The 56,146-nt window shown below is 73.0% G+C and carries 48 protein-coding genes and 2 pseudogenes; 15 read left to right on the forward strand and 35 right to left on the reverse strand.

Annotation, left to right across the window (positions count from 1 at the left end; all coding sequences use genetic code 11):
• Positions 1-206: 206 nt before the first annotated feature.
• A complete protein-coding gene (locus ACFWMZ_RS00340) occupies positions 207-734 on the reverse strand; it encodes a DUF4245 domain-containing protein (RefSeq protein WP_383180226.1) in 528 nt (175 codons plus the stop codon).
• A gap of 208 nt (positions 735-942) precedes the next feature.
• On the opposite strand from ACFWMZ_RS00340, the gene glpX reads away from it, so the two are divergent.
• Positions 943-1,974 carry a class II fructose-bisphosphatase gene (gene glpX, locus ACFWMZ_RS00345; protein ID WP_383180211.1) on the forward strand — a complete coding sequence of 344 codons (1,032 nt, stop codon included), beginning with the start codon at positions 943-945 and terminating at the stop codon, positions 1,972-1,974.
• A 142-nt stretch (positions 1,975-2,116) separates the two neighbouring features.
• Here glpX and ACFWMZ_RS00350 read toward each other — a convergent pair whose 3' ends face one another.
• The 4 genes from ACFWMZ_RS00350 to ACFWMZ_RS00365 all read right to left on the reverse strand — a co-directional run bounded on the left by ACFWMZ_RS00350 (position 2,117) and on the right by ACFWMZ_RS00365 (position 6,074).
• Positions 2,117-4,219: an esterase-like activity of phytase family protein gene (locus ACFWMZ_RS00350; RefSeq protein WP_383198892.1), complete on the reverse strand. Its 2,103-nt coding sequence runs from the start codon at positions 4,217-4,219 to the stop codon at positions 2,117-2,119.
• Positions 4,216-4,668 carry a hypothetical protein gene (locus ACFWMZ_RS00355; RefSeq protein ID WP_383198894.1) on the reverse strand — a complete coding sequence of 151 codons (453 nt, stop codon included), beginning with the start codon at positions 4,666-4,668 and terminating at the stop codon, positions 4,216-4,218. Before ACFWMZ_RS00355 ends, ACFWMZ_RS00350 begins: the two co-directional genes overlap by 4 nt.
• Before the next feature lie 209 nt (positions 4,669-4,877).
• The gene (locus ACFWMZ_RS00360; RefSeq protein ID WP_383180202.1) at positions 4,878-5,237 is read right to left on the reverse strand and encodes a WhiB family transcriptional regulator; all 360 of its coding nucleotides are present in this window, start codon (positions 5,235-5,237) and stop codon (positions 4,878-4,880) included.
• A gap of 144 nt (positions 5,238-5,381) precedes the next feature.
• Positions 5,382-6,074 (reverse strand): DUF1707 domain-containing protein, encoded by a 693-nt coding sequence (locus ACFWMZ_RS00365; protein WP_383198896.1) that lies wholly within the window; start codon positions 6,072-6,074, stop codon positions 5,382-5,384.
• A 605-nt stretch (positions 6,075-6,679) separates the two neighbouring features.
• Between ACFWMZ_RS00365 and ACFWMZ_RS00370 the strand changes: the two genes are divergently transcribed.
• Positions 6,680-8,347: a fumarate hydratase gene (locus tag ACFWMZ_RS00370; RefSeq protein ID WP_383180196.1), complete on the forward strand. Its 1,668-nt coding sequence runs from the start codon at positions 6,680-6,682 to the stop codon at positions 8,345-8,347.
• Positions 8,348-8,425: 78 nt separating this feature from the next.
• Here the strand turns inward: ACFWMZ_RS00370 and ACFWMZ_RS00375 are convergent, their stop codons facing one another.
• Positions 8,426-9,967: a ricin-type beta-trefoil lectin domain protein gene (locus ACFWMZ_RS00375; RefSeq protein ID WP_383198898.1), complete on the reverse strand. Its 1,542-nt coding sequence runs from the start codon at positions 9,965-9,967 to the stop codon at positions 8,426-8,428.
• A gap of 232 nt (positions 9,968-10,199) precedes the next feature.
• On the opposite strand from ACFWMZ_RS00375, the gene ACFWMZ_RS00380 reads away from it, so the two are divergent.
• From ACFWMZ_RS00380 to ACFWMZ_RS00395, 4 genes are all read left to right on the forward strand, one after another.
• Complete coding sequence (locus tag ACFWMZ_RS00380) at positions 10,200-11,633, forward strand: class II fumarate hydratase (protein WP_383198900.1); 1,434 nt, start codon at positions 10,200-10,202, stop codon at positions 11,631-11,633.
• Between the two features lie 154 nt (positions 11,634-11,787).
• Positions 11,788-12,480, forward strand: a complete 693-nt coding sequence (locus ACFWMZ_RS00385) for a DUF402 domain-containing protein (protein ID WP_383180186.1) — start codon at positions 11,788-11,790, stop codon at positions 12,478-12,480.
• A 178-nt stretch (positions 12,481-12,658) separates the two neighbouring features.
• Positions 12,659-13,363 (forward strand): class I SAM-dependent DNA methyltransferase, encoded by a 705-nt coding sequence (locus tag ACFWMZ_RS00390; RefSeq protein WP_383180183.1) that lies wholly within the window; start codon positions 12,659-12,661, stop codon positions 13,361-13,363.
• A 35-nt stretch (positions 13,364-13,398) separates the two neighbouring features.
• On the forward strand, positions 13,399-15,555 hold the full coding sequence (locus ACFWMZ_RS00395) for a SpoIIE family protein phosphatase (RefSeq protein ID WP_383180180.1): 2,157 nt from the start codon (positions 13,399-13,401) through the stop codon (positions 15,553-15,555).
• Positions 15,556-15,627: 72 nt separating this feature from the next.
• Here ACFWMZ_RS00395 and ACFWMZ_RS00400 read toward each other — a convergent pair whose 3' ends face one another.
• Complete coding sequence (locus tag ACFWMZ_RS00400; RefSeq protein WP_383198902.1) at positions 15,628-17,859, reverse strand: transglycosylase domain-containing protein; 2,232 nt, start codon at positions 17,857-17,859, stop codon at positions 15,628-15,630.
• A gap of 582 nt (positions 17,860-18,441) precedes the next feature.
• Here ACFWMZ_RS00400 and ACFWMZ_RS00405 point away from each other — a divergent pair.
• The 4 genes from ACFWMZ_RS00405 (at position 18,442) to ACFWMZ_RS00420 (ending at position 20,368) form a co-directional block, all read left to right on the forward strand.
• A complete protein-coding gene (locus ACFWMZ_RS00405; RefSeq protein WP_383180223.1) occupies positions 18,442-19,335 on the forward strand; it encodes an SPFH domain-containing protein in 894 nt (297 codons plus the stop codon).
• Entirely contained in the window at positions 19,332-19,595 is a 264-nt protein-coding gene (locus tag ACFWMZ_RS00410) for a hypothetical protein (RefSeq protein WP_383180174.1), read from the forward strand. The genes ACFWMZ_RS00405 and ACFWMZ_RS00410 overlap by 4 nt, the downstream gene beginning before the upstream one ends.
• Positions 19,596-20,015: 420 nt before the next feature.
• Complete coding sequence (locus tag ACFWMZ_RS00415) at positions 20,016-20,222, forward strand: hypothetical protein (RefSeq protein ID WP_383198904.1); 207 nt, start codon at positions 20,016-20,018, stop codon at positions 20,220-20,222.
• Positions 20,219-20,368 (forward strand): hypothetical protein, encoded by a 150-nt coding sequence (locus tag ACFWMZ_RS00420; RefSeq protein ID WP_383198906.1) that lies wholly within the window; start codon positions 20,219-20,221, stop codon positions 20,366-20,368. Before ACFWMZ_RS00415 ends, ACFWMZ_RS00420 begins: the two co-directional genes overlap by 4 nt.
• Before the next feature lie 89 nt (positions 20,369-20,457).
• On the opposite strand, the gene ACFWMZ_RS00425 is transcribed toward ACFWMZ_RS00420, so the two are convergent.
• Both ACFWMZ_RS00425 and ACFWMZ_RS00430 read right to left on the reverse strand, forming a co-directional pair.
• Positions 20,458-20,994, reverse strand: a complete 537-nt coding sequence (locus ACFWMZ_RS00425) for an alkyl hydroperoxide reductase (protein WP_383180165.1) — start codon at positions 20,992-20,994, stop codon at positions 20,458-20,460.
• A gap of 9 nt (positions 20,995-21,003) precedes the next feature.
• A complete protein-coding gene (locus ACFWMZ_RS00430; RefSeq protein WP_383180162.1) occupies positions 21,004-21,558 on the reverse strand; it encodes a peroxiredoxin in 555 nt (184 codons plus the stop codon).
• A gap of 493 nt (positions 21,559-22,051) precedes the next feature.
• On the opposite strand from ACFWMZ_RS00430, the gene ACFWMZ_RS00435 reads away from it, so the two are divergent.
• Entirely contained in the window at positions 22,052-23,020 is a 969-nt protein-coding gene (locus ACFWMZ_RS00435) for a LysR substrate-binding domain-containing protein (protein WP_383198908.1), read from the forward strand.
• Between the two features lie 32 nt (positions 23,021-23,052).
• On the opposite strand, the gene ACFWMZ_RS00440 is transcribed toward ACFWMZ_RS00435, so the two are convergent.
• From ACFWMZ_RS00440 to ACFWMZ_RS00455, 4 genes are all read right to left on the reverse strand, one after another.
• Positions 23,053-24,549 carry an AI-2E family transporter gene (locus ACFWMZ_RS00440; RefSeq protein WP_383180157.1) on the reverse strand — a complete coding sequence of 499 codons (1,497 nt, stop codon included), beginning with the start codon at positions 24,547-24,549 and terminating at the stop codon, positions 23,053-23,055.
• 195 nt (positions 24,550-24,744) lie between these two features.
• A complete protein-coding gene (locus tag ACFWMZ_RS00445; RefSeq protein WP_383180154.1) occupies positions 24,745-25,482 on the reverse strand; it encodes a lytic transglycosylase domain-containing protein in 738 nt (245 codons plus the stop codon).
• A 462-nt stretch (positions 25,483-25,944) separates the two neighbouring features.
• A complete protein-coding gene (locus ACFWMZ_RS00450) occupies positions 25,945-27,267 on the reverse strand; it encodes a PhoH family protein (protein ID WP_383198910.1) in 1,323 nt (440 codons plus the stop codon).
• Between the two features lie 371 nt (positions 27,268-27,638).
• Entirely contained in the window at positions 27,639-28,400 is a 762-nt protein-coding gene (locus ACFWMZ_RS00455) for an isoprenyl transferase (protein WP_383180149.1), read from the reverse strand.
• A gap of 500 nt (positions 28,401-28,900) precedes the next feature.
• On the opposite strand from ACFWMZ_RS00455, the gene mgrA reads away from it, so the two are divergent.
• The gene (gene mgrA, locus ACFWMZ_RS00460) at positions 28,901-29,938 is read left to right on the forward strand and encodes an L-glyceraldehyde 3-phosphate reductase (protein WP_383180146.1); all 1,038 of its coding nucleotides are present in this window, start codon (positions 28,901-28,903) and stop codon (positions 29,936-29,938) included.
• A gap of 615 nt (positions 29,939-30,553) precedes the next feature.
• On the opposite strand, the gene ACFWMZ_RS00465 is transcribed toward mgrA, so the two are convergent.
• Positions 30,554-30,736: a hypothetical protein gene (locus ACFWMZ_RS00465; protein WP_383198912.1), complete on the reverse strand. Its 183-nt coding sequence runs from the start codon at positions 30,734-30,736 to the stop codon at positions 30,554-30,556.
• 379 nt (positions 30,737-31,115) lie between these two features.
• Positions 31,116-31,859: a DUF4097 family beta strand repeat-containing protein gene (locus tag ACFWMZ_RS00470; protein WP_383198914.1), complete on the reverse strand. Its 744-nt coding sequence runs from the start codon at positions 31,857-31,859 to the stop codon at positions 31,116-31,118.
• A 396-nt stretch (positions 31,860-32,255) separates the two neighbouring features.
• Between ACFWMZ_RS00470 and ACFWMZ_RS00475 the strand changes: the two genes are divergently transcribed.
• The gene (locus tag ACFWMZ_RS00475) at positions 32,256-32,930 is read left to right on the forward strand and encodes a TMEM175 family protein (protein WP_383198916.1); all 675 of its coding nucleotides are present in this window, start codon (positions 32,256-32,258) and stop codon (positions 32,928-32,930) included.
• A 111-nt stretch (positions 32,931-33,041) separates the two neighbouring features.
• Here the strand turns inward: ACFWMZ_RS00475 and ACFWMZ_RS00480 are convergent, their stop codons facing one another.
• Positions 33,042-33,947 carry an aminoglycoside phosphotransferase family protein gene (locus ACFWMZ_RS00480; protein ID WP_383198918.1) on the reverse strand — a complete coding sequence of 302 codons (906 nt, stop codon included), beginning with the start codon at positions 33,945-33,947 and terminating at the stop codon, positions 33,042-33,044.
• Between the two features lie 262 nt (positions 33,948-34,209).
• Here ACFWMZ_RS00480 and ACFWMZ_RS00485 point away from each other — a divergent pair, with 262 nt between their 5' ends.
• Entirely contained in the window at positions 34,210-35,385 is a 1,176-nt protein-coding gene (locus ACFWMZ_RS00485) for a Cmx/CmrA family chloramphenicol efflux MFS transporter (protein ID WP_383198920.1), read from the forward strand.
• 460 nt (positions 35,386-35,845) lie between these two features.
• Here the strand turns inward: ACFWMZ_RS00485 and ACFWMZ_RS00490 are convergent, their stop codons facing one another.
• The 16 genes and pseudogenes from ACFWMZ_RS00490 to ACFWMZ_RS00565 all read right to left on the reverse strand — a co-directional run bounded on the left by ACFWMZ_RS00490 (position 35,846) and on the right by ACFWMZ_RS00565 (position 51,577).
• The gene (locus ACFWMZ_RS00490; RefSeq protein ID WP_383180128.1) at positions 35,846-36,685 is read right to left on the reverse strand and encodes an aldo/keto reductase; all 840 of its coding nucleotides are present in this window, start codon (positions 36,683-36,685) and stop codon (positions 35,846-35,848) included.
• Positions 36,686-36,727: 42 nt separating this feature from the next.
• Positions 36,728-37,939, reverse strand: a complete 1,212-nt coding sequence (locus ACFWMZ_RS00495; RefSeq protein ID WP_383198922.1) for an MFS transporter — start codon at positions 37,937-37,939, stop codon at positions 36,728-36,730.
• A gap of 258 nt (positions 37,940-38,197) precedes the next feature.
• A pseudogene (locus ACFWMZ_RS00500) lies at positions 38,198-38,454 on the reverse strand (FAD-dependent monooxygenase); the annotation flags it as partial.
• Between the two features lie 502 nt (positions 38,455-38,956).
• Positions 38,957-39,562 (reverse strand): OmpA family protein, encoded by a 606-nt coding sequence (locus ACFWMZ_RS00505; RefSeq protein ID WP_383198924.1) that lies wholly within the window; start codon positions 39,560-39,562, stop codon positions 38,957-38,959.
• A 75-nt stretch (positions 39,563-39,637) separates the two neighbouring features.
• Positions 39,638-40,249 carry a hypothetical protein gene (locus ACFWMZ_RS00510; RefSeq protein WP_383198926.1) on the reverse strand — a complete coding sequence of 204 codons (612 nt, stop codon included), beginning with the start codon at positions 40,247-40,249 and terminating at the stop codon, positions 39,638-39,640.
• The gene (locus ACFWMZ_RS00515; RefSeq protein WP_383199041.1) at positions 40,249-40,821 is read right to left on the reverse strand and encodes a pilus assembly protein TadG-related protein; all 573 of its coding nucleotides are present in this window, start codon (positions 40,819-40,821) and stop codon (positions 40,249-40,251) included. The genes ACFWMZ_RS00510 and ACFWMZ_RS00515 overlap by 1 nt, the downstream gene beginning before the upstream one ends.
• A 35-nt stretch (positions 40,822-40,856) precedes the next feature.
• The gene (locus ACFWMZ_RS00520) at positions 40,857-41,096 is read right to left on the reverse strand and encodes a hypothetical protein (RefSeq protein WP_383198927.1); all 240 of its coding nucleotides are present in this window, start codon (positions 41,094-41,096) and stop codon (positions 40,857-40,859) included.
• A 129-nt stretch (positions 41,097-41,225) separates the two neighbouring features.
• On the reverse strand, positions 41,226-42,071 hold the full coding sequence (locus ACFWMZ_RS00525; protein WP_383180111.1) for a response regulator: 846 nt from the start codon (positions 42,069-42,071) through the stop codon (positions 41,226-41,228).
• 80 nt (positions 42,072-42,151) lie between these two features.
• A complete protein-coding gene (locus ACFWMZ_RS00530) occupies positions 42,152-43,636 on the reverse strand; it encodes a sensor histidine kinase (protein WP_383199043.1) in 1,485 nt (494 codons plus the stop codon).
• A gap of 419 nt (positions 43,637-44,055) precedes the next feature.
• Positions 44,056-44,985 carry a DUF5936 domain-containing protein gene (locus tag ACFWMZ_RS00535; protein ID WP_383199045.1) on the reverse strand — a complete coding sequence of 310 codons (930 nt, stop codon included), beginning with the start codon at positions 44,983-44,985 and terminating at the stop codon, positions 44,056-44,058.
• 26 nt (positions 44,986-45,011) lie between these two features.
• Positions 45,012-45,947, reverse strand: coding sequence for a type II secretion system F family protein (locus ACFWMZ_RS00540; RefSeq protein WP_383198929.1), 936 nt, complete (start codon positions 45,945-45,947; stop codon positions 45,012-45,014).
• Positions 45,944-47,293, reverse strand: coding sequence for a CpaF family protein (locus ACFWMZ_RS00545; RefSeq protein ID WP_383198931.1), 1,350 nt, complete (start codon positions 47,291-47,293; stop codon positions 45,944-45,946). The genes ACFWMZ_RS00540 and ACFWMZ_RS00545 overlap by 4 nt, the downstream gene beginning before the upstream one ends.
• Positions 47,294-47,426: 133 nt before the next feature.
• On the reverse strand, positions 47,427-47,810 hold the full coding sequence (locus ACFWMZ_RS00550) for a TadE family protein (RefSeq protein ID WP_383180214.1): 384 nt from the start codon (positions 47,808-47,810) through the stop codon (positions 47,427-47,429).
• A 155-nt stretch (positions 47,811-47,965) separates the two neighbouring features.
• Positions 47,966-49,549, reverse strand: a complete 1,584-nt coding sequence (locus tag ACFWMZ_RS00555; protein ID WP_383198933.1) for a CpaE family protein — start codon at positions 49,547-49,549, stop codon at positions 47,966-47,968.
• A gap of 10 nt (positions 49,550-49,559) precedes the next feature.
• On the reverse strand, positions 49,560-50,267 hold the full coding sequence (cpaB, locus tag ACFWMZ_RS00560) for a Flp pilus assembly protein CpaB (RefSeq protein WP_383198935.1): 708 nt from the start codon (positions 50,265-50,267) through the stop codon (positions 49,560-49,562).
• Complete coding sequence (locus ACFWMZ_RS00565) at positions 50,264-51,577, reverse strand: hypothetical protein (protein WP_383198937.1); 1,314 nt, start codon at positions 51,575-51,577, stop codon at positions 50,264-50,266. Before ACFWMZ_RS00565 ends, cpaB begins: the two co-directional genes overlap by 4 nt.
• A gap of 607 nt (positions 51,578-52,184) precedes the next feature.
• Between ACFWMZ_RS00565 and ACFWMZ_RS00570 the strand changes: the two genes are divergently transcribed.
• Positions 52,185-53,255 carry a chitinase gene (locus ACFWMZ_RS00570; protein ID WP_383180093.1) on the forward strand — a complete coding sequence of 357 codons (1,071 nt, stop codon included), beginning with the start codon at positions 52,185-52,187 and terminating at the stop codon, positions 53,253-53,255.
• Positions 53,256-53,339: 84 nt separating this feature from the next.
• On the opposite strand, the pseudogene ACFWMZ_RS00575 reads toward ACFWMZ_RS00570, so the two are convergent.
• The 3 genes and pseudogenes from ACFWMZ_RS00575 to ACFWMZ_RS00585 all read right to left on the reverse strand — a co-directional run.
• A pseudogene (locus ACFWMZ_RS00575) lies at positions 53,340-53,600 on the reverse strand (SAM-dependent methyltransferase); the annotation flags it as partial.
• Between the two features lie 93 nt (positions 53,601-53,693).
• The gene (locus ACFWMZ_RS00580; protein WP_383180087.1) at positions 53,694-55,007 is read right to left on the reverse strand and encodes an Nramp family divalent metal transporter; all 1,314 of its coding nucleotides are present in this window, start codon (positions 55,005-55,007) and stop codon (positions 53,694-53,696) included.
• A gap of 178 nt (positions 55,008-55,185) precedes the next feature.
• Positions 55,186-55,959: a hypothetical protein gene (locus tag ACFWMZ_RS00585; RefSeq protein ID WP_383180084.1), complete on the reverse strand. Its 774-nt coding sequence runs from the start codon at positions 55,957-55,959 to the stop codon at positions 55,186-55,188.
• Positions 55,960-56,146: the final 187 nt, after the last annotated feature.

Below are 56,146 nucleotides of genomic sequence, written 5' to 3' on the forward strand. Positions count from 1 at the left end.
GAGCCACCCGACGTGCTCGTCCGCTTCGCTCCCAGCGCGCGACGGGTGGCTCGACGACGACGCGCCCCTTCGGCTCCCGAAGCCGGCTTGTCGGGCAGGCGGGTGATGGCTCGCTCCGGCAGACGGGCGAACGTGCAGAGGCTCCGCACCCCGGGTCAGGGGGCGGAGCCTCTTTTGCCTGCTGCCGGGAGGGGACGCCGGGAGGGCTAGGACCCCTCGTCCGGCGGGGCCGTCTCCAGGGCCGCCGCGACCTTGCTGAGCTGGCCGATGGAGGCGCTGCCGGTGACGATCGTGGTGGCGTCGCCGTCCTGGCGGACCAGGGCGTCGTACCGCTCGCCCTCGTACCGCTTCCAGGGCTCGCCCTTGATGGTCTGGGTGATCTTGGTGGCCTCCGCGTTCTGCGTGGCCTCCTTGATGAAGCGCTCCGGCTTGTCCACGGACTGCTCCACCCCGACGTACTTGCCGTCCGGCGTGTAGAGGCCGAGGTGCCAGCGCTCGCTGTCCTCACCCTTGTACCGCACCGTGGTCGCGCGCCAGTCGTCCGGCAGCCCGACAGGGGCCGCGACCGGGTACGAGGCCGCGCGCCGGGCGGTGGTCAGCTCGACGTCGTAGCTGATCGCCTGCGGGGGCTTCTCGGTGTCGTCGTGCGGGACCAAGACGTAGATCCCCGCGACCACGATGCCGATGGCGGCCATCGAGAGGATCATGTCCTTGACCGTCTGCTTGCCTTTCATACCTGCCACGGGACCATCGTCGCAGGTGCCCGGCCTCACCCCTCCCCCACCCCGGCCAACCGCCCATGAGCAGCGGTTTCCGGACTTCACCGGTAGGAAAACCAGACGATCTGCTCATCCGTGGCCCGGTCTGCTCATATTGTCGACCTACCGATAGAGTCCGTTCATCACCCTCATCCGGCCGTCGTCGTACAGAAAGGTGCGCCCGATGACCGAGCACCATCTGCCCGCTCCGCTAGAGGTCTCTCCGGAGGCCCCCGACCGCAACCTCGCGCTGGAACTCGTGCGGGTCACCGAGGCCGCCGCCATGGCCGCCGGCCGCTGGGTCGGCCGCGGTGAGAAGAACGGCGCCGACGGCGCGGCCGTCAAGGCCATGCGCACCCTCGTCTCCACCGTCTCGATGAACGGCGTGGTCGTCATCGGCGAGGGCGAGAAGGACGAAGCGCCGATGCTCTTCAACGGGGAGCGCGTCGGCGACGGGACCGGCGCCGAGTGCGACATCGCCGTCGACCCGATCGACGGCACCTCGCTCACCGCCAAGGGCCAGCCGAACGCCGTCGCGGTACTGGCCGCCGCCGACCGCGGCACGATGTTCGACCCGTCGGCCGTCTTCTACATGGACAAGCTGGTCACCGGTCCGGCCGCCGCCGACTACGTGGACATCAACGCCCCCGTCTCGGTCAACATCCGGCGGGTCGCCAAGGCCAAGGGCGCGACGCCCGAGGACGTCACCGTGGTGATCCTGGACCGCCCGCGCCACGAGGGGATCATCCAGGAGATCCGCGAGACCGGCGCGCGGATAAAGCTGATCACCGACGGCGACGTGGCCGGGTCGATCCTGGCGGTGCGCGAGGGCAGCGGAGTCGACCTGCTGCTCGGCATCGGCGGCACCCCCGAGGGCATCATCTCGGCCTGCGCCATCAAGTGCCTCGGCGGCACCATCCAGGGCAAGCTCTGGCCCAAGGACGACGAGGAGCGCGCCCGCGCCGTGGAGGCCGGGCACGACCTGGACCGGGTCCTCTCCACCCACGACCTGGTCAGCGGCGAGAACGTCTTCTTCGTCGCCACCGGCATCACCGACGGCGAGCTGCTGCCCGGCGTGCACTACAGCGCCGGTTCGGCCACCACCTCCTCGCTGGTGATGCGCTCCAAGTCGGGCACGATCCGCCGGATCGACTCGACCCACCGCCTCTCCAAGCTCCGCGCCTACAGCGCGGTGGACTTCGACCGGGCGAAGTAGCACCCGGGGCCGGCCCGAGCGGAGCCGGCCGGATGAGCGGGCCGGCTGGGCAGGAGCCGGTACGAGCAGCAGGGGCGGGGCGCCATGTGCGGTGGCGCCCCGCCCCTGTCGGCGTTTCGGGGCCGGTGCGAAGGCACGCCGGTCAGGGGCCGAGATCGACCGCCAGCGAGTAGACGCGGGTGATCTGGGTGCTGTTGCCGTTGTCGTCGGAGACCAGGTAGAGGGGATGGCGGCCGGGGTGCGGGGCGGCCGTCCAGCGCGGCCCGAGCGCCATGCCCTCGACGTTGTCGAGGAGCGGGTTGGCCTGGTCGCCCTCGGAGGTGGCGACCGCGCCGGGTCCGCCGGGCGGACAGTCGGCCAGGTCGAAGAGGAGCTTCGAGGAGGCCAGCGCGTCGGCCGGCAGCCGGAAGAGGGATTTCACGCCGGTCACGTCCCTGGCCCCGGTCAGGTCGATCTCCACCACTCGTACGGCGTTGCCCCGGCCGAGCGTGTACTGGCGCTCCAGCGCGAGCAGCCGCCCGCCGCCGACGGCCGCGAGGTCGGCCAGCATCAGGCCGTCGCCCGCGAGGTAGGCGTAACTCTCGTCGGGGCGGTAGGCGCCGCCGGGCGTGCCGGTGTAGCGCTGGACGCGGATGATGCCGCGGCCCCGGGTGTCGCCGTCCTGGGCGAGCGGCGCCTCCCACCCGGCGTAGAGGTGGCGGCCGTCCGGGGAGAGGGCCAGCGACTCGATGCTGCGGCCGGTCTGGGCGCCGCCCTCCGGCCAGTAGCGCAGCTCCTTCGGGATCGCGAGGTCCTCGCCGACCTGGCGTCCGGTGACCAGGTCGAAGCGGCGGATGGACGGCCCGGTCTCGGAGGCGACCAGGGCGGTCCGGCCGCCCTGCTCGACGGCGAGCGCCTCCGCGTCGAACCAGCTGTCCTCGAACGCGGAGCCGTCCGCCTGCCGGAGCGTACGGGCCTTCTCGGCGACCGGGGCGAGCCGCTCCGGCTCACCGAGGTCGACGGGGAAGATCCGGCCGGGCTCGTTGTCGGTGACGGCGTACGCCTTGGCGCGGCTGCCCGGGGCCAGGGCCAGCCCGGAGAGCCCTTCGACGGGCTCGTACTCGACGTCCTTCTTGTCCAGGCCGTCGGAGTGGTCGAGGAGGACGGCACGCTCCGAGCAGGCGCCGAGGGCCGGGGCCGGGTTCCACCGCTGGTACGCGTCGACGGCGGCGGGCACCCCGAAGGCGCCGACGCCGACCCCGGCGAGGGCGAAGGCGGTGGAGAAGAGGGCCAGGCGGCGCCGGGACGGGCGGGGCGGGGTCAGGACCGGGTCGGGGGCCGGGGCGGGTTGGGCCGCCGGGTTGCGGACGAAGCCGAGGGCGCCGATGTGCGTCCGGCCGCTGGCCTGCTCCGGGGAGGGCGCCTTCGGGAACTCCCGTTCCAGCAGGGCGCGGGTCTGGTCGAAGAGGAAGTCGAGGCTGAGCCGTTCGCGACCGTCGGCCGCCCCCTCGGTGATGACCTTGACGAGCGCGCCGGTGAAGGCGGTGCAGGAGTCCGGGTCCTCGGCGTGCGCCTTGCGGTCCGGGGGCGCCGAGGCCATGGTGTACCAGCCCGAGCGGACCGGGCGGTCGTCCGGCTCGGTGGGCTTCGGCTCGGCGGCTTCCGTGTCGGGGCGAGGGGCCGCGGGCTCCCCCGCCGCGGGACCCCGCTGGGCGGGGGCGGCGGAGACCAGGATGCGGGCGGCGGCGCGGCTGCCGATCTTCGCCTGCTCGGCCGGGCCCATCCGGCCGTCGGCCAGTCCGCTGTAGCAGCAGTCGATGATGAGGACACGCCGCTTGGCCTGCCCTTTTCCGTGGATGGCCCGGCGCAGGTGCTCGACGGGAAGGCAGAGGTCCGGTGCGTCGTGGACCGAGTCGATGTGGGTGAGGAGGAGGTTGTTGGTCTCGTCGTCGATGAGGCCGTGGCCCGCGTAGTAGACGATGAGGGTGTCCGTGGCCTGGGCGGCGGCCTTGCGGATCAGATTGCCGATCTCCGCGCTCTGCGTCGGGTCGAGGAGCTGGGAGACCCGGTCCTCGGGGAAGCCGCCGATGCGGGGGTCGAGGAAGATCCGGCGGAGGCCGGCCAAGTTGTGCCGGACGCTCGGCAGTTGGGTCAGGTCGGGGCTGCGGTAGGAGGCGGCGCCGACCAGGACGACGTGCGAGGCCTCCGGGTTGATCCACTCCCGGCCCACCGCCGCGGACTCGGCGGTGCGGGGCGGCTTCGTCACCGGCCACCCGCTGCCCGGTCGTCGCCGTCGGGGCGGCCGGTGGCCGGGCCGTCGCCTTCCGAGCCGTCGCCGTCCGGAGCGTGGCCGTCCGGGCTCTCGTCGCCCGGGCCCGCCCCGGGCATCGCCTCCACCCCCAATTCCCGCAGCAACTCCGCCCGTCGGTCCGGGTCTCCGCCGTCCAGGACGACCACGACGGGCGGCCGCTGAGGCCGCTTCGCGTGCCGCCAGGCGGTGAACGAGAGCGGGAACTCCGCCAGGGCGACCGCCGACGAGATGACGGCGAGGACCACCTCGACCGACGGGCCCATCACCCCGGCATCCTCGTCGACGACGGCCTCCAGCCGGACGCCGTCCCTCAGCGCCTGGTCCTTGGCGAGCCAGCGGTGGAGCGACCGCAGCTCCGCCTGCGCCTCGTCACCCGCCTCGGCCGCCGCGAATCCGATCCTCACGCGTCCCTCCCCCTTCGCGTGGGCACCTCGGCCACACGGAGCCCGCCAGGCCCCGCGCGCCGCGCCCAGTCCCCCGCCGGTCCCCCCGACGCTGTGGTCACACGGACACCAATTCCACAACTCCCCTTCCCACCCCAGGGGTTACGAACCCTCTCCGGGCATGCCGAAGGGGCGCCCCCCGCCGGAGGGGCGCCCCTTCGGTGCGGGCGTCAGCCCGCGGCGGCTATCGGGCCGGGGGCGAGGTCGAGGTCACGGCGCCGGCGGCGGGCCAGGACCACGCGGCGCTCGGCGGCGGTGAGCCCGCCCCAGACGCCGTACGGCTCGGGCTGGAGCAGGGCGTGCTCCCGGCACTGGATCATGACGGGACACTGGGCACAGACCCGCTTGGCGGCCTCCTCGCGGGCGAGGCGGGCCGCGGTGGGCTCCTTGGACGGGGCGAAGAAGAGGCCCGCTTCATCCCTGCGGCAGACGGCGTCCGAATGCCATGGGGTGTCCTGGTCACGCTCTCGCGCGGGCACCCGCTGGGGCGGCACGGTGGCGACCAGGGACTGATGCGGCGGATGCTGCACGGTCTACTCCTGACGACGGCTTCGCGAGCGAGCGGCGATGCACCAAGCAATACCCGCTGTGCGCGGGCCTATGCACTGCGTTGGCGCGTACCGCCGTCAGGACAGTTCCGCCCGGTCACCGGACACGGTGACCGCCGTCCGGCCTCAACTGCCCAGATGCTTGCGGAGCTTGTGGTGCAGATCCCGAAGGACCGAGCCGCGCTTCGGCTTGGCCTCGACGCTCCCGAGGACGGCGACGCCACTGATCTGCACGACGGGGGCGCCGGCGTCGGGGGACTCCAGGTGATCCACCTCGAAGCTGCCGAGGACGCCGCCGCCGGAGCCGCGCAGGGTGACGTTCTCGGGGACCGTCACTTCGACGCTCCCGAGGACGGAGAAGGCCTTGATGACGATGTGCGGATACTCGAAGAGGGCCTCGCTGAGGTCGATCTCGACGTTCCCGAAGACCGCGTACGCGTGGGTGCGGCGGCCGGGGCGCCAGCGGCCCTTGCGGACGGCGCTGGAGAAGACCGCCACGAGGTTCTCGTCCGGCTCCGCCGGAACCGTGCCCGGGCCGGGGGCCGGCGCCGGCGCCGCGGAGGTGCGGGCTCCGGGCAAGTCCCTGACGAGGGGCTCCAGTTCGCCGAGGGTGCGGGCGGCGTACACCCCGTCGATGCGCTCGGAGTGCTCCTCGGCCGTGAGGCGCCCCTCGGCGAGGGCGTCGCGGAGGAGGTCGGCGACGCGGTCGCGGTCGGCGTCGGAGGCCCGCAGGTCGGCCTCGGCCGTGGGCTGGGCCGCTGCCGCGGCCGGGGTTCGGGGCGCTTCGGGGGAGCGCTGGGGCTGCTTCTGGAGGTCCACCCTGCCAGAGTACCCAGACGCGATAGATCGCGACCAGGGGCGACACCCCGGAAATCTCCCGAACTGGGCCTGCCTCAGGCGCCGGCTGGGCTTGGGGGCGTGGCCTCGAACGCCGGCCGGGCTGGGGGTGCCGGGTTGCGGTCCGTGCGCCGCCGCCCGTCACAGATGGCCTCAAGCGCCGGCCGGGCTGGAGCGGGGTGCGGTCCAGCCCGGCCCGCGGGCTCAAGATGGCCTCAAACGCCGGCCGGGCTGAGATGGGCTGGAGCGGACCGGAGCGATTGCTGCCCCTCGGCGGCCAATATCCAGCCCGGCCGGCGCTTGAGGCCACCTGCGACCGGCGCGGGAGCACGAGCCGCACCCCATCTCAGCCCGGCCGGCGCTTGAGGCCACCTGTGACCGGCGCGGGAGCGCGAGCCGCACCCCATCTCAGCCCGGCCGGCGCTTGAGGCCACCCGGGAAGGCAGGGCGGACGGCCCCCAGCCAACGGAGCGGCCCGGCCCCCAAGTGAGCCTTACCTCACAAGAGCGTCACCTTCGGCGCGTCTTACGCTGGTGGACGCTGCCCGCAGGGACCAGCCAGCGACCCTTGAGTGAGGAATGGGCGAAATGCCGGAGTTTGCGTACACCGATCTGCTGCCGACCGGAGAGGACGCCACGCCGTACCGGCTGGTCACCTCCGAGGGCGTCTCGACCTTCGAGGCCGACGGGCGCACCTTCCTCAAGGTCGAGCCGGAAGCGCTGCGCAAGCTGGCCGCCGAGGCCATCCGGGACATCCAGCACTATCTGCGCCCGGCCCACCTCGCCCAGCTCCGCAAGATCATCGACGACCCCGAGGCGTCCTCCAACGACAAGTTCGTCGCGCTGGACCTGCTGAAGAACGCCAATATCGCCGCCGCGGGCGTCCTGCCCATGTGCCAGGACACCGGCACCGCCATCGTCATGGGCAAACGCGGCCAGAACGTGCTCACCGGGGGCGGCGACGAGGCGGCCCTCTCGCGCGGCATCTACGACGCGTACACCCAGCTCAACCTGCGCTACTCCCAGATGGCCCCGCTGACCATGTGGGACGAGAAGAACACCGGCTCGAACCTCCCGGCCCAGATCGAGCTGTACGCGACCGACGGCGGCGCCTACAAGTTCCTCTTCATGGCCAAGGGCGGCGGCTCCGCCAACAAGTCCTTCCTCTACCAGGAGACCAAGGCCGTCCTCAACGAGTCCTCCATGATGAAGTTCCTGGAGGAGAAGATCCGCTCGCTCGGCACGGCCGCCTGCCCGCCGTACCACCTGGCGATCGTCGTCGGCGGCACCTCGGCCGAGTTCGCGCTGAAGACCGCCAAGTACGCCTCCGCCCACTACCTCGACGAGCTGCCCGCCGAGGGCTCCGAGCTGGGCAACGGCTTCCGGGACAAGGAGCTGGAGGAGAAGGTCTTCGAGCTGACCCAGAAGATCGGCATCGGCGCGCAGTTCGGCGGCAAGTACTTCTGCCACGACGTCCGCGTGGTCCGCCTGCCGCGCCACGGCGCCTCCTGCCCGGTCGCCATCGCCGTCTCCTGCTCGGCCGACCGCCAGGCCGTCGCCAAGATCACCGCCGAGGGCGTCTTCCTGGAGCAGTTGGAGACCGACCCGGCGCGCTTCCTCCCCGAGACCACCGACGAGCACCTGGACGAGTCGGGCGACGTGGTCAAGATCGACCTCAACCGCCCGATGGACGAGATCCTGGCCGAGCTGACCAAGTACCCGGTCAAGACCCGCCTCTCGCTGACCGGCCCGCTGGTCGTCGCCCGCGACATCGCCCACGCCAAGATCAAGGAACGCCTGGACGCGGGCGAGGGCATGCCGCAGTACCTCAAGGACCACCCGGTCTACTACGCCGGTCCCGCCAAGACCCCCGAGGGCTACGCCTCCGGCTCCTTCGGCCCGACCACCGCCGGCCGCATGGACTCCTACGTCGAGCAGTTCCAGGCGGCGGGCGGCTCCAAGGTGATGCTCGCCAAGGGCAACCGCTCCCGCCAGGTCACCGAGGCCTGCGGCACGCACGGCGGTTTCTACCTCGGCTCCATCGGCGGCCCCGCCGCCCGCCTCGCCCAGGACTGCATCAAGAAGGTCGAGGTCCTGGAGTACGAGGAGCTGGGCATGGAGGCGGTCTGGCGCATCGAGGTCGAGGACTTCCCCGCCTTCGTCGTCGTCGACGACAAGGGCAACGACTTCTTCACCGAGCCGGCCCCGTCCCCGACCTTCACCTCGATTCCGGTGCGGGGGCCGGGACTGGCGTAGCCGCGTCCGCGTACGGGTGGCCCCGTCCTGCCGGTCTCCGGTGGGGCGGGGCCGTCCGCGTTCAGTACCGGTACGGGCTCACGCCAGGCTCTGCGCGGCCGAGCCGTCGCAGTTCTGGAGGCGGGCCGGGGTGTCCTTGCCGGTCAGAGTGACGCAGAGGTCCGGGGCCGCGGCCGGGCGGAGGGTCGCCCCGGTGCGGGTGAACTTCTGGTCGGGCTGGCCCTCGCAGTCGTAGAGGACCAGGGAGCGGCCGGCGCGGTAGTCGGCGCCGGGGACGTCGAGGCAGCGGTCGTGGGTGGCCTCGATGTGGACGGCTCCGGTGTCGGGGCTCTGCCACCAGCCCTGGTTGCGGGTGCCGGTGCAGTCCCAGCCGATCAGGGCGGTGTCGTTGAGGGTGTCGCCGCCCTTGGCGTCGAGGCAGACGCCGGTGCCGGCGCGCAGCGGCCCGAAGGCGTCGTCCCAGGCTCCGGCACGCAGGACGGCCTGGCCGGTGGAGCCGGGGTCGGCGCAGCTCGCCTCGCGCAGACCGGTGCCGTGCAGGGCGCTGAGGCAGGCGGCGAAGGCGGCGTGGCCGCGGCCGTTGGGGTGGAAGGACTGGCGGACGGAGTTGGCGTCCGGCGGGAAGGGGTGGGAGAGGTCGACGGTCAGGCCGCGGACCCAGGTGTCGTCGGTGCAGACCTCGTGACCCTGGAAGAGGCGGGAGCCGTCGAGGTAGGTGGCGCCGGCGTCGCGGGCAGCGGCGCGCAGCCCCTTCTGGAAGGCGGGGACGGCGGTGTCGCGGCCCCAGCGGGCGTCCGCGTCGTAGCCGACGCAGCCGCCGGGGAGCTTGCCGGGGAACTTGGGGTTGTCGCGGAAGTCGGGGGTGATGGGGCTGGAGTAGCTCATGAGGACGAGTTCGTAGGAGCCCTCGGTGTACCCGGCGTCGGCCATGACCTTCTTGAGGTCGCCGAGGGCGGCGGTGACCTTGGGGACGAGTCCGTCGACGCGGGCCTGCCAGCCGGGGCCGTACTTCGGGTTGCAGGCGCCCTGGAGGAGCAGGTAGCGGGTGACGCAGTCGGTCATGACGGGGCCGAACTGGAGGTCGTCGTTGGCTCCGGCGACCACCAGGACCTGCTTGATCCGGGTGTTGCGGGCCTTGACGGCGAGGTTGTCGCTCTGGACCAGCTCGCCGGCGTACTGGGGGCTGCCGCCGATGCGGATGTTGGCGGAGTTCGCCCCGGAGCAGGAGACGTTGTACGTGACGTCGGCGGGGATGGTGGTGCGGTGGACGGCGGCGTCCTTGGAGCGGTGGCACCAGTTGGTGGGGCCGTCGGTGCCCGGTTCGTAGTTGCCGACGCCCTCGCCGGAGATCTGGCTGTCGCCGAGCGAGATCAGGGAGGTCTTGCGCTGGTCGAGGGGGCGCTCGGCCGGGTCGCCGTAGAGGGCGGTGGCCTCGGCGGCGCGGATCGCCTCCAGTTCGGTGGGGAGCGGGGCCCCGGTGGCGGCCGGGGCGGGGGCGGCGCCGGCGGTGGCCGGGGTGAGCAGGGCGGCCAGGACGGCGGCGGAGGCGGCGAGGGCGGCGGCCGCGCGGCGGGGTTTGCGGGGTGCGTACGGCGGGCTGGCGGTGCTGGTGCGCTTCATGGCGTCTCCAGTGGGCACGTGTGGCCCATGAGGGTGTCCGTACGGGGCATCCCCACGGGTTCGGCGACGTTGCGGGTACCGGGTGCTACCGAGGGTTTTTACTGGCCGGTAGACGTCAGGGGAATACGTCGAACCAGACAATCGCTCAACTTTTTCGGCGGGCCCGCGCGCCGGAGGTCCATTCCCGCCCCCGGCGCCTCCCCTCGCCCGCCGGTCTCGGAGGTAGGACGACATGACGAGTGACGCTTCCCGCGCGGACACCGACGCCACCGCGGCGGCCGGCGGCGGCTTCCGGGTCGAGCACGACTCCATGGGTGAGGTCCACGTCCCCGCCGACGCCAAGTGGCGGGCCCAGACGCAGCGGGCGGTGGAGAACTTTCCCGTCTCCGGGCAGCGCCTGGAGCGGGCCCACATCGAGGCGCTGGCCCGGATCAAGGGCGCGGCGGCGACGGTCAACGCCCGGCTCGGCGTGCTGGACGAGGAGATCGCCGGAGCCATCGCCTCGGCCGCCGAGGAGGTGGCGTCGGGCCGGTGGGACGGCGAGTTCCCGGTGGACGTCTTCCAGACCGGCTCGGGCACCTCGTCCAACATGAACATGAACGAGGTGCTGGCGACCCTGGCCACCGAGCGGCTCGGCCGCCCTGTCCACCCCAACGACCACGTCAACGCCTCCCAGTCGTCCAACGACGTCTTCCCCTCCTCGATCCACATCGCGGCCACCGCCGCCGTCACCCGCGACCTGATCCCGGCCCTGGAGCACCTGGCGGTGGCGCTGCGGCGCAAGTCGGCGGAGTTCTCCGACGTGGTGAAGTCGGGGCGCACCCACCTGATGGACGCCACCCCGGTGACGCTCGGCCAGGAGTTCGGCGGCTACGCGGCCCAGGTGTCGTACGGCGTGGAGCGGCTGCGCGCCTCGCTGCCGCGGCTCGCCGAACTGCCGCTCGGCGGGACGGCCGTGGGCACCGGCATCAACACGCCCGAGGGGTTCTCGCCCGCGGTGATCGCCGAGGTGGCGCGGGCGACCGGGCTCGAACTGACCGAGGCCCGCGACCACTTCGAGGCGCAGGGCGCCCGCGACGGGGTGGTGGAGACCAGCGGCCAGCTCCGGACCATCGCGGTGGGGCTGACCAAGATCGCCAACGACCTGCGGTGGATGGCTTCCGGTCCGCGCACCGGATTGGCCGAAATCCAGCTGCCCGACCTCCAGCCGGGCTCCTCGATCATGCCCGGCAAGGTCAACCCGGTGATCCCGGAGGCGGTGCTGATGGTGGCCGCCCAGGTGACCGGCAACGACGCGACGGTGGCCGCGGCGGGCGCCGCGGGCAACTTCGAACTGAACGTGATGCTCCCGGTCATCGCCAAGAACGTGCTGGAGTCGGTGCGGCTGCTCGCCAACGTCTCCCGGCTGCTGGCCGACCGCACGGTGGACGGCGTCACGGCGAACGTGGAGCGCGCCCGCGAGTACGCCGAGTCGTCTCCCTCGGTGGTCACCCCGCTCAACAAGTACCTGGGGTACGAGGAGGCCGCGAAGGTCGCCAAGCGGTCGCTGGCCGAGCGCCGCACCATCCGCGAGGTCGTCCTCGACGGGGGGTACGTGGAGCGCGGCGACCTGACGCTGGAGCAGCTCGACGAGGCGCTGGACGTCCTGCGGATGACCCGGCCCTGACCTGCGGCGGGGCCCTGCGGCCCCGGTCCGCGGCACACCGGGAGGCGAGGTGAGCCGCGACCGGGGCGGCGGGGGCCGCCTGGGGGGTGTCTGACAGATCCCGAACACCGCGGACACCGCCCAGGATTTGTCAGACACCCCCTAATATCTGGCCATGGCAGAGACGGCGAGTGGTGTGACGGGCGGTGCGGCGGCGCGGGGCGGGCGGTGGGCGCCGGGCACGCCGATCCTGTGGCGGTACCGGGAGAACGCCGGGGAGCGGTTCCACATCTGCCGCCCGGTGACGGTGGTCCGCGACACCGACGACCTGCTCGCGGTGTGGATGGCGCCCGGCACCGAGGTGGTCCGCCCCGTCCTCGCCGACGGCACCCCGCTCCACCGCGAGCCGCTGACCACGCGCTACACCAAGCCCCGCGCGGTCCGCCGCGACCGCTGGTTCGGCACCGGCGTGCTGAAGCTGGCCCGGCCCGGCGAGCCCTGGTCGGTGTGGCTCTTCTGGGAGCCGGGCTGGCGGTTCAAGAACTGGTACGTCAACCTGGAGCAGCCGCTGCGCAAATGGGCGGGCGGCGTCGACTCGCAGGACCACTTCCTGGACATCGCGGTGGCCCCGGACCGCAGTTGGCGCTGGCTGGACGAGGACGAGTTCGCCGAGGCGCAGGCGGCCGGGCTGATGGCCGCGGAGCAGGCCCGCGCGGTACGGGAGGCGGGGGCGCGGGCGGTGGAGCGGATCACCGCGTGGGAGGCGCCGTTCAGCGGCGGCTGGCCCGAGTGGCGGCCCGACCCGGGATGGCCGGTTCCCACGCTTCCGGACGACTGGGATCGCACACCCGTCCGCATGGGGCCGTGAGACCCTTGCTTGGGGCCCGTACTTCAAACGTAGGATCGTCGTCCGCAAGGAGACAGCAGCCGCCGGGCCGGTACCGGACGGTCGCACCGCACGACATGGCGGCGCCGGCCCACTCGCCGTCGCGGGACGCCACGCGCAGGGCACACAGGGCATACAGCACCGAGGGGCGGGACACGACGTGAACGAGGGTCCAGGGCAGCGGGAGAACGGTGCGGCGGCGGCAGGCGGTTACGCCGCGGGCCTGGTCGTCGACCGGGCCGGGCAGGCCGAGGCGTTCGACGCGATAGGCAAGCGGTACGACGAGGCCTTCCCCCACAAGGAGGGCCAGGTCGCCGCCGTGCAGCGCCTGCTCTCCGCACTCCCCGCCCGCGCGCGGGTCCTGGACGTCGGCTGCGGCACCGGCCTGCCGACCGCCGGCCAGCTCGCCGACGCCGGGCACCGGGTGACCGGCGTCGACCTCTCCGCCGGAATGCTGGAGCTGGCCCGGGCCAACGTCCCCGGCGCCGAGTTCCACCACCGCGACCTGGCCACGCTGAGCGCCGAAGGGCCCGGCGGGCTCGGCCGGTTCGACGGCGTCACCTGTTTCTTCACCCTGCTGATGCTGCCGCGCGAGGAGATCCCCCTCGCCCTCGGCATGCTGCGCTCGCTGCTGGTGCCCGGCGGCCACCTGGCCCTGTCGATGGTCGAGGCCGACCTGGACGACGCGGGCATCCCCTTCCTCGGCCACACCCTGCGGGTCTCCGGGTACCTCCGGGAGGAGCTGCGCCGGGTGGTGACCGAGGCGGGCTTCGAGATCACCGGCGAGGACGACTACGCCTACGCGCCGGCCAGCACCGACGCCCCACCCGAGTACCAGCTCTTCCTGAACTGCCGGCGCGACTGACACGGCGCAGCCCCGGACGGACGGATTCGACACGCGTGACGGAGCACCCCACCTCCCACGAGGGCGGGCAGCCGCGAGCTGCCGGCCCGACCGCCCCCGCCGACCGGCGCGGGGCTCGCCTGCGTACCCCCGATCCGGCCGAGGCGCCGGACGGCCCGGAGCCGGCCGGTCCACCGGAGCGCGGCCGCGCCGAGGACGCACCCGTGCCGCCGCCCGCCAAGGGGCGGCGGCGCCGCAAGGGCGGCTCCCGGCGCGCGGCGGCCTTACCGGCACAGGACTCCCCCGCCCCCGCCGAGCGCTCCGGTGGCGGCCGCCGCCGCTCGGGCCGCTCCGGGCAGGGCGCCTCCGACGCGCCCGTCGAGCACGGCGCCACCCCCGCGCAGGCGGGCCCCGGCGCGGCCCGGGGCTCCCGTGAGGAGCCGCCGCCGGGCAGCCGCGGCGGGCTCGGCGACGGCGGACAGGTGCCGGGCCAGCTGCCGGGCACGGCTCGGCGCGACGGCGACCGGCTGCGGTTCGTCGGCGCGGCCACCCGGCGCATCGCCCGCGGCATCGACCCGGACGAGATCGTGATGGGCCTGTGCCGGGCGACGGTGCCGACCTTCTCCGACGCCATCCTGGTCTACCTCAGCGACCCGCTGCTGGTCGGCGACGAGCGGCCGACCGGACCGCTGGTGCTGCGGCTGCGCCGCACCGACCGGCTGCGGCAGCTCGGGGAGAGCGAGGACGACGGCAACGGCTCGCCGGCCGCGCAGATCCCGCTCTCGCCGGAGGCGCTGCTCTCCCCGGAGCTGTGCGAGGTGCGCCCCGGCGGTGCCCTCGCCGAGGTCCTGCGCGGGGTGCGCCCGGTCTTCTCGGAGGCGCCCACGGCCCGTGCCGCCCTGCCCGAACTGCTGGGCGAGGGGCGGACGGTGCCCGGCGGGATGCACACCATCCTGGCGCCGCTGCGCGGACGCCGCCGGGTGATCGGCGCGGCCGTCTTCCTGCGCAGCCCGGACCGGCCCGCCTTCGAGCAGGACGACCTGCTGGTGGCGGCCCAGCTGGCGACGCACAGCGCGCTCGGCATCGACAAGGCGGTGCTGTACGGCCGCGAGGCGTACATCGCCGACGAGTTGCAGCGCACCATGCTCCCCGAGACCCTGCCGAAGGCGACCGGGGTGCGGCTGGCCAGCCGCTACCTGCCCGCCGCCGAGACGGCCCGGGTCGGCGGCGACTGGTACGACGCGATCCCGCTGCCGGGCTCACGGGTGGCGCTGGTGGTCGGCGACGTGATGGGCCACTCGATGACCTCGGCGGCCATCATGGGCCAGCTGCGGACCACCGCGCAGACCCTGGCGGGGCTCGACCTGCCGCCGCAGGAGGTCCTGCACCATCTCGACGAGCAGGCGCAGCGGCTGGGTTCGGACCGGATGGCGACCTGTGTCTACGCGGTCTACGACCCGGTGTCGCACCGCATCACGGTGGCCAACGCCGGGCATCCGCCGCCGGTCCTGCTCCACCTGGGCGGCCGCGCGGAGGTGCTGCGGGTGCCGCCGGGCGCGCCGATCGGCGTCGGCGGCGTCGACTTCGAGGCGGTGGAGCTGGACGCGCCGGCCGGGGCGACGCTACTGCTGTACACCGACGGGCTGGTGGAGTCGCGGCTGCGGGACGTGTGGACCGGCATCGAGCAGTTGCGGGAGCGGATGGCGGCGACGGCGCGGCTGACCGGGTCCGACCATCCGCCGCCGCTGGAGGCGCTCTGCGACGACGTGCTGGACATGCTGGGTCCGGGCGACCGCGACGACGACATCGCGCTGCTCGCGGCCCGCTTCGACGGGATCGCCCCGAGCGACGTGGCGTACTGGTTCCTGGACCCCGATCCGGCGGCGCCCGGCCGGGCCCGGCGCCTGGCCCGCGCGGCGCTGGCGCGGTGGGGTCTTCAGGAGCTGACGGACTCGGTGGAGCTGCTGGTCAGCGAGGTGGTGACCAACGCGGTCCGGTACGCCTCGCGCCCGGTGACGCTGCGGCTGCTCCGTACCGACGTGCTGCGCGTCGAGGTCGGCGACGACGTGCCCCAGCTCCCCCGGCTGCGGCAGGCCCGCGCCACCGACGAGGGCGGGCGCGGCCTGTACCTGGTCAACAAGGTGGCCCGGCGCTGGGACGCGACCCGGCTGAGCAACGGCAAGGTCGTCTGGTTCGAGCTGTCGATGCCCTGACCGCACGACGGAGCCCGGCTCCCTTCCGCGGGGAAGGGAGCCGAGCTTGGTCGCGCGCGGGGACCGCCCGTGCTACTCCTCGGCGCCGGGCGCGCCCGGCTCGATGGTGGGCAGCTCCGGGCCCGGCGGCGTCTCCGGGGGCGACTCGGGCGCCGACGGCTCCTCGGAGGGATCGTCCGAGGGACCCGGGTCAGTCGGCTCGTCGGAGGGCGGCTCCTCGGTGGGCTCCGGGTCCTGGGTGGGTTCGTCCGGCGTCGTCTCCTCGGGCTCCGGCGGCGTCGTCGGCTCGGGCTCGGGCGGCGGGGCGACGCCCGCGCCCATGTCGGTGTCGAGGTCGAAGGCGGTCGGGGTGCCCATCACGTCGAAGGTGTAGTCGGCCCATATCTGCGCGGGGAACCCGCCGCCGTTGACCCGGCCGCCGCCGGCCGCGCCGTACAGCGAGACCTGCTGGCCCTTCTTCTCCATGTCCTCGCCGAAGAGGCCGACGGAGGTGACGAGCTTCGGGGTGAAGCCGGTGAACCAGGCGGACTTGTTGTCGTCCGAGGTGCCGGTCTTGCCCGCCACGCCCTGGGAGGGGTTGCGGACCGCCGCGCCGGTGCCGTCGTCGACGACGCCGGTGAGCACGGAGGTGACGGAGTCGGCGGTGGAGCGCTTGAGCACCTGCTCGCCGACGGCCTTCGGCAGGTCGACGGAGCGGTCGCGGTTCTCGGCGCTCTTGAGCACGGCCGGGGTGACCAGCTTGCCGTGGTGGGCGAAGGTCGCGTAGACCCCGGCCATCTCCAGCGGGCTGGCGCCCATCGAGCCGAGGGTCTGGGCGGGGACCGCCTCCAGACCGTCGACGTCCATGCCGAGGTCGCCCGCGGTCTTCATCACCTTGTCCATGCCGACGTCGACGCCCATCTGCGCGAAGACGGAGTTGATGGACTTGTTCATCGCCTTCTGGACGGTGACCGGGCCGTAGTCGACGTCGTCCTCGTTGGGCGGCGCGTACGGCGTGGGCGAGCCCTCCAGGGGCCGCTCGCTGGTGCCGTCGTAGATGGTGCCCGCGGTGATGGGCTGGCCGTCCTGAGTCTCGGCACCGCTCTCCAGGGCGGAGGCGAGGATCAGCGGCTTGAAGGTGGAGGCGGCCTGGTAGTCGCGGCGGGTGGCGTTGGAGAGCTGGTGCTCGACGTAGTCGCGACCGCCGTAGAGGGCGAGGACCTTGCCGTTGCGCGGGTCGACGGAGGCGGCGCCGGTCTGGACGCGGGCGTCGACCTTGCGGGCCTTCGGGTCGAGCTTGTCGTTGAGGGAGCTGTCGACGGAGCGCTCCAGCTCACGCTGCTTCTTCTTGTCGATGTTGAGCGTCATGGTCCAGCCGCCGGCCTCGACGGAGGTCTGGGCCTCCTCGGCGCTGGCGCCCTCGGCCATGAGCTGCTTGCGCAGCGCGGTGTTGGCGGCGTTGACCAGGTAGCCCTTCTGGCCCTGGAGGCCGGGGGCGGGCTTCGGCTCGTCGGGGACCGGGAACTCCTGCTTTGCCGCGGTCGCCTTGTCGAGCCAGCCCTGGTCGACCATGTTGTCCAGGACGTACCGCCACCGCTCCTTGACGAGCTTCTTGCCGTTGCCCGAGGCGACGGCCCAGTCGTACTGGCTGGGGGCCTGGAGGAGGGCGGCGAGGTAGGCGCCCTGGGAGACGGTGAGGTCGTCGGCGTCGACGCCGTAGTAGGCCTGGGCGGCGGCCTGGATGCCGTGCGAGCCGCGGCCGTAGTAGCTGGTGTTGATGTAGCCGGCGAGGATGTCGTCCTTGCTCATCCGCTGGTCGACCTTGAGGGCGATGACCAGTTCCTTCACCTTGCGGCTGACCGTCTGGTCGGAGGTGAGGTAGTAGTTCTTCACGTACTGCTGGGTGATGGTCGAGCCGCCCTGCTTGCCCTTGCCGGAGACGGTGTTGACCAGTCCCCGGGCGGTGCCCTTCAGGTCGATGCCGCTGTCGGTGTAGAACGTCTTGTTCTCGGCTGCCACGAACGCGCGCTGCACGCCCTTGGGTATTCGGTCGAGCCCGACGATCTCCCGGTTGACGGTCCCGGTGTGGGTGATCTGGGAGCCGTCGGCGTACTTGTAGACGTTGCTCTGGCGCTTGGCGTCGGCGTTGCCCTCGGGGACGTCGACGGCCAGGTAGAGGCCGACGAAGCCCAGCATGCCCAGGAGGCAGACGGTGAAGAAGGCGCCGAGTAGTTTCCTGAGCGTGAAGAAGCGGCGTATGCCGCCCGACGAGCGCGCCCGGCCGTCGCCGTCCCGCCCCGCTCGTCCTTCGTCCGATCGGCTCATGGTGAGTCGCTCCGCTTCTTTCCGCTCCGAGATCCCCGGGGTGTACGGGGTCTGATCCCGCCCGGCTGGACCGGACATCCGCGCTGCGCGGCTACCCGCGCCCTGCGGTCACACCCGTCCGGTCAGCTTTGAAAGCTAACACCGCGGCGGAGGACAAATGGCTGCCGATCCACCCTTTTCCGGACGTGAGAATGAGCACCCGCGGCCAAGGGAACCGACTCACGAACCGGCCCCAGGGTTGCCGCGACCACATATTTCCGGCCACGAGCCGCCAATGGAGGCCGTGCCCCCTCCCGATCGCGCGGGGGTGGCGTGACGGCTGCCACTCCGCTAAAGTGATATCAGTTTGCTTCGACGGTGCGAGCAGCCCGTCGGTCCGGACGCTCCTGTCCGGCCGCGAGCACCGCCACCGGGCGCGCACCGCCAGGCGCGCGCCGACCACCGAGCCGCCCGCGGCGACCGACCGCGGACGACCTCGACCGACCGCGGGACGACCACCGCGGCACCGACCACAGAAACGGGGACACCGTGACCACCTCCTCCCACACCCCAGCCGCCGACCCCGCGCCGGACCTGCCCTCCATGCCGCAGCCGAGCGTCCGCGAGTTCAAGGCGCACAGCATCGGCGGGGCGATGGCCCTGCTCCTCGGCCTCCTCGGCCTCGTCGTCGGCGCCGGCCTCATCGTCTTCGGCGCGGCCGCCGAGGCCAACGCCGCCAAGGCCGTGCTGATCATCGTCGGCATCCTGGTCGCGATCGGCGCCTTCCTCGCCATGTGCGGACTGAACATGGTGGCGCCGGGCGAGGCCCGCGTCGTCCAGCTCTTCGGCCGCTACCGGGGCACCATCCGCACCGACGGCCTGCGCTGGGTCAACCCGCTCACCACCCGCGAGAAGATCTCCACCCGCGTCCGGAACCACGAGACGGCCGTCCTCAAGGTCAACGACGCCTACGGCAACCCGATCGAGCTGGCCGCCGTCGTCGTCTGGAAGGTCGAGGACACCGCCCGCGCCGTCTTCGAGGTCGACGACTTCCTGGAGTTCGTCTCCACCCAGACCGAGGCCGCCGTCCGCCACATCGCCATCGAGTACCCCTACGACGCCCACGACGAGGGCGGCCTGTCGCTGCGCGGCAACGCCGAGGAGATCACCGAGAAGCTCGCCGTCGAGCTGCACGCCCGGGTCGAGGCGGCCGGCGTCAAGATCGTCGAGTCCCGCTTCACGCACCTCGCCTACGCCCCGGAGATCGCCTCGGCGATGCTCCAGCGCCAGCAGGCCGGTGCCGTCGTCGCCGCCCGCCGCCTGATCGTCGAGGGCGCGGTGGGCATGGTCGAGCAGGCGCTCTCCCGCATCCAGGAGGACGACATCGTGGAGCTCGACTCCGACCGCAAGGCCGCCATGGTCAGCAATCTGATGGTGGTCCTCTGCGGCGACCGGTCCGCCCAGCCGGTCGTCAACACGGGCACGCTCTACCAGTGACCGGGGCGACGGAGGACGGAGCGGCCGAGCGGCCGCGGCGACCCCGGCAGCAGCGCAAGCAGGTCCTGCTGAGGCTCGACCCGCTCGTCCATGACGCCCTCGCCCGCTGGGCCGCCGACGACCTGCGCAGCACCAACGCGCAGATCGAGTTCCTCCTCCGCCGCGCCCTCTCCGAGGCGGGCCGCCTCCCCGGAGCCACCGGCCCCCTGCCGCGCCGGGGCCGCCCGCCCCGCCGCGACGAGCCCCCCGCGGAGAGCTGACCTCCGCCCGCAGCACCACCCCGAGCCGGGTGGGCCGAGCCTTCGGCCCACCCGGCTCGGGCGTTCCCCGGCGCGGACGCGCGGGCGCGCCTTCCGGCATCCCGGCCCTCTTCCCCGTACCGGACGGAACGGCTCCCCCCACTATTCACCGCAGGTATACACCCCCTGTACAGCGCTCGCCCTGTCCGTCGGTCACACCCTGCTCGGCCTGTGGAGTCCGGCCCCCGCCACGGCTACGACCTCAAGCGCGCCTTCTCGGCACCGTCAACGTCTACGTGACCCGCCCCGGCCCCTTCAAGGGCGGCATCCGCCCCACCACCGAGCTGCACGTCGCCGACTGCGCGACCCTGCGCGAGCTGGGCCCGGATCGACCGGTGCGCCGACGGCGACACCTTCGTCGCGCACAGCCCCGACGAGGAGATGAACGACTGGGTCGACGACACGGCGCGGCCCGGAGAACCGGTCAACCAAGCAGTGCGGGAGCCCCGGCGGGTCCTGGCGGCACTGGCCGCCTTCGGCACCCGGCGCCGCACGCCGGCCTGGTCGGTGCTGTGGCGGACGGCGATCCCGGTGACCCTGGGCATCGCCCTCGCCGTGGGCGGCGGGCTGGGGCTCGGCGCGTCATGACGCGGGTCGTCGGCAAGCGGGTGGCCTACTGGTGGGTCTTCTGGCCGTACGCGGCGACGGGCGCCGGGGTGATCCTGCTGACCGCGCTCGCCTCGCTGCCGCCACTGCCGCGGATGACCCGGCCGGACGGGCTCCAGAGCGAATGACCCGGTAGCGGCGGGCCGACGACGCGCGGGAGCACCCCACCGCCTCCGGTGGGGTGCTCCCGTGATGATCCGGCGTCACCGGGGGCGTGTCACGCGCCCGCCAGGACCGCCTCGGAGTCGAGCGTCGCGCCGACGGCCTGGAGGACGGCGGCGATCTTCACGGCCTCCTGGATCGTCTCGCGGTCGACCCCGGCCTTGCGCAGCACCTGCTCGTGCGAGTCGAGGCACTGGCCGCAGCCGTTGATGGCGGAGACCGCGAGCGACCAGAGCTCGAAGTCGACCTTCTCCACGCCCGGGTTGCCGATGACGTTCATCCGCAGACCGGCGCGCATCGTCCCGTACTCGGGGTCCGACAGCAGGTGCCGGGTCCGGTAGAAGACGTTGTTCATCGCCATGATGGCGGCGGCGGACTTGGCGGCCTGGTACGCCTCGGGCGACAGGTTGGCCTTGGCCTCCGGCTCCAGCTCGCTGAGCACCTTCGGCGAGCGCGAGGCGATCGCGCAGGCCAGCACGGTGCCCCAGAGCTGCTGCTGCGGGAGCGGGCTGTTGCCGATGACGGAGCCCAGGTTGAGCTTCAGGTCCTTGGCGAAGTCCGGTATGGCGGACTTGAGTGCGTCGAGAGCCATGGAGTTACCTCACTCGCCCGAGAGGAGCGCGACCGGGTCCAGGGTCTCGTCGCCCTGGGTCCAGTTGCACGGGCAGAGCTCGTCCGTCTGGAGGGCGTCGAGGACCCGGAGGACCTCCTTGGGGTTACGGCCGACGGAGCCGGCGGTCACCATGGTGAACTGGATCTCGTTGTTCTGGTCGACGATGAAGACGGCGCGCTGCGCGAAGCCGTCCTCGCCCTCGATGCCGAGGTCACGCATGAGCTCGTGCTTCGAGTCGGCCAGCATCGGGAAGGGCAGGTCGGTCAGGTCCGGGTGGTCCTTGCGCCAGGCGTGGTGCACGAACTCCGAGTCACCGGAGAAACCGAGGATCTGGGCGTCACGGTCGGCGAACTCCTCGTTCAGCTTGCCGAACGCGGCGATCTCGGTCGGGCAGACGAAGGTGAAGTCCTTCGGCCACGCGAAGACGATCTTCCACTTGCCCTCGTAGGTCTTGTGGTTGATCTGCTCGAACTCCTTGCCCTTCTCCAGCGAGACGCAGGCCGTGAGGTCGAACTCGGGGAACTTGTCACCGACAGTGAGCACTGTGGTCCTCCGGTAGAACTGAGGGGTTGGACTGTGGCCCAGCGTGCCACACGGGAGATCATGCCGAGAAATCGATCAGTTCCGTTCCACCGATAAGGCGAACAAATCAGTTGCCCGCATGTCACCAGCGGTTTTCCCCGAGATTGCCGGACCATTCCCGATCGGCCCGGCGCGGCGCGCCGTCGGCGGAAGAGGGCGAACCGCGACCGCAACTGATCGGAACGAATCATTCCATGCCCTGAGTGCCACCTCTTACGGTCACCCTCCGCTTCGAAGAGACCCAACAGCTCCGCCGCGCCGCCACCAGGCGCGCCCGCCCGGCCGCCCCGGCCCGCCCCGCTCGCCCGCTCCCCCTTGGCGTGGCGGGCATCACCGGCCGCCCGGCCTCCGGCGCCCGTAGGCTGGAGCAGCGGCGGGCGGGACCGCCGAAGACCCGCCGCCGACGGCAGCGGCCCGCCCCACCCAGCAGCCCCGCCCGGAGACCTTGAGCCCCATGCACCACAGCACCACCGCCCCGGCCCGCCCCGGCCGCGCCGCCAAGGGCCCGACCCTCGCCCAGCTCCGCGCCTTCGCCGCCGTCGCCGAGCACCTGCACTTCCGCGACGCCGCGGCCGCCATCGGCATGAGCCAGCCCGCGCTCTCCGGCGCCGTCTCGGCCCTGGAGGAGATCCTCGGCGTCACCCTGCTGGAGCGCACCACCCGCCGCGTCCTCCTCTCCCCCGCCGGGGAGCGGCTCGCGCCGCGCGCCAAGGCCGTCCTCACCGAGGTCGGTTCGCTGCTGGAGGAGGCCGAGGCGGTGCGCGCCCCCTTCACCGGCACCGTCCGGCTCGGCGTCATCCCGACCGTGGCGCCCTACCTGCTCCCCACCGTGTTGGGCCTGGTCCGCTCCAGCTACCCCCGGCTGCAGCTCCAGGTCCACGAGGAGCAGACCTCCTCGCTGATCGAGGGCCTGCTCGCCGGCCGCCTGGACCTGCTGCTGCTCGCCACCCCGCTCGGTGTCCCCGGTGTCACGGAACTCCCCCTCTTCGACGAGGACTTCGTCCTGCTCACTCCGCTCGACCACCCGCTCGGCGGCCGCGAGGGCGTGCCCCGCGAGGCGCTGCGCGACGTCGACCTGCTCCTGCTGGACGAGGGGCACTGCCTGCGCGACCAGGCGCTGGACGTCTGCCGCGACGCCGGGCGCACCGACCGCCCGGTGACCACCAGCGCCGCCGGCCTCGCCACCCTGGTCCAGCTGGTCGCGGGCGGACTGGGCGTCACCCTGCTGCCCCGTACCGCCCTCATGGTCGAGGCGAGCCGCAGCTCCCAGTTGCTCACCGGCACCTTCACCGCCCCGGCCCCCCGCCGGAGCGTAGGCCTCGCCCTACGCTCCGGCGCAGCCCGCACCCACGAGTACGAGGAACTGGCCACCGCCCTCCGCAAGGCCCTCCACCCCCTACCGGTCCGCCTCCGGGAAGCCTGAACCCCCGCCCCCGCCCCGCGGCAGCGGCCCTCTCACTTCCCGCCCGGCCGCACACCCTCCCCGGGCTCGGCAAGCCCCACCCCACCCGGCTCGCCCTCACTCTCCCCCGCCGGAGGCGCATCCTCCCGGTCCGGCCCGTCCCCGCCGACAGGGGCGACCGGCAGCGCGGTCGAGCCGTGCGGCCCGGGCGCGGTCCGCAGCGCGGTCTCCCGGCTGTAGGCACGCAGATATCCGACGACCGTGTTGAGGACGGCCACCAGCGGCACCGCGACGACGGCGCCGCCGATCCCGCCGACCAGGCCACCGGCGGCGACCGCGAGGACCACCGCGAGCGGGTGGACGCGTACCGCCCGGCCGAGGATGAACGGCTGGAGGATGTGGCCCTCGATCTGCTGGACGACGAGGACCACCGCGAGCACCAGCAGCGCGGTGACGACGCCCTGCGTCACCAGCGCGACGACGACGGCCAGCGCACCGGAGACGACGGCGCCGACCAGCGGGATGAAGGCGAAGAGGAAGATGAAGACGGCGAGCGGAACCGCCATCGGCACGTCGAGGAACCAGATGCCGAGGCCGATGAAGATGGCGTCGATGAGGGCGACCATCACCGTGCCGCGCACGTACGCGGTGAGGGTCCGCCAGGCGCGCGGCCCGGCCCCGGCCATGCCCGGCCGCGCCTGCGCGGGGACCAGGTGGAGGGTCCAGCGCCAGATGCGCTTGCCGTCGTAGAGGAGGAAGAGGGTGGAGAACATCGCCAGCACCATGCCGGTGAGGACTTCGAGCAGGACGGTGACGCCTTCCAGCCCGGCCGAGGTCAGTTCCTCGGTGTTGGTGCCGACCGCGTCGCGCAAGGTCTTGGCGATGTCGTTGATCTGATCCTCGGTCACGTGGAACGGGCTGTTGAGCAGCCAGCCGCGCAACTCGTCGATGCCGTCCTGGACCTGACTGGAGAGCGTGTCGATGTTCTCCATCACCTGCCAGACCACGAACCAGCCGACCAGCCCCATGATGACGAAGCCGAGTACGGCGGTGACGGCGGTCGCCGCACCCCTGGGCATCCCCATCCGCCGCAGCGCGGTGACGGTCGGCTGGAGGAGGGCGGTCACCAGGAGGGCGGCGACGAAGGCGAAGACGACCAGCTGGACCGAGGAGATGATCTTCATCAGCACCCAGAGGGCCCCGGCGAGCACCAGCAGCCGCCACCCTGCCTCGGCGGCGACCCGCATCCCCCACGGCACGGCGTCGACCGGCTCGGGGCGGGCGGAGACGGCCGGCGCGTAGGCCGGCGGGGCCGGTACGTGGGCGGCGTCGGCCGAGGCGTCCCGGCCGCTCTTGACGAGGGGGGCGGCGACGCCGACCGGGGGCTCCACCGGCTCGGGAGGTCTGGAGGGACGTTCCGGCGCCTCGGAGACGTCACGTGCGGCGGCGTCCTCGGCCGCCTCGGCGCGCGCCCGGTGCTCGTCGAGCCGCTCACCGATCCGCGTCAGCTCGGCACCCGCGCGCTCCAGCCACCCTGGCAGTCGTGACATCGTCTTCCGTCCCGTTCCTCGTCCCCGTCCCGCAGTCCTCGTGCTGCTGCCCCGAGAACGCGAGGTCGACCGTACATGGCGGCGGCCCCTCACCGTAGGGACGGTGAGGGGCCGGGAAAGGTTGACGGTCCGAAGCCTGTGTGAGACGTCCGACAGCCGGTCCTTTTCGAGAGATCTGGGAGGACCTGAAAGGGCCTAGTACCAGTTGTTGGCCTGCCAGAAGCTCCAGGCGCCGCACGGCGAACCGTAGCGCTGGTCCATGTAGTTGAGGCCCCACTTGATCTGGGTGGCCGGGTTGGTCTGCCAGTCGGCTCCGGCCGAGGCCATCTTGGAGCCGGGCAGCGCCTGGACGAGGCCGTAGGCGCCGGAGGACGGGTTGCTGGCCCGGTAGTTCCACGTGGACTCGTGGTTCACGATGTTGCTGAAGCACTGGAACTGGTCCGCCGGGACCATCTGCCGCGCCATGGCCTGCACCTGGGCGACCGTGTACGAGGACTGGGTGGCGAAGCTGGTGGCGTCGCGGGTCTCGGAGCGGCTGGCCTTCTCCTCGGCCTCCTTGCGCTCCTCGGCCTCACGCTCGGCCTGCTTCGCCGCCTTCTCGGCGGCGGCCTTCTTCTCCGTCGCCGCCTCGGCGGCGGCCTTGCGGGCCGCTTCCTCCACGGCCTTCTTGGTGACGGCATCCGCGGCGATCGACTGCGCGTCGGCCTGCTGGGCCAGCGACGCGGTCTGCACCTGGGCCTGGTGGCCCGCCGGGATGTCCGCGAGAAGAGTCGCCTCGCCTGCGGCTGCCTCGAAGTCGTTCGCGGGCTGCTGGGCGCCGCCGGAGGCAACGCCCACGACTGCACCGACAGTGGTGACCGCCGTGGCCGATGCCACAGCGAATCCCCGGACCGAGATCCGGCTCACACGGTTTCCTTCCAGCGTCGTCCGCATGGGTGACCTCGCGGACGCAATCGTGCCCCTGGCACTGGCTTCCTTTCGCACGTGGTCACGGGAAGCACGGACCCGACAGGGCTCCCCCACAAGTGCGAGGAGCGCCCCGTGTAGCTCGGGCGGCATACGGCGTCTCTATGGAGTTCTCGACCTACTTGGTACTGCTAGGGGTACCGCGTGCCGTATGCGGGGCCTGACAGGAGCAAGACTCTGCCGGACGCCCCGGTCGCAAGGCAATTCTCTCCCGCGTGTTTAACCTCACACGTTGTTTGACCCAAGGGGTTGATGGAAACGCACACGCGGCAAAGCGCCGCCGGGCTAGGCTGCTTCGCCTTCCCCGGCGGCGCTCTGTACCACCAGTACTACTTTTCAGACCTACCGATCAAATGGCCTACGCCACTTCGGCCCCGGTGCCCAACTCCCCCCGGTTCAGGAAGCTTCGGGTCACCCGATCGGCTCCCTTCACAGCTGGCCGTCCTCCAGCATCTCGGTCACCAGGGCGGCGATCCGGGAGCGCTCGGAGCGGGTCAGCGTCACATGGGCGAACAGCGGGTGGCCCTTCAGCTTCTCCACCACCGCGACCACACCGTCGTACCGGCCCACGCGCAGGTTGTCTCGCTGGGCGACGTCGTGCGTGAGGACCACCCGTGAGTCGGCGCCGATCCGCGACAGCACGGTCAGCAGGACGTTCCGCTCCAGGGACTGGGCCTCGTCGACGATGACGAAGGCGTCGTGCAGGGAGCGGCCCCGGATGTGGGTGAGCGGCAGCACCTCCAGCATGCCGCGGGCCACGACCTCCTCGATGACCTCGCGGGTGGTGACGGCCGAGAGGGTGTCGAAGACCGCCTGCGCCCAGGGGCCCATCTTCTCGGCCTCGCTGCCCGGCAGGAAGCCGAGCTCCTGCCCGCCGACGGCGTACAGCGGCCGGAAGACCATCACCTTCTTGTGCTGGCCGCGCTCCAGCACCGCCTCCAGACCCGCGCAGAGGGCGAGCGCCGACTTGCCGGTGCCGGCCCGGCCGCCCATCGAGATGATGCCGATCTCCTGGTCGAGGAGGAGGTCCAGCGCGATCCGCTGCTCGGCGCTGCGGCCGTGGATGCCGAACGCCTCCCGGTCGCCCCGGACCAGGCGCACCTGACTGGTCTCGGTGACCCGCCCGAGCGCCTTGCCGCGCTCGGACTGGATGGTCAGGCCGGTGTGCACCGGCAGCTCGGCCGCCTCCGGCACGAGCAGGGTCTCCTGCTCGAAGAGCAGGTCGACCTGCTCCCCGGAGAGGGTCAGCTCGGCCATCCCGGTCCAGCCGGAGTCGGTGATGGCCAGCTCCGCCCGGTACTCCTCGGCGAGCAGACCGACCGACGACGCCTTGATGCGCAGCGGCAGGTCCTTGGAGACGACGGTGACGTCGAACCCCTCGGCCTGGAGGTTCCGGGCGACGGCGAGGATGCGCGAGTCGTTGTCCCCCAGGCGGTAGCCGGCGGGCAGGACGCCCGGATCGGAGTGGTTCAGCTCGACACGGAGGGTGCCGCCGAGCTCCCCGAGCGGGATGGGGGCGTCGAGGCGGCCGTAGCGGACCCGGAAGTCGTCCAGCAGGCGCAGGGCCTGGCGGGCGAAGTAACCGAGCTCCGGGTGGTGCCTCTTGGCCTCCAGTTCCGTGACCACGACGATCGGGAGCACCACTTCGTGCTCGTCGAAGCGGATCATGGCGTTCGGGTCGGCCAGCAGCACGCTGGTGTCGAGAACGTAGGTGCGCCTGTCGGACATGCGGCGCTTTGAGCTGTTCACCACGGAAGGACGTACCCCCTCGGATGAGGTCGGGGTGCGACGGCGTCGCGGGGGCCTCCCCGGGGACGGAGGTGTCCCGGGGAAGAGGACGGGCCGGGCGCGGCCTCTGCGCGGGCCGTGCTCCGGCCCTCCGCTCCGTCCGTGCCGAGGGCTCGGTCGAGGTGGTGCAAAGGGCCTCCCGGGCGGACGGCCGGGCCGTCCGCTGAGCTCCGACGCCCGCCCCTGCACTGCCCGGGCGCCGGCCTGGCAGTGATATTCCCTCCTTGCCGCCGCACCATGCGTGGTGCGTTCACGCACACGGATGAACTCCCGGTGCCGGAGGGTGGTCCGGTACCGGGAGTCCAGGTGGCGCGGCGAGGAGGGGTGCGGGTCCGTCAGCCCCCGAACCGGCGGTTGCGGTACGCGTAGTCGCGCAGCGCCCGCAGGAAGTCGACCTTGCGGAAGGCCGGCCAGAAGACCTCGCAGAAGTAGTACTCCGAATGGGCGCTCTGCCAGAGCATGAAGCCGGAGAGGCGCTGCTCGCCACTGGTGCGGATGACGAGGTCCGGGTCGGGCTGGCCGCGCGTGTAGAGGTGCTCGGAGATGGATTCGACGGAGACGGTCTCGGCCAGCTCCTCGAAGGAGGTGCCGCGCTCGGCGTGGTCCAGCAGCAGCGAGCGGACGGCGTCGGCGATCTCCTGGCGGCCGCCGTAGCCGACGGCGACGTTGACCAGTATCCCCTGGTTGGCGGCGGTGGCCTCCTCCGCCTCCTTGAGGACGGTGCGGGTCCGGTCGGGCAGCATGTCGAGGGTGCCGACGTGGTGGACGCGCCACCGTCCGTCCGCGGCGAGGCCGCGGACCGAGTCCTCGATGATGCCGAGGAGGGGGGTCAGCTCCGACTCGGGCCGGTCGAAGTTGTCGGTGGAGAGCATCCACAGCGTGACGACGCGCACCTTGGTCTCGGCGCACCAGCCCAGGAACTCGGCGATCTTGTCGGCGCCCGCCCGGTGGCCCTGCGCCGTGGTGCCGCCAGAGGCCTTGGCCCAGCGCCGGTTGCCGTCGAGGATGACCCCGATGTGCCCGGGGACCTGGTCGTGGTCGAGGCGGCCTTCCACCCGGCGTGCGTAGAGTTTGTACACCAGGTCGCGCAGATTCACGTCTGTTCACCCCTCCTGGGATCGACCGGTCACCGGAGCCGACACACTATCGCTGTGCCGGTCGGGGCCGTCGTCGGGTTTGTCTCCGCTCCTCCTCGCGGGAGCGGACTCCTGGCTCGCCCGGCCTGGCGGACGCGCGGACCGCCGGGCCCCGCCGCGGCCTGCCGGTCCGTGACCGGCCCGACGCCGGCGGCGTCCCGGGCGGAGACGGCTCCGCACCCCGGGGAGGGGGGGACGTTCCGGAGAGGTGGCGCGTGTCCTGCTGCTCGCTCCGCGCGGTGCGTGGCCGCGTCGGGATGCGCCGGGTTCGCCGTGGAGACGATAGCACCGCGCCCCGGGGCCACGGAGGGGCGGCGGCCGCGCGGCCGCGCCCCAACTCCCCCGGTCGGCAAGGCACCGGGCGCCTCCGGCACCTCGGCCCGTACCCACCGCCCGTCCCGCCGGAGAACCGGAAGGAACTCCTTCGGAGCAACCGGCTCCCCTGACGTAGTTTCGTGACCATGACCGACACGTCTGCTTACACGGCCGCGTCCGACCGCTACGACTCCATGGAGTACCGGCGCACGGGCCACAGCGGCCTCAAGCTCCCGGCCATCTCCCTGGGCCTGTGGCACAACTTCGGCGACGACCGCTCCCTCGACTCCCAGCGCGCGATCCTGCGCCGCGCCTTCGACCTGGGCATCACCCACTTCGACCTGGCCAACAACTACGGCCCGCCGCCCGGCTCGGCCGAGCTGAACTTCGGCAAGCTGCTGAAGCAGGACTTCGCCCCCTACCGCGACGAACTGGTCCTCTCCACCAAGGCCGGGTACCTGATGCACCCCGGGCCGTACGGCGAGTGGGGTTCGCGCAAGTACCTGCTCTCCTCGCTCGACGCCTCGCTGAAGCGGATGGGCACCGACTACGTCGACATCTTCTACTCGCACCGCTTCGACCCTCAGACTCCGCTGGAGGAGACGATGGGCGCGCTGGCCAGCGCGGTGCAGCAGGGGAAGGCGCTCTACGTCGGCGTCTCCTCCTACAACAGCGAGCAGACCGCCGAGGCCGCCCGCATCCTGCGCGAGATGGGCGTGCGCCCGCTGATCCACCAGCCGTCGTACTCGATGATCAACCGCTGGACCGAGGAGGACGGCCTGCTGGACACGCTGGAGGCGGCCGGGATGGGCTGCATCTCCTTCGTGCCACTGGCGCAGGGGCTGCTGACGGACAAGTACCTGAAGGGCATCCCGGAGGGCTCGCGCGCCACCCAGGGCAAGTCCCTCGACCCGAACCTCCTCTCCGAGGAGGTCACCCGCCGCCTCAACGGGCTCAACGACATCGCCGCCGGCCGCGGCCAGTCGCTGGCGCAGCTCGCGCTGAGCTGGGTGCTGCGTGACGAGCGGATGACGTCGGCGCTGATCGGCGCCTCCAGCCCGCGCCAGGTGGAGCAGAACGTGGCCGCGCTCTCGGGCCCGAAGCTCACCGACGAGGAACTGCGCGAGATCGACTCCTTCGCCGTCTCGACGCCGGGCACCAACATCTGGGCCGACCGGGGCTGAGCCTCACCGCTCCCCGCCCCGCACAGCGGAAAGGGCGCCCCTCCTTCAAGGAGGGGCGCCCTTCGCGGTACGAGCGGTGCGCGCCGTACCCAAGAAAGCGGGCCGGTCCGTGGGGGGGGTTACGGACCGGCCCGAGGGGGGGTTTCCACCATAACCCTTCGTAAGTGATGCTGCGTGCATTCCGGCGGGAAAATTACGCTCCGGAGTTGCCCAGCGACGCATCGAGGAGCCTCCGCCCGGCGTGCGAGCCCCCTCCCACCGGGGGTTTCCCCCACCTCGGAGGCACGCGGGGCACGGGTGACGCGGGGGGCGAGATCCACTCGCAAGGGTTACGTCGGCTGCGGTCCTCGACTTGACGTACCCGGACCGGAGCGGGGGCGGGCCGAGCGGGTGTGTCGCGCGGCCCCCTCCTCCGCACGACACCCCGGGCCCGTGGTCCGCGCCGGAGGCGCTCGGTCCGGCTCGAGGCACGGACCCGCGACCTTTGCTGGCGCGAATTTCGTTGGTCTGAACCTACGTGAGGACCAGCCGTCCCACGAGCCCCGTTCGATAACAATGCGGAATCACCAACTCCGTCCGGGGTGTTCTGCCCGGTTTTCCCCCCCTGGCGCCCCGTCACTCCGCCCCAGCGGGCTGCCGCTCCCACGACACACCGGCCGCGAAGGCGTCCAGAGCGGGCAAGGCGGCCAGCACTCGCCGGGGATCGGGGGCCAAGACCGCGATCAGCACGTCCACCCCGCGCTCCTCGTCCCGGAAGGCGTACCGCACCCCGGCGATGATGGTCTGCTCCCCCTCCATCGGGCAGTTGCGCGAAAGCCCGGTCGACGCTAACCCGGATCGTCTCCTGGGTGCCCTCCCGCATGGGTATCCGTACCCGTTCCGGGGGCGTCACCAGCCGGTACCCCCTCGGCGCGACCGCCGTGGCCTCCTGCTCGCCGCTCACTTGCCTTGCTCCTTTCCCTGTTCTTCTCCTCGCTCGCCTCGGGTCCTGTCCGCCACTCGGCCGCCCCGGCGCTTCTTCCTGCCGCGCGGGGCCGCAGCCTCTTGGGCTCCTCGGGTCGACCCGCTCGCGGCACGGTCGGGGTACACCTTGGGGATGCGGCGCAGCACCATGGGCACCATCAGGACGCAGACGCCCCCGGACAAGAGGGCCTCGGGGCCCGTCGGCGGGGCGGGGTCAGGACGGGCGGACGGTGATGGCTCCGTGGGAAGTGCGCAGGTCCAGGCGGTATTCGCCGTGCGGGTCGTCGGTGAGGGTGACCCTCTTCGGGCCGTGGGCGGTGTCGGCGGCGATGCGGTAGGCGGCAGGTGGGGCCGAGACGATGATCGAGCCGTTGGCCGTGGTGGCGGTGATGTCCTGGGCGGTGGCGGGGATGACGTCGACGGCGCCGTCGCCGGTACGGACGCTGATGCCGTCGCCGTGCAGGTCGCGTCCCTTGACCCGCCCGTCGCCGGTACGGACCACCACCTTGCCGGTCGCCCCGGTCACCTGGACCGCGCCGTCGGTGGTGGCGACGTCGACCGCGCCCACGTTGGCCAGGGTGATGCGCCCCGAGCCGGTCCTCCCGCTGACCGGGAGACCGGCCGGGAGGTCGACGGTGTACGCGACCGAGCACTCCCGGCCGCAGCCGGAGAGGGTGAGGACGCCGTCCTCGACCCGGTGGGTGGCGCCCTCGGGCCGGTCGCCCTGGTAGCGCAGGGCGCGCTGGACGCGGACCGAGGTGGTCGCGCGGTCGCCGCGCAGGGTGACGGCTCCGGCGGCCGAGTCGATCCGTACCGAGCTCACCTCGCCGGTCACCCGGTGGTCGTCGCGGGCCTCGTCGGCCCGGGCGAGGCCGCAGGCGGTGAGGCCGCAGAGAGCCAGGGCGAGAGTGGCGGCGAGCCCCGTCGTGAAGGCAGCCGAACGGTGGGTGCGGCGCATGCGGGTCCCCCTGTGCTCGTACGCCTGGTCGTACGCGCCAAGTCCCCCCGGGCGCGCGGGCCGGTCCTCGTCGGCCCCTCTTCGACGTTAGGTTCCCCGCCCGCGCGGATCCATGGGGATACCCCCCGGTAAGGGGGCAGGGGACCCCTACGGGTGCGTGCGCGGGGGTGCCTCCCCGAGTGCGCGCCCCGCCCGGTCGCGGCGTCGGCCGACACGCCATCCGTCGGCGCAATCGGGCAGGGCGCGCGGGAGCGGCGGGACCCTGGGCGGGGTCCGGCGGGCGGTCCGGGTGCGGCGGTGCGAGGAGGGCGTGGTGCGGGGAGCGGGCGACGGGGCCGGGCGCGGGGCGCGTTCGGGGGCGCTTGGAGTGCGTGGGGCGCACCGGGTGCGCGTGCGGTGAGTTCCGTACCCGAGGACCCCTCGGCGGCCGTCGCCCCCTCCCGTGAGCAGCTTCCCGCCGCCTCGCTCATGGCGGTGGGAAGTCCGATGCGGCTGACGGCGCTCTCCGACGGGATCTACGCCATCGCGATGACCCTGCTCGTCCTCGACCTCTCGCTCCCCGAGGGCCTCGACCCGGCCGAGTTCCGGCGCGAACTCGGCGACATGATCCCCCAGTTCCTCGCCTACGCCTTGAGCTTCACTCTGCTCATCGGCTTCTGGCAGGACCAGCGCCGTATCCATCTGCTGGTGCGCCAGGTCGACGAGGGGTTCATCCGGCTGACCGCCCTCGGGCTCGGGGCGGTGGCGCTGGTGCCCTTCCCGACCTCGATGCTCTCCGACTACACCGGGGAGCCGTTGGCGGTGGCCCTGTACTCGGCGGTGATCGCCTTGATCGACCTGATCCACCTCGCCCAGTTCACCCTGCTGCGCCGCCGCCCTCTCCTGCGGACCCGCGCCGTTCCGGCCCGCCTCGCCTGGGGTTTCAGCGCGGAACTGGGCTCCACCATCCTGGTGTTCGGCTGCGCCGCGGTCATCGCCCTCTTCGACCCGGCTGTCGCGATGTACAGCTGGTTCGCCTTGATTCCGCTCAAGGTGGGCGTGGGCAGGGCCAGCCGGGTTCGGGCCGGCTAGGCACTGGGCTGGGCTTCGGCCGTGCCGGTCAAAGACGGCCTCAAGCGCCGGCCGGGCTGGTTGTGGCTGCGCCGGCGTCCGAGGCACCGCGAGCGGGCCGGGGCCCAAGCGCTAAGGGGTGAGGGCCAGTAGGAAACGGGTGCGGGCGTCGTCGCGCCGGGCCCGTACGGCGGAAGCGGCGAGCAGGGCGCCGAGCGCCCGCACCCAGCCGTGGAGCCGGTCGGCCGAGAGGCCCGGGACCAGTTCCACGAGAAGCCCGACCCGCTCGTCCAGGACGTCCACGCCCACCACCCCGTCGAGAGCCCAGTCGACGGCGTCGAAGTCGGGGTCGCCCCACGCGGGCCGCGGGTCGATGGCGACCAGGCTCCCGTCGGGACCGTGCAGCACGTTGCCGGGGTGCAGGTCCCCGTGGACGAGTCGGCCGACGGGCGCGGACGCGGCCAATTCCAGGGCCTGCGCCCGGGCCCGGCGGAGCCGGATCTCGGCGGCGGGCCCGTCCGGCCCGGCCCGCCGCAGCGCGAGGTCGAAGAGGAGGCCGACCCGGTGCGCGAGCGGCCGCAGGGCCGAGCCCTCGCCGGGTGGCTCGGCCGGACCGCCCTCCCGCAGTTGGCGCAGCAACTCGCCCACCCGGCCCAGCTCCCAGCCCTGTCCCCGCACGGGCGTCCCCGGCTCCACCGCGTCGAGCAGCAGGGCTCCGGCGCCGGGGTCCGCCGCGAGGAGCCCGACGACCGCGGGCGTCCGCTCCCACGCCGTCAGCGCCTCGGCCTCCTCGGCGGCGACCCCCGGGTCAGGCGTCACCTTGAGCCACACCGCTCTGCCGTCCTCGCGCCGTCGGCCTCGGAACACCCGCGAGGTCCCCCCGCCACCTGCCGCCAGCAGCTCCAGTCCCCAGCGGTCGGCGAGAGCGGCGACCTGGGCCGGGAGCGCGTCGCACCAGGCGTCCGCGTCCGGGCCGAAGCGGGCGAGGAGGCGGGCGCGGGCAGGCGGCGGAAGGACGGTGAGGCGGGTGTCGGGCATGGGTGCTCCCTCCGAGCGGGGGCCGCGGGCTGCGAGGAAAGTGGGGCGCGGCGACGGGCTTCGGTCGAGTAGCGTGCCAGGTATGTCGAGTCCTGAGTCGGACAGGGTCGGGGCTTTCGGTCACACGCCGTCAGCCCCCTGAACCCCTGAGTCCATAACCCGCCGTCGCGCCACTCCGCGTGACGTGGCGGGTCACCCCCGTGGGGGGCTGGCCGTGGTGACGAGATGCCTTCTCGTACCTCTTCGCCTCGGAGCCCACTCGATGCCTCTCCCTCTCCATCTGCTCGCCCTGGCGGTCTTCGCCATGGGTACCTCTGAATTCATGCTGGCCGGCCTGTTGCCGGACATCGCCTCGGACCTCGGCGTCAGCGTCGGGACGGCGGCCGCGCTGACCTCGGCTTTCGCGGTCGGCATGGTCGTCGGCGCTCCGCTGGTCGCCGCGCTCGCCCGCAACTGGCCCCGGCGCGCCAGCCTTCTCGTCTTCCTCCTCGCCTTCGCGGCGGCCCACGTCGCGGGCGCGCTCACCACGAGCTTCACGGTGCTGGTCGCCGTCCGGGTCGTCGCCGCGCTCGCCAACGCGGGGTTCCTCGCCGTCGCCCTGACCGCCGCCGCCTCGCTGGTCCCGCCCGCCCGCAAGGGACGTGCGCTGGCCGTGCTGCTGGCGGGCACGACGATGGCCGTGGTCGCGGGTGTCCCCGGCGGCGCGGTGCTCGGCACGCTGCTGGGCTGGCGGGCCACCTTCTGGGCCGTCGCCGCGCTCTGCCTGCCCGCGGCGCTCGGCATCCTGGTGGGGGTGCCGGCCGGACGCGCGGAGGACGGGGCGGCCGGGAGGCCGACCCTGCGCGCGGAACTCGCCCAGCTCGCCGGGGGGCGGCTGATCCTGGTGATGCTGCTGGGCGCGCTGGTGAACGCGGCGACCTTCGGCAGCTTCACCTTCCTCGCCCCGGTGGTGACCGGCACCGCCGGACTGGGCGCGTGGTGGGTCTCCGTCGCCCTGGTGCTGTTCGGCGCGGGTTCCTTCGTCGGCGTCACCGTCGCCGGACGCCTTTCCGACCAGCGCCCCGGTGCGGTCGTCGCGGTCGGCGGTCCGCTGCTGGTCACCGGCTGGGCGGTCCTGGCGGTGCTGGCCCACGTACCGGCCCTTCTGCTCCTCCTGCTCTTCGTGCAGGGCGCGCTGTCGTTCGCGCTGGGCAGCACCCTGATCGCCCGGGTCCTCCACGAGGGAGCGGGGGCCCCGACCATGGCCGGGTCCTACGCCACGGCGGCCCTCAACATCGGCGCCGCCGTCGGCCCCCTGATCGCGGCGACCACCCTCACCGCCGGACTCGGGAACCGGGGACCGCTCTGGGCCAGTGGCCTGCTCGTCGCCCTCTCCCTGCTCGTCGCGCTGCCCTTCCGCGGCGTGGTGGCGCCCGGTGGGCGGGGGCCGGGCCGGTAGGGCGTACGCCAGCGACGCCCATGTACGCCGGAGCGGGCGAGGAGTCGCGCGTCCCCCGGACCGCGGAGACGCTCACCGCGGTCCGGGAGTGCCGCATGCCGATCAGTGTCGACAAGGTCCCGGCCGGGCTGGCTGATCTCGCCGGGTCCGCGGCGGTGTCGCTCCGTGGAAGGGGTTTGGAGAACCGGGGCGTGCGTGCCGCCGTGGATCTCGTCCTCGGCATCTTCCGGACCGACGGGGCCCGGACGCCAAGCGCCAGGCCGCACGCGTCCTGTGCCGGGCAGCCGGGCCCCACCCGCGGTCCTGGGCGGACGAGCCGCTGTACGACGCGCGTTGCTGGAAGGGTTCCCGTCCTGGCCGAGCGAGGCCGAGGCGCTGGGGCGCCTCCCCCGCTGACGTCCTCGCCGGGTCCCGCCGAAGCTCCCCGGCGGGCCGGCCGGGGAGCTTCGGGGCGCGGGGCTCAGTTGAGGGTGTCCGGGTCCGGGCCCGTGCGCAGGCCCTCGTCGAGGGCGGCGACGGCCGCCATCTCGTCGTCGGTGAGGGTGAAGCCGAAGACGTCGAGGTTCTCGCGGATGCGGGAGGGGGTGACGGACTTGGGGATCACCACGTTGCCGAGCTGGAGGTGCCAGCGCAGCACGGTCTGGGCCGGGGTGCGGCCGTGGCGGGCGGCGATGGCGGTGACCGTGTCGTTCTTCAGCAGGGCGCCCTGCGCGAGGGGGCTCCACGCCTCGGTGGCGATGCCGTGTTCGGCGTGCAGGGCGCGCAGCTCGGCCTGCTGGAGACCGGGGTGCAGTTCGATCTGGTTGACCGCGGGGACGATGCCGGAGGCGTCGATGAGGCGGTTCAGGTGGGCGGGCTGGAAGTTGGAGACCCCGATGGCGCGGGTGCGGCCGTCGGCGAGCAGCTTCTCCAGGGCGCGCCAGGTGTCGAGGTAGCGGTCCCGGGCCGGGGTCGGCCAGTGGATCAGGTACAGGTCGACGTGGTCGAGTCCCAGCTTGGCCAGCGAGGCGTCGAAGGCGGCGAGGGTGGCGTCGTACCCCTGGTCGTCGTTCCACAGCTTCGTGGTGACGAAGAGTTCGTCGCGCGGGACGCCGGAGTCGGCGAGGGCGCGGCCGACGCCCGCCTCGTTGCCGTAGACGGCGGCGGTGTCGATGGAGCGGTAACCGGACTCCAGGGCGGTGGTGACGGCGGCGGTGGTCTCGTCGTCGGGCACCTGGAAGACACCGAAGCCGAGCTGCGGCATGGTGACGCCGTTGTTGAGGGTGACGGCGGGGACGGGGGCGGGGGTGGTGGTGCTCATGGTCCTTCTTCTTCGTCGGTCGGGGGCGGGGGTGAGGGTGGGTCAGTGGTGTACGGGCTCGGGGGCCACCGGGGCCGAGGCATGCTTGGGCTTTCCCGCTTCCCGGGTGTCCTCGCGGCGCTGGAGGGCGGCCGAGAGGAACGCCAGGAGCAGGGCGGAACCGGCGAGCAGGGCGCCCACCCAGTTCGGGGCGGTGTAGCCGAGGCCGGCCGCGATGACGAGGCCGCCGAGCCAGGCGGAGAGGGCGTTGCCCAGGTTGAAGGCGCCGATGTTGACGGCGGAGGCCAGCGTGGGCGCGCCGTGGGCGTGGTCGAGGACCCGCTTCTGGAGCGGCGGCACGGTGGCGAAGCCGAGAGCGCCGATGAGGGCGAGGGTGATCGCGGCGGCGACCTTGTGGTGGGCGGTGACGGTGAACAGGGCGAGGGTCAGGGTCAGCCCGCCGAGTGACGCGTAGAGCATCGGCATCAGCGCGCGGTCGGCGAACCGGCCGCCGACGAGGTTGCCCGCGACCATGCCGAGTCCGAAGAGGACCAGCAGCCAGGTCACGGAGGAGTCGGCGAATCCCGCGACCTCGGTCATCATCGGCGCGATGTAGGTGACGGCGGCGAAGACCCCGCCGAAGCCGAGCACGGTCATCGCCATGGCCAGCAGGACCTGCGCGTTCTTGAACGCCGCCAGCTCGTGCCGCAGCCGTACGCCCTCGGGCTTCGGCATGGCCGGGACGAGCCGGGCCACCCCGAGCAGGCCGACGACGCCGAGACCGGCGACCACGACGAACGTGGTCCGCCACCCTGCGCTCTGTCCGATGAACGTGCCGAGCGGAACGCCGACCACGTTGGCGACGGTCAGCCCGGTGAACATCAGCGCGATGGCCCCGGCCCGCTTCTGCGGCGCGACCAGGTCGGCGGCGACGACCGAGCCGATGCCGAAGAAGGCGCCGTGGGCGAGCGAGGCGACGATGCGCCCGGTGAGCATCACGCCGAAGACGGGGGCCGCGGCGGAGAGCAGGTTGCCCGCGATGAACAGGCCCATCAGCAGCATCAGCATGTGCTTGCGGGACACCTTGGTCCCGAGCAGCGTCATGATCGGCGCGCCCGCGACGACACCGAGCGCGTAGCCGGTGACCAGCAGCCCGGCCGTCGGCACGGTGACACCGAACTCCGCGGCGACCTCGGGGAGCAGGCCCATGATCACGAACTCGGTGGTACCGATCCCGAAGGCGCCGATGGCCAGGGCCAGGAGAGCTAGAGGCATGGGAGTGCCTTTCCTGGGAGGGGGGAAGCGCCGCTCGGGTAGCTTGGCCCGATAGGACGGGTAATTGCTTGCAGCGCCTTACGAGCGCCCACACTAATTGCAGACGCGGGATGATTGCAAGCGCGGGTTATCGGCTAGGGGCGAGGCCTCGCTCGCCGCCGCGACAGGCATGCTCGCCGTTCTCCGATGACCCCGGTCCCTACCTCCCCCGCCCCGCACCTCCGGCACCTCACCGAATCGGCTGGCCTCCTTCCGGCCCCGCCGCTCGTCCGGCAGGGTGTGCAGGATCCGCGGGACCGGGGCGGCCTCGCCGTCGGTGAGGAACGCGGTCAGCTCCGGCACCCAGCCCTAAAACTCCTCGGCGACCCGCCGCACGGCCGCGGGCCCGTCGGTGAAGTCGATGCTGTCGCCCCATGCCCGTACAGGTACGTCTCGACGGGCACCGTGCCGACATACCGAGGCTTCGCCACGGACACCAAGGGGCGGATGTGGCGGACGCGCGACCAGGCGCCGTCATCGTCCCCGCCGTCGCCGCGGCCACCCCTGAGGCGACGCCGGAGGAGCCGATCCGCACCCTCGCGCTCGGCGTGCTCGACGCGCTCGACGCGCTCGACGCCCATCCGTGGGTCGGCCCACAGCTCAGTTTCACCACGCGCCACTCGCCGTTGCTGCGGGTCTTCGAGCACATCGGACGGCGGCTACGGGCGCTGGAGGTGCCGGAGGCCGCGCGGTTCACCGCGGCGTCCGCGCTGATGCGCTACATCCTCGGGGCGGCGGGCCAGAACGCCGCCAACAGCTGGTCGGTCCCGCCCGGCACGGACCGGACCGCGTTCCTCGGCGCGGTGGCGAGCTCCTGGGCGGAACTCGAACCCGACCAGTACGCGTTCACCCGGGGCGTCGCCGGGCAGCTGCGCGCGCACGACGACCGGGCGGAATTCCTCGCCGGGGCCGACCTCATCCTCACCGGGATCAGGGCCCTCCGGTCGCCGGCCCGGACGCTCCGGTGCCGCGGGCCGGTCAGCTCACCGCCGGATCGCCCGACTCCCCCGTCTGCGGAGCAGCCGCACCACGGGGGAACGACACCTCGACGCGGCGGTTCTTCATCCGGCCGGCTTCGGTGGAGTTGTCGGCGATCGGGTAGTCCTCGCTGTATCCGCGGACCTCGTAGGTGACGTCCGGGCCGAGGGTCTTCACCAGTTCCTCGTGGACGGCGTCGGCGCGGTTCTTCGACAGCTTCTTGCCGTGCTCGTACGAGCCGAGGTCGTCGGTGAAGCCGAACACCCGGACCTTGTTGGCCTGCTGGGCCTGCGCCTCCTCGGCGATCGCCTGGATGCGGCCCCGGGCCTCCGGGTTCAGCTTGGCGCTGTCCTTGCCGAAGAGGACCTCGGCCTGGAGCGCGAACTTCACGTCCGTGTTGGTGTCCTCGCGGCGCTCCTCGCCCCCCAGGTCCTCCACGACCGACTTGATGTCCAACACCTTCGGCGGCGCGAGCCGCGCCCCGTCGGCCAGCTTCAGACCGGCGCTGTCCTCGGAGATCTTGGGGGGCGGGGAACTGGTGGTACTGCCGGGCGGGGCCACGGGGTCGTCATCGTCGGCGTGGGCGGTCTGACTGAACAGGACCAAAGAACAGGACAGCGCAACGGCTGCCGACGACGCCCTGAGGCGGTGGAGACGAAGTCGCGTTGACACAGTTCACCCCTACGAAAGTTTAATTGAAGCGGGAGGCATATTCCCAACCTGGAAATCAACCTCCGCCACTTCACCCGGAGGGGCCGGAAATTGCGCAAACCACTCGGCAGAATCGCCGGATTTCACCCCTCCCTCGAACTTGGTGCACAAGCAGCGCCCTCCCGTATCGCGCAGCACCAGATACTTCTTCTTGGCGCTTTTATCGATCAAACTTGCACCTGCAACAGAACCTCCATTGCGACGCAGTTCTCGTTCATCCCCTAGCCAATCACCACCTGTCCACAACCCATCCGTGTCATTCCTCACCGTACCTGAAACGGTGAGGAATCCGGCAGAGTCACGCTGGGCCGAAGTCACGGTGAGAGTGACGCTTGAACTCGTCACCTCAGCCAGATTCTCTTCGGCCTCCGGAGGGGCCTGACTGCCCTTCTGCCCCTCCTCCTTGCCATCGCGGGAGACGCTCGCGGTGGGAGTTTTGTCACCACTCCCCTCCTCATCGGCACTGCACCCTGAAATCACAACGGTGGAACTTAGCGCCATAGCCGCGAGGATAAGCGTTTTCTTTTTATTTTTGCGCAACCGTGGCATGTTCGCACCAAGCCTTCCTGCAGAAATAATCATCAGTTCGCGAGATAGACAGAGAAGAGCGTCGAAGGATCAGGGAGGTCGTCAATTCCGAAGTCGCCAATATCGACATCCACGTGAGTTCCGTCCTCGCACGAGAAAGAAATGCGAGTTTCCAGATCGCCTTCAGGGCTTGGCTGGCAAAGAGGCTCGATCACAGCCGTGGCCTCGGCATTGGCATACGAACCATTCGTCATGGGCAGCACCGAATCGCCTACTGGATCCAGCGAACGAGTTCTCACTGCGTACCCATCCTTCCCGTCCACCACTGTGCCGAGAAAAGAAGTAACCTGGGCATCGTTAGCCGCAGCTAGGCGCGCAGCAGCAGCCTCTGCAGTTTCCCCAACTAGGTGATCGACTTCGAGCCAATCAGTCCAGTCCTCGTCTCCCTCCACCGCAGAAAGCAAAAGCCTGTCAACCAGCTCATCACGCGCATCCTGACTAGCGGCAAGGGCTGCAGCATCAGCGGCGGACTGAGCACCGTTTCGCGCCACTGCTGCCTGCGCGAAAGCAAAGAATGCGAAGGAGACGAAGAGGAGGAAACCGGTAACCCAGATAAAAAGAGGCAGGGCCTGCCCCGAATCCGATCTGGGGCTGTTCTTCTTTACCCGCCCACTACGTCCTGCACCGCATCGCCGATCGCCTTCGAAATGACGTTGTCCAATGCCAAACCGTCGATCAGGACGAAAATCCCCGCAATCAAAATCATCAACCCCGCATACTCCACGAACCCCGCCCCCCGGTCCCGGCTCGCCCTGTCGGTGGCTCGGGTCGTGAGGTGGGTGGTGCAGGTCTGGGCGGCTCGGTGCAGGGCCATGGCTGCCCGCAAGGTTGAGTTCCTCATGGTGGGGGCCTCCTTGGTCGGGGGTGGTGTGGGGACGGTATGGGGCGGTGTGGGTGGTTGAGGAGGGTCCGGGGGCCCAGAGCGGGGCCCAGGTGCGCTGGTGGCGCGGGGGGTCCGGGGTGGGGCGGGTCATCGGGGGGCCGTCCGGGGGGACGGGGTGGTGCCCAGCCAGGTGGCTATGGCGGCGCTGCGGTTGGGGGCGTGGAGCTTGGCGAAGATGCGGTTGATGTGGTTCTTGACCGTCTTCTCACTGATGAAGCAGGTCGCCGCTATCTGCTGGTTGCTCATCCCCGAGGCGATCAGCTCCATGACCTCGACCTCCCGTGAACTCAACCCGTGCGCAGCCCGGTTCGACTCTCCCACAGCGGATTGCAGTCGCGAAGGGGTCGCGCCGGAGGTTGGCGGATTCGAGACGGGTGGCCCGTGGGGCGCGGCCGGTGCGACAAGGTGGGCGAGGAGGGCGCTCCTGGCGGACGGCGTGAGGTGCGCGTGCCCCTCGTGGGCGTCCCGTACGGCGCGGGCCAGTTGGTCGGCGGTGAACTCGCCGTGGACGAGGTAGCCGACGGCGCCGAGGCCCAGCGCCCGCTGGACGGTGTCGCGTTCGCGGCTGTAGGTCAGCATCAGGACGGGGGCGAGGCGGACCAGGTGGGGCAGGGCGGCGAGGCCGTCGACGCCGGGCATGCGGACGTCGAGGAGGACCACGTCGGGGCGGTGGTGGCGGGTGGCGGCGAGGGCGCGGTGGCCGTCGCCGGCCTCGGCGACGACGCGGATGCCGGGGCGGGCGCCGAGGAGGGCGGTGAGCCCGGCGCGGACGACCTGGTTGTCGTCGGCGACGACGACCCGCAGGGTGCGCCCCGGTGCGGGGGCGTGGGGCGGGCGGAGAGGGGCCGTGCGCGGGTCGAGGCGGGTGCGGGTGGTGCGGAGTTCGGGGGCGGCGGTTCGGCCGTGTGCCTCGGAGTGGGGTGCGTCCGGCATGGTGGCCTCCTCTCGGGGCGGGGTCGGTGGTACGCCGTCGGTGCGGGCGCCCGGGTGTGGGGCTCGCGTTAAGAGTGTCCTCAGTCCGGGGGCCTCGCGGGTGGGTTTTGGCCGGATAGATGTTCTCCTCGGGCGGAGGGCGGCGTTCCCGGTGCGGATGGGGCCGGTGCGCGGCGTGGGGCCGGGGGCGTGGAGGGCTCCCTGTCTCCCGTGGCGCGCTTCCCGTCTCCCGTGGTGCGTTCTCCGCCTCCCGCAGGGGGTTCCCCGTCCCGCGCCGCGAGCGGCGGCACGTCCAGTACGGCCAGCGGCAGATCGACCCGTACCTCCGTGCCCGGGCCCGGGCACGGCCCGCCGGTGTCGGCGGGGGGCCGAGCGGGCCCCACCCGCAGTCGGCCGCCGATCGCGGTGGCGCGCTCCCCCATGCCGACGAGGCCGAAGTGGCCGGAGGCGGCGGCCGATCGGAGGGTCAGGCCCGCGGGGAGGCCGGGGCCGTCGTCGGTGATCGTGAGGCGGAGCCAGGGGCCGGCGGTGGTGACGGTGACCCAGGGGGTGCCGGTGGTGTGGCGGGTGGCGTTCTCCACGGCTTCCGCGGCGATGGTCAGCAGGTGCTGTGCGACGGCGTGGGGTACGGGCGGCACGGGCGAGGCGGCGGTGAGGGGCGTGCCGGCCGGCAGACCCGTACGCAGGGTCTCCGTGAGGTCGGCCGGGTCGGTGGGGTCGGCCTCGTCGTGGCGCAGCCCGGACAGCAGGTCGCGGGAGTCGGCGGCGGCGCGGCGGGCGGCGTCGGCGACCTGGGTGGCGCGGTGGCGGAGGGTGTCGGGCGGGAGGTGGCCGGTGCCCTCGGCGAGGGCGTCGGCGGTGAGGGCGAGGCCGTGCAGGGTCTTGGCGAGGGAGTCGTGGAGGTCGCGGGCGAGGCGGGCGCGTTCGGCCTCGACGGCGCCCGCCACGGCGAGGCGGGCGTTGGCCTCGGCGAGGGCGGCGGTGGCGGCGCCGAAGCGGAACATGAGGTTGCGCAGGGTCACGCCGGTGATCCCGGCGGCGACGCAGAACCCGGCGACGAGGAGGGTGCTGGCGCCGCTGGTGAGGGTGTCGGCCCAGGCGCGGTGGGCGACGAGGAGGACGACGAGCTGGCAGCCGGTGAGGACGCCGGCGCCGCGCCAGCCGTAGAGGAGTCCGGCGAGGAGCGGGGTGCAGGCGGCGGCGTAGCCGAGCGGGGAGGCGGGTGAGGCGGTGAGGAGGAGGACGGCGCCGATGAGCAGGTCGAGGCCGAGCAGGGCGGGGTGGCGCAGGACGAGCGGGCCGAACCGCTCCCAGTCGCGGAGCATCGCGTAGGAGGCCATGAAGCCGGTGACGGCGGCGGCGAGGACGAGGTAGCGGGCGGCCCCGTCGGCGGCGTTCTGCAGGGCGAAGGGGGCGCCGAGGGCGATCAGGGCGAGGCGGACGCCGAAGACCTGGCGGCAGAGGGCCTGGAGGGCGTTGAGCTGGACGCGGGGGCTGGGGGCGGGGACGTCGTCGGCGAGGGCCGATGTGGCGGGGCCGGGGTGGGTTTCGTGGCCCGCGTACAGGGTCGGTGGGGCGCCGGGGGTCTGCCGTGCGGCCCGGCCGGCACCTGTCCCGCGCCCAGGTTCCGTACGTGCCCCGGGCCCGGATGCGGATGCGGGTGCGGGTGCGGAGGTGCAGGCCGGCCTCGCCGGAGCGGACGCGTGGGCTCGGTCCGCTTCCGCCTCGCCCGGCGGCTTCGTGCGCTTTCCGGGTATGGCCGCGCCGGGGCCGGTCGGCACCCGGCTCGGTGCCGCCCGGCCCTCGGGCGCCGTGCGCTCCCCCGCGGCCTCCCCGCCGCCCCCGGGCGGTGTCCCGTCCGGACGCGGCCCAGCTCCCCGACCCGCGTCGGCCTCGCCCGTCGTCCGGTGGGCGTCCCCCGGCGCGCCCGGCCCTGTACGCCCCCGGCCGGCCTCGTGGCCGTCCCCGGGCTCCCGTTCGGCGTTCATCCGCCGAGGATCGAGCCCAGGTCGGAGCCTGAGCCGAGGAACATGCCGGCGGCGATGAGGATCATCGTGGCGGGGAGGAGGAAGACGAGGGTCACCATGGTGGCCTTGGGGATGGTCTTGGCGGCGCGGCGGCGGGAGTTCTGGGCGTCGGTGCGGCGCATGTCGGTGGCGATCTGGATGAGGGTGTCGGCGATGGGCGAGCCGAGCTCCTCGCCCTGCTGGAGGGCGGAGACGAACTGGGCGACCTGTTCGGAGGAGTTGCGGCGGCGCAGCTCGTCGAAGGCCTGGCGGCGGGAGACGCCCATGTCCATCTGGCGCAGGGTGATGCGGAGTTCGTCGGCCCAGGGGCCTTCGTACCGCTCGGCGACGCGGTCCAGGGCCTGGCGGAAGCCGAGGCCGGAGCTGACGACGACGGCGAGGACGTCGAGGAAGTCGGGGAGGGTGCGGTCGATGACCTCGCGGCGGTCGCGGACCGCCTGCCAGATCAGGGCGTCGGCGGCGGTGAGGCCGAAGGCGAAGGTCAGCAGGGCGAAGAGGAGCGAGTCGTTGGTGAGGAAGACCAGGCCGAGGACGAGGCCGAAGACGCCGTAGACGGCGCGGCGGGCGGCGTACCGGTCGAGGGTGAGGCCGCCGGGGTTTCCGGCCATGTCGATGCGGCGGCGTTTGGCGTCGACGCGGCGCGGGCCCATCAGCTTGAGGACGAGCGGGGCGAAGCGGATCCCGAGCCGGTCGACGGCGGACTCGGCGGTGGAGACGCGGGCGGCGCCGGACTCCAGGGCGACGGCGAGGTCGTCGGGGAGTTTCGCCTCGCCGCGCAGCAGGCGCAGAGCGGCCAGCGCGGCGCCGACCGCGAGGGCGGCGAGGACGGCGATACCGAGGGCGAGCAGCGGGGACTGGAGGGTCAGGCCGGCGGCGAGCTGACCGATGGCGTACGGCGGTGGGGTCGGCACGGTCAGACCTCGATCTTTCCGAGGCGGCGGATGACGAGGAAGCCGACGGCGTACAGGCCCAGGGCGATGAGGATGAGGATCTGGCCGAGGGTGGAGCCGGTGACGCGGGCGAGGGCGCCCTCGTTCTGGGAGTTGATGAGCAGCAGGGAGCCGAGGCCGAGGGCGGGCACGGTCAGGGCGGTGGCGTGGACCTCGGAGAGCATGGTGCGGACCTCGCGGCGGGTCTCCTTGCGCTCCTCCAGGGTGGCGGTGAGGTTGCGCAGCGAGGAGACGACGGTGCCGCCCGCCTGGTTGGAGAGGACCAGGGTGGTGACGAGGACCACGAGTTCGCGGGAGGGGAGCCGTTCGGCGAGTTCGCCGAGGGCGGCGTCGACGGAGCGGCCGAGGCTGAGCTGGTCGGCGACGCGGGAGAGTTCCTCGCCCGCCGGGGCTTCGAGCTCCTCGGCGGCCATGGCCAGCGCGGTGCGCAGGGCGAGTCCGGCGGCGGTGGCGTTGGCGAGGAGGCGGGCCACATCGGGGAGTTGGTTGATGAAGGCCTCGATGCGCTTCTGGCGCTGCCAGTTGAGGAAGACGACGGCGCCCCAGGCGGCGGCCAGGGCGGCGATCGGCCCGAAGAAGGGGGCGAGCGCGGCGGAGGCGATGAGCCAGAGGGCGGCGGTGGCGGTCAGGGCGTAGACGACGAATTCGCCGACGGTGACGTCCAGGCCGGTGGCGGAGAGGCGGAGCGAGAGGTCGCGGCCGAGGCGGGTGCGGCGGACCCGGCGGTCCAGGGCGGTGAAGCGGCGGCCCCGCCCGCCGGGGGGTGCGGCGGTGGCGGAGAGCCGGTCGACGAGGGCCTGGCGCTGGGCGCGCCCGGAGGCGTACACGTGGACGCCTGCCACGGCGAGCACCAGGCAGAGCAGGGAGGCTCCGAGGGCGAGGCGGGTGGGGTCGGTCATGACAGCGCCTCTCGGATGTGGGCGGGGTCGGCGGTGTCGGTGACGCCGAAGGCGGGCGGTACGCCTTCTCCGGCGAGGTGGAGGCGGTCGGCGACGGGCCGGGGCAGCGGCAGGTGCTCGAACCAGCCGGGGGCCACCCGGTCGGGTCCCGGCGGGCCGGGGTGGTGGCGGGAGACGGTGGCGATGCGGAAGGGCTCGCGGCCGTGCGAGACGAGGACGGCGATCTCGGCGAGGTGGCGGGAGCCGTCGGCGCCCCGGCTGAGCTGGACGACGACGTCGACGGCGGAGTTGATCTGGTCGCGCAGCGCCTCGAAGGGGATCTGCACCTCGGCCATGGAACCGAGGGTCTGGAGCCGCATCAGGGCGTCCTCGGCGCTGTTGGCGTGGACGGTGGCGAGCGAGCCGTCGTGGCCGGTGGACATGGCCTGCAGCATGTCGAGGGTCTCGCCGCCGCGGACCTCGCCGACGATGATGCGGTCGGGGCGCATCCGCAGGGAGTTGCGGACCAGGTCGCGGATGGTGATGTGGCCCTTGCCCTCGACGTTGGCGGGGCGGGATTCGAGGCGGACCACGTGGGCCTGCTGGAGCTGGAGTTCGGCGGAGTCCTCGATGGTGATGATGCGCTCGTGGCCGGGGATGAGGCCGGAGAGGGCGTTGAGCAGGGTGGTCTTCCCGCTGCCGGTGCCGCCGGAGACGATGACGTTGAGGCGGGCCCGGACGAAGGCGGAGAGCAGCATCAGCAGGTGCTCGTCGAGCGAGCCGAGCTGGATCAGCTCCGGGAGGGTGTAGGCGCGCGGGAAGCGGCGGATGGTCAGGGTGGCGCCGGTCAGGGAGAGCGGCGGGATGATGACGTTGACGCGTTCGCCGGAGGGCAGCCGGGCGTCGACCATGGGGTGGGACTCGTCCACGCGGCGGTTGACGGTGGAGACGATGCGTTCGATGGTCTGCATCAGCTGCTCGTGCGAGGCGAACCGCAGGGGCAACTGCTCGACGCGGCCAGCCCGTTCGACGAAGATCGCATCCGGTCCGTTGACCATGATCTCGGTGATGGAGGGGTCTTCGAGGAGCGGTTCGAGGACGCCGAGTCCGAGTGCCTCGTCCACCACCCGGCGGATCAGCTGGGTCCGCTCGGCGCCGGAGAGCACCGGTCCCTCGCGGCTGATGATGTGGCCGAGTACGCGCTCCAGCCGGGCCCGCCGGTCGGCGGTGGCGAGCGAGGACATCTCGGCGAGGTCGATCTCCTCCAGCAGCTTGGCCCGGAACAGCGCGACCAGGTGCCCGTCCTCCCGCCCGGGCCGGGCGGCGCCCGGCTCCTCGGGGCCGGTGATACGTGACCTGAGGCTCATACGGTGTCGCCTCCTCGGGCGGGGGTCGGGCCGCCGGGGGCGGCGGGGGCGACCAGGGCGCGGGCGCCGGCCGGTCGGCCGGGTGCGGCGTCCGGGGCTGGGGAGGGGCTGGGCCGGGGCATGGGAGGCGGGGTCACCGGTCGTCGTCGTTGGGCATGGTGGCCGAGCGGGTCACGGTCCAGCCGGTGCCGACGAACGGCAGCAGGGTGGGGACCTTGACCGCGGCGGTCGCCTTGGTGGTGCCGTCGCCGCCGCCCCAGCTGAAGCTGACGTCCATCCCCGCGCCCACGGCCGCCTGCCCGGCCGCGGCCCCGGCACCGGTGTCCTCCTGGGAGGCGACGCGCGCGGCGGCCCGCGCGGCGGAGCCGGCCTGGTTGGCGGCGTAGCCGACGAGGCCGAGCTGGATGGCGGCGAGGCCGATGAGGAGGAGGACCGGGAGGAACCCGGCGAATTCGAGGATGGCGGCGCCTCGGTCGTCGGGGCGCCTTCGGCGGGCGGGCCGGAGGCGCTGGGCCAGCAGCCCTGCGGGGCTGGCGCGGCGCCGTACGCGGCTCGGGCCGGGAGCCGGAGGCAGCCCCGCACGCGCGGGGAGCACCCGGGGACCGGGGAGTCCTCGGCGATGTTCTCGGGCCCGCCCCCGCGCAGCCCGGGCTCGCGGGGCTTCGGCCCGCCTCACCGCTCCCCCTCGTACGCCGCCCCCGCCCGCCCGCTGACCTTCCACCCGGGGTTGACCCCCGGGAAGAACAGCGGCACGTCGGCTTTGACGGTGGCCTGCCAGACGGAGCCCGCGTCGGTGCAGGTGATGTCGGCGCCGGACCAGGCGGAGGGGAGGTGGCGGGTGGCGGCGGTGCGGCAGGCGGCGGGGCCGGACTCGCCCGCGGCGTGGGCGGCGGTGGCGGCGCGGGCGCCCTCGTCGGCGGCGTTCCCGGCGAGGCTGTAGGTGTAGCCGTACAGGGCGCACTGCCAGAGCAGGGCGAGGACGACGAGGACGAGGGGGAAGATCCCGGCGAACTCCAGGGTGACGGCGCCCCGGTCGCCGTGGGCGCGGCGCCTGCGGCCGGTGGGGCGTTCGGAGGCGCTGGGGCCGAGGCCGAGTTCGCCGGCGAGACTCCAGAGGGCCTGTTTGACGGTGCTCTTGGCGTCGAGGTCCTGGACGCGTCCGGCGTCGAGGGCGGACTGGAGTTCGCGGAAGTTGGCGGGGACGGTGGTGCGGGCGACGCGGGTGCCGGTGATGCGGGCGACGAGGGCGGGCTGGATCTCGGTGCCCTTGCCGTACCGGTTGACGACGGTGATGGTCTCCTCGGCCTTGCGGATCTGGAGGCGTTCCCAGAGGCGGATCTGGCGCTTGGCGGCGCGGACGGCGACCACGTCGGGGGTGAGGACGAGCAGGGCGTCGTCGGCGAGTTCGACGGCGGCGGCGTTGGGCGCGGCCATCTGGGTGCCGCAGTCGACGATCACCACGTCGTAGCGGCCGCGCAGGACGGTGACGACCTGGCGGGCGGTGCGGTCGGTGACGTCCTCGCCGCGTTCGCCCTCGGCGGGGGCGGGGATGACGGCGAGGCCGCTCTCGTGGGTGAAGACCACGTCGGCGAGGACGCGCGGGGTGATGTCGCGGATGGCGGCGAGGTCGGCGACGGAGCGGCGGAACTGCACGTCGAGATAGGAGGCGGTGTCGCCGGACTGGAGGTCGAGGTCGAGCAGGGCGGTGGAGCGGCCGGAGGCCTGGGCGGCGAGGGCGAGCTGGACGGCGGTGAGGGTGGTGCCGACGCCGCCCTTGGCGCCGGAGACGGTGACGACGCGGCCCCCGCCGCCCGCCGCGAGGAGTTCGCGGCCGCTGCCGGAGGCGAGGTGGCGGCGCATGTCGAGGGACCAGACGGCGGCGGCCTGGACGCGTTCGGCGAGCGCCTCGTAGCTCATCGGGAGAGCGACGATGCCGCGCGCGCCGGCGTCCATGGCGGCGGTGATGACGGCGGTGCCGGTGTCGGTGGTGAGCAGCACGACGCCGACCGACGGGAAGCGGCGGGTGACCTCGCGGATCAGGTCGAGCGCGGGGGCCGGGCCCATCCGTTCGTGGACGAGGACGACCTCGGGCAGCTCGTCGAGGGACTCGGCGGCGAGCGCGGCGAGGGTGTCGAGCAGCGCGGTGGAGTCGGGGAGGGCCTGGGCCGGTTCGGCGTCGGGGAGTTGGGCGAGCAGGGTGGCGAGGGCGCGGGCGGCGTCCTGGTCACCGGCGGCGGGGAGGATCCGTAGCGTCATCGGCCGCCTCTCACTTGTCCTCGTCGAGGGTGTACGTACGGTCGCCGCGCCGCACGCCCTCGTCGCTGCCCGGGCCGACCAGGGCGAGGCGGACGTGGGCGGCGAACGACTCGGCGTAGGCGACGCGCTGGGCGTCGGCGGCGTCGAGGGCGAAGGTGATCGGGACGGCGTCGACGGGCTGGCGGCGCCGGTCGTCCTGGTCGGGTTCGAGGGCGGTGAGTTTGCCGACGTCGATGACGCGGGCGTTCTCCACGATGATCCGCGACTGGTCCTTCTCGCCGTCGCTCTCGCCCTCGAAGGTGGCGTAGATGTTGACGGTGGAGCCGGGGGTGATCTTGCCCGCGACGCCGGTCGCCGCGTCGATCATGATGGCGATCTCCTGCTCCCCCGGCCGGACCTCGGGGCGGGCGACGATCATGTCGGTCTGGAGCAGCGAGCCCTGGCGCAGGGTGGTGACGGCGATCTTGCCGCGTATCTGGCGCAGGTCGGTGACGGCGTTCTCGGAGCGCCACCGCTCGGGCATCGACACCTTCTCGAACTGGTCGGCGGAGAGCTCCTTGTAGGGGGCGACGTCCGTTTTCAGCCGGTAGGCGGGGACCTCCGGGCCGACTTTGGCATTGACGTCCCGGACGACCGAGAGCACTCCGGCGAAGGCTCCGACGGCGCAGAGCACCGACAGGAGCAGCAGCAGAACACCTCGACGCTGGCGTGCGTTCATGGGCGGGGATTCCTTGATCGGGGCGGCGACGGTGGCTGGGGGTGGGCGGCGCCCTCCGGCGGCGCCTGGGCGGGGCGGGGGGCCTGGGCCGCGTACGGGTCGGGGCCCTGGTCCTCGTACGGCGGCTGCGCGTCGTACGGGGCCTGGTGCGCCTGCGCGTCGGCCTCGGCCCCGCCGTGGCGCGGGTCGGCGCCCTGCGGCCGCGGGGGTCCCCATCCGGCCGGGGCCGGGCGGTGGGCGGGGCGCAGGGCGTGGACACCGGTGGCGGGGCCGTCGGTGGGGCCCGCCGGGGTGGCGGGGCCGGGTGGCTGGGCGACGGGGCGGGCCGGGGCGAGGCGGGGGTCCTGGGCGACGGGCAGGGCGCGGTCGGCCTGTGGCGGGGTCGGCCGGTCGAGCGCGCGGGCGCGCTCGCGGCCGCGCAGACGGCCGGGGGCGGGGCGGCCGGCGGGCAGGGGGCGGCGGCCGCGTTCGCCGGGCGGCGGGAGCGGGGCGGCGCAGAAGGCGCAGCGGTCGCCGATGAGTTCGAGGCCGCACCAGTGGCACTCCTCGCGGCGGACGGAGGAGACGAGCTGGTAGAGGACGGAGATGTCGGGGATGGCGGCGGCGAACTCGGTGAGCTTGCCGGTGCCCCACCAGTCGGCCGACTCGGCGGGCAGTTTGGTGTGGGTGACCTCGCGGACCCGCCAGGCGCGGGCGAGGGCGCCGGTGACGTGCTCGGCGGGGAGTCCGCCCTCGGCGACGACCAGGCGGGTCGGGAAGCCGGGGCCCTTCAGCTCGGGGTCCTTGTGGCCGCCGAGCCGGGCCAGTTGGGGTTCGGGGCGGGCGACGACCGCGAACTGGCTGCCGGGCATCCAGGATTTGGCGTGCGCCTTGAGGCTGACGGGGACCTGGTCGAGGCGGGCGACGGAGCCGAGGACGGCACCGGCGTGCAGGTAGTGGGCGAGGAGCCGGGCGGCGCTGGCGAGGACGCCCGGGGAGAAGTCGCAGATCGACAACTGGCGCAGCTGGAGGGCGAGCAGGGCGGTGCCGAGCGGTGGCAGGTCGACGCCGACCAGGGCGAGCCGGTCGGTCTCCAGGGCGGCGCGGGCGGCGTGCAGCCGGTGGACGAGGGCGGGCGGGGCGGCGGCGGGGTGGACGACGAGGACGTGGCCGTGGTGCTCGACGAGGGTGTGGATCTCGGCGAGAGTGCGGTCGAGGTCGCCGCCGCGCGGGCCGGGGTCGGCGGACTGGAGGATGGCGGCGGGCGGGGTGTGCCGGTCGGGTGAGGGCAGCACCAGCTCAGGACTGGTGACCGCGACGGCGGTCGGCATCCAGGACACCCCCGATCCCCTCGGCGGCCGACCCGGCCGCCTCCGTGCTTGCCCGGCGGTCCCCCGCCGTCCGTCCGCCCACGTCCGCCGGGACGGTGCGGCCGTCCGGCGGCTGCGGCCGGACGCCCCTCATCATGGCCACAAAACTGTCCTGGCACACCGGTGTTGGCGTGTGTACTTCGGCATCTTCCGGTCCGGTCAAGGGTTGTTCGTCTGCCGTGGGGACGGATTCCCGGCGGTTCCCCCGTCACACGCGCCCCGGCGCACGGGTTCTCCCCTCGCGCCACCACCGGGTTCGTCCGGGTCAGACGGGATCACGCCGCCGGGCGGTCGCCGACGCCGTTCCGCCAACTTGGCCGGAATCGTACGGAGAATCGCCGAAGTTGACCGGTTGGCCGGGAACCCCACCGGGTGGCCCGGCCCCCGAAGGGACCGTCTCGCCCACCCACCGCCCGACCCCCGTCAGAACCCTTGACAACCTCATTGGTCTGGACCAGTTTGGTCCCCATCGCGGTGGCCACCGTGCGCCGGCTCCCCGCCCCTCACCGGAGGCGGGCCCTGTCGGCGCGTCCCCCCACGTCCGTGACTCCCCCCACCGGAGGCAGCAGTGGCACGCACCTTCCCCCTCGCCCACCCCGGCCGGCGCCCCACCACGCCGGGTCTCCACCGCAGAGCCCGGCTCACCGCGGCCCTCGCTGCGGCCGTCCTCGGCGCCTCCGGGCTCGCCCTCACCGGGCCCGCGACCGCCGCCCAGGCCGCCCCCGCACCGGCCGCCGAGGCCGCCCCGGCCGCCGTACCGGCGCACGCGGTCACCGGCTACTGGCAGAACTTCAACAACGGCGCGACCGTGCAGACCCTCGCCGACGTGCCGGACGCCTACGACATCATCGCCGTCTCCTTCGCCGACGCCACGGCCAACCCGGGCGAGATCACCTTCACCCTCGACTCGGCCGGGCTCGGCGGCTACACCGACGAGCAGTTCCGCGCCGACCTCGCCGCCAAGCAGGCGGACGGCAAGTCGGTCATCATCTCCGTCGGCGGCGAGAAGGGCGCGGTGGCGGTCAGCGACAGCGCCTCGGCGCAGCGGTTCGCGGACAGCACGTACGCCCTGATGGAGGAGTACGGCTTCGACGGCGTCGACATCGACCTGGAGAACGGCCTCAACTCCACCTACATGACCGAGGCCCTCACCAAGCTCCACGAGAAGGCCGGGGACGGCCTGGTCCTCACCATGGCGCCGCAGACCATCGACATGCAGTCGCCGGACAACGAGTACTTCAAGACGGCGCTGGCCGTGAAGGACTTCCTGACCGTCGTCAACATGCAGTACTACAACAGCGGTTCGATGCTCGGCTGCGACGGCCAGGTCTACTCCCAGGGCACGGTCGACTTCCTCACCGCGCTCGCCTGCATCCAGCTGGAGAACGGCCTCGACGCCTCCCAGGTCGGCATCGGCGTCCCCGCCTCCCCCCAGGCGGCCGGCGGCGGCTACGTCGAGCCGTCCGTCGTCAACGACGCCCTGGACTGCCTGACCCGGGGCACCAACTGCGGCACGTTCAAGCCGGAGAAGACGTACCCGTCGCTGCGCGGCGCCATGACCTGGTCGACCAACTGGGACGCCGACAGCGGCAACGCCTGGTCGAACGCGGTCGGCCCGCACGTCGACGACCTGCCGTAACCCGGGAGGCGGCGTCGCGCCGCTTCCCCGCGCCCCCGCAGCGCCGCCGCTCCCCCGGCGGCGCTGCGGTGCGTCGCGGGCCGGTCAGGCGGCGGGCCTGCGGAAGAGGGCGCTCCACAGGAACGGCACGCCGAAGTACGGCGAGCCCTCGGGCTCCTCGTTCATCCGGCACAGCTCGACCTCCTCCAGGCCGGAGAAGATCCACCGCAGGGCGTCAGCGGTGTAGCCGAGCCCGCCGCGCAGGCGCTCCGGGTGCCGGTACAGCTCGGCGTCGGAGGCGGATGTACCGGAGTGTTCGGCGCCCGCGGCGAAGCAGTTGAGGACCAGGTGGCCGCCGGGGGCGAGCCGTCCCGGGCCCTTTCACGGGCAGGCCCGGGACGGTTTCCCGGCGGTTTCCGCCGAGGCCCGTCCCGGGCCGGTCCGCTGCCCGCCCCGGGGTCAGAAGAGCTCGCGGATCTGCTGGACGCAGAGCACCACGAAGAGCAGTCCCGCGGCGGCCAGCATGGTGTTGCTGAGCCAGCCGTTGCGCCACGCGTCGGGCGTGCGGCGGGAGTTGAGGAGCGCCATGAGGGTGAAGGCGAGGAACGGCATGAAGAAGGCGCCGAGTACGCCGTAGACCAGGACCAGGCCGAACGGCTGGTCGAGGAAGAGCAGCGCCATCGGCGGGAAGGTCAGCCACAGCAGGTACGCGCGGAACGGTACGGACTTCTCCCGCTCGCCCTTGGCGACCTCGGCGGCGCCGCCCTCCTCGGCGGCGTCGGCCCGGACGGCCTCCTTGCGCAGCCGCTCCACGAAGTCGGCGAACATCAGGCTGACGCCGTGCCAGACGCCGATCAGGGAGGAGAAGGAGGTGGCGAAGAAGCCGACCAGGAAGAGGGTGGCGGTGGCGGAGCCGAACCGCTGCTCCAGCACGTCACCGAGGTCGACCAGGCCCTTGTCGCCGGAGGTCAGCACGAGGTTGGTGGAGTGCAGCAGCTCGGCGCCGATGATCAGCATGGCGACGACGAAGATGCCGGTGGTGACGTACGCGACCCGGTTGTCCAGGCGCATCACCTTCATCCAGCCGCTGGTGGTCCACCCCTTGGCGTTCACCCAGTAGCCGTAGGCGGCCATGGTGATGGTGCCGCCGACACCGCCGACGATGCCGAGCGTGTAGAGGAGCGAGCCGTCGGGCAGCGCCGGGACCAGGCCCGCCAAGCTCTTCGGCAGGCTCGGCCCGACCCGGACGGCGACGTAGACGACCACGACGAACATCACGCCGATCATGGCGGTCATGACCTTCTCGAAGACCGCGTACCGGTTGAACCAGACGAAGACCAGCCCGAGCACGCCGGTGATCACGGCCCACACCTTCAGCCCCGGCCCGTCGGGGAAGAGCGCCACGATCGGCAGGGCCGAGGAGGACATGGCGGTGGCGCCGTAGACGAAGCCCCAGATCACGATGTAGACGGCGAAGTACCAGGTGGTCCACCGGCCGAGGCTGCGCCAGCCCTCGAAGATGGTGCGTCCGGTGGCCAGGTGCCAGCGGCCGGTCGCCTCCGCCAGCGAGATCTTCACCAGGCAGCCGATGACCGCCGCCCACAGCAGCGTGTACCCGAACTTGCTGCCCGCGATGAGCGTCGCCACCAGGTCGCCCGCGCCGACGCCGGTTGCGGCGACCACGATGCCGGGGCCGATGTACTTCCAACTCGACTTGCGGGGCCCCGGGTCCGCCGCCTGTGGTGTGGCTGCCGCGCCGTCCGTCTCGGTCATCTGCCTGCTCCCCGCTGTGGTGTCGCGCCCGGGGGCGCGGTGGGCGTTCGGTACGAGGAGATCAAGAAACCGTAAAGCCGGGTCGGTCACAAGGGTGGCGGCACAAGTGGTCCTCCGCGCCCCGGAATGCCCGGCTCCGCATCACCTCGGCCTTTCGTCCCGATGGGCGGGGCCTCCTTCACGTCCCGGCGGCCCGGCGCCCGGCCCCGTACCCGGCGGCCGCCCCCGCCGCCACGTAGACCACCCCCACCGCCCCCCAGGTCAGGCAGGCGTCGCGGACCGGGGGCTGGTCGAAGCGGCTGGGGGCGAGGCGGAAGGGGTCGGCGAGGACGCGTACCCGGTCGCCCGTGCGATGCGGGCCGCAGCCGGAGGTGGTGGGAGGCAGCGGGTGGCCCTGGAGGTCGGCGAGGTCGCAGCGGGGGCCGGTGCGCGCGTGCAGGTCGCGGGTGACGACGGCGGAGATCCACTCGCCGCGCGTCAGCAGCAGGGCGTCCTGGAAGGCGGCGGAGGCGAAGCCGATGATCCAGAGCCCGGCGAGGAAGTGCGGCAGGACGTACCGCCAGGGCCGGGCGGTGGCGACCAGGACGGCGAACAGGGCCAGTCCGAGGGCGATCCCGGCGATCCCGCCCGCCTGCCCGGCCACGCCGCCGAGCAGGAACACCACCAGCAGCGCGGCGCCTCCGGCGGCGGCCGCGCCCCGGCGGGAGGCGCGCGGCCGGGCGGTCGGCGGGCGGTCCGGCGGGACGGTAGGGGCGTACGCCGCCGGCGCCGCGCCGAGGACGCGTACCGGCGCCGCCCGCACCCGGCCCTCGGTACACCGCGGCCCGTCGTCCCCGGCGCCGCCCTCCGCGGGCCCGCCGCTCTCCTCGCCCGAGGCACCGCCTCCGACGGCGGGAGCGGGGCTCCCGCAGGGACGGCTGTCGCTCTCCGCACAGGTGGTTCTGTCGCCCATCGTCGTCCGGCCTCTCCCGCGTTGGTCTGGCTCGCCGGGGACCCCATCCCCCACGCGCCTGGCTGGCAGCCCTCGCGTCACCCGCACGGCGGGCGCGCGGCTTCGCGCGATGCGCCCCCGCGCACGACCCCGGCGGGTGAGGTGCGGTGCGGCCGGGCACGGCGGCGCCCCCGCGCGCCGGAGCGGG

The organism is Streptomyces sp. NPDC058373, assembly GCF_042723275.1.
Lineage (GTDB): Bacteria > Actinomycetota > Actinomycetes > Streptomycetales > Streptomycetaceae > Streptomyces.

What these genes read in the sequence shown, in the direction of transcription:
- ACFWMZ_RS00580 (WP_383180087.1), bottom strand. Translation starts at nt 55,007, where the DNA reads ATGACCGAGACGGACGGCGCGGCAGCCACACCACAGGCGGCGGACCCG.
- ACFWMZ_RS00425 (WP_383180165.1), bottom strand. Translation starts at nt 20,994, where the DNA reads ATGGCTCTCGACGCACTCAAGTCCGCCATACCGGACTTCGCCAAGGAC.
- ACFWMZ_RS00435 (WP_383198908.1), top strand. Translation starts at nt 22,052, where the DNA reads ATGCACCACAGCACCACCGCCCCGGCCCGCCCCGGCCGCGCCGCCAAG.
- mgrA (WP_383180146.1), top strand. Translation starts at nt 28,901, where the DNA reads ATGACCGACACGTCTGCTTACACGGCCGCGTCCGACCGCTACGACTCC.
- ACFWMZ_RS00440 (WP_383180157.1), bottom strand. Translation starts at nt 24,549, where the DNA reads ATGTCACGACTGCCAGGGTGGCTGGAGCGCGCGGGTGCCGAGCTGACG.
- ACFWMZ_RS00465 (WP_383198912.1), bottom strand. Translation starts at nt 30,736, where the DNA reads ATGGAGGGGGAGCAGACCATCATCGCCGGGGTGCGGTACGCCTTCCGG.
- ACFWMZ_RS00495 (WP_383198922.1), bottom strand. Translation starts at nt 37,939, where the DNA reads ATGCCTCTAGCTCTCCTGGCCCTGGCCATCGGCGCCTTCGGGATCGGT.
- ACFWMZ_RS00520 (WP_383198927.1), bottom strand. Translation starts at nt 41,096, where the DNA reads ATGAGGAACTCAACCTTGCGGGCAGCCATGGCCCTGCACCGAGCCGCC.
- ACFWMZ_RS00585 (WP_383180084.1), bottom strand. Translation starts at nt 55,959, where the DNA reads ATGGGCGACAGAACCACCTGTGCGGAGAGCGACAGCCGTCCCTGCGGG.
- ACFWMZ_RS00405 (WP_383180223.1), top strand. Translation starts at nt 18,442, where the DNA reads ATGCCGCAGCCGAGCGTCCGCGAGTTCAAGGCGCACAGCATCGGCGGG.
- ACFWMZ_RS00400 (WP_383198902.1), bottom strand. Translation starts at nt 17,859, where the DNA reads ATGAGCCGATCGGACGAAGGACGAGCGGGGCGGGACGGCGACGGCCGG.
- ACFWMZ_RS00510 (WP_383198926.1), bottom strand. Translation starts at nt 40,249, where the DNA reads ATGATTATTTCTGCAGGAAGGCTTGGTGCGAACATGCCACGGTTGCGC.
- ACFWMZ_RS00385 (WP_383180186.1), top strand. Translation starts at nt 11,788, where the DNA reads ATGGCAGAGACGGCGAGTGGTGTGACGGGCGGTGCGGCGGCGCGGGGC.
- glpX (WP_383180211.1), top strand. Translation starts at nt 943, where the DNA reads ATGACCGAGCACCATCTGCCCGCTCCGCTAGAGGTCTCTCCGGAGGCC.
- cpaB (WP_383198935.1), bottom strand. Translation starts at nt 50,267, where the DNA reads ATGAACGCACGCCAGCGTCGAGGTGTTCTGCTGCTGCTCCTGTCGGTG.
- ACFWMZ_RS00490 (WP_383180128.1), bottom strand. Translation starts at nt 36,685, where the DNA reads ATGAGCACCACCACCCCCGCCCCCGTCCCCGCCGTCACCCTCAACAAC.
- ACFWMZ_RS00380 (WP_383198900.1), top strand. Translation starts at nt 10,200, where the DNA reads ATGACGAGTGACGCTTCCCGCGCGGACACCGACGCCACCGCGGCGGCC.
- ACFWMZ_RS00525 (WP_383180111.1), bottom strand. Translation starts at nt 42,071, where the DNA reads ATGCCGGACGCACCCCACTCCGAGGCACACGGCCGAACCGCCGCCCCC.
- ACFWMZ_RS00445 (WP_383180154.1), bottom strand. Translation starts at nt 25,482, where the DNA reads ATGCGGACGACGCTGGAAGGAAACCGTGTGAGCCGGATCTCGGTCCGG.
- ACFWMZ_RS00470 (WP_383198914.1), bottom strand. Translation starts at nt 31,859, where the DNA reads ATGCGCCGCACCCACCGTTCGGCTGCCTTCACGACGGGGCTCGCCGCC.
- ACFWMZ_RS00555 (WP_383198933.1), bottom strand. Translation starts at nt 49,549, where the DNA reads ATGACGCTACGGATCCTCCCCGCCGCCGGTGACCAGGACGCCGCCCGC.
- ACFWMZ_RS00420 (WP_383198906.1), top strand. Translation starts at nt 20,219, where the DNA reads ATGACGCGGGTCGTCGGCAAGCGGGTGGCCTACTGGTGGGTCTTCTGG.
- ACFWMZ_RS00485 (WP_383198920.1), top strand. Translation starts at nt 34,210, where the DNA reads ATGCCTCTCCCTCTCCATCTGCTCGCCCTGGCGGTCTTCGCCATGGGT.
- ACFWMZ_RS00415 (WP_383198904.1), top strand. Translation starts at nt 20,016, where the DNA reads ATGAACGACTGGGTCGACGACACGGCGCGGCCCGGAGAACCGGTCAAC.
- ACFWMZ_RS00540 (WP_383198929.1), bottom strand. Translation starts at nt 45,947, where the DNA reads ATGACCGACCCCACCCGCCTCGCCCTCGGAGCCTCCCTGCTCTGCCTG.
- ACFWMZ_RS00565 (WP_383198937.1), bottom strand. Translation starts at nt 51,577, where the DNA reads ATGCCGACCGCCGTCGCGGTCACCAGTCCTGAGCTGGTGCTGCCCTCA.
- ACFWMZ_RS00480 (WP_383198918.1), bottom strand. Translation starts at nt 33,947, where the DNA reads ATGCCCGACACCCGCCTCACCGTCCTTCCGCCGCCTGCCCGCGCCCGC.
- ACFWMZ_RS00375 (WP_383198898.1), bottom strand. Translation starts at nt 9,967, where the DNA reads ATGAAGCGCACCAGCACCGCCAGCCCGCCGTACGCACCCCGCAAACCC.
- ACFWMZ_RS00545 (WP_383198931.1), bottom strand. Translation starts at nt 47,293, where the DNA reads ATGAGCCTCAGGTCACGTATCACCGGCCCCGAGGAGCCGGGCGCCGCC.
- ACFWMZ_RS00340 (WP_383180226.1), bottom strand. Translation starts at nt 734, where the DNA reads ATGAAAGGCAAGCAGACGGTCAAGGACATGATCCTCTCGATGGCCGCC.
- ACFWMZ_RS00370 (WP_383180196.1), top strand. Translation starts at nt 6,680, where the DNA reads ATGCCGGAGTTTGCGTACACCGATCTGCTGCCGACCGGAGAGGACGCC.